50 protein-coding genes and 3 pseudogenes (1 of these 53 running past the window's edge) are annotated in these 57,671 nt (G+C 40.9%); 23 read left to right on the forward strand and 30 right to left on the reverse strand.

Annotated elements, in window-relative coordinates:
* Positions 1-920: 920 nt before the first annotated feature.
* Together ACFQ38_RS09370 and ACFQ38_RS09375 are read right to left on the reverse strand one after the other, a co-directional pair.
* Positions 921-2,095 (reverse strand): IS3 family transposase gene (locus ACFQ38_RS09370; RefSeq protein WP_142246032.1). Its coding sequence is split into 2 segments (ribosomal slippage): positions 921-1,852 and positions 1,852-2,095, totalling 1,176 coding nucleotides; the frame shifts between segments, so codons are not numbered across the junction.
* A 135-nt stretch (positions 2,096-2,230) separates the two neighbouring features.
* Complete coding sequence (locus ACFQ38_RS09375) at positions 2,231-3,193, reverse strand: VanZ family protein (RefSeq protein ID WP_077735391.1); 963 nt, start codon at positions 3,191-3,193, stop codon at positions 2,231-2,233.
* Here ACFQ38_RS09375 and ACFQ38_RS09380 point away from each other — a divergent pair.
* Entirely contained in the window at positions 3,161-3,325 is a 165-nt protein-coding gene (locus ACFQ38_RS09380) for an IS3 family transposase (RefSeq protein WP_328799779.1), read from the forward strand. The genes ACFQ38_RS09375 and ACFQ38_RS09380 overlap by 33 nt on opposite strands.
* 371 nt (positions 3,326-3,696) lie before the next feature.
* Here the strand turns inward: ACFQ38_RS09380 and ACFQ38_RS09385 are convergent, their stop codons facing one another.
* A complete protein-coding gene (locus tag ACFQ38_RS09385; RefSeq protein WP_018705598.1) occupies positions 3,697-4,611 on the reverse strand; it encodes an NAD(P)/FAD-dependent oxidoreductase in 915 nt (304 codons plus the stop codon).
* Positions 4,612-5,135: 524 nt separating this feature from the next.
* Positions 5,136-5,537, reverse strand: a complete 402-nt coding sequence (locus ACFQ38_RS09390; protein ID WP_018705597.1) for an RrF2 family transcriptional regulator — start codon at positions 5,535-5,537, stop codon at positions 5,136-5,138.
* A gap of 856 nt (positions 5,538-6,393) precedes the next feature.
* Between ACFQ38_RS09390 and ACFQ38_RS09395 the strand changes: the two genes are divergently transcribed.
* From ACFQ38_RS09395 to ACFQ38_RS09415, 5 genes and pseudogenes are all read left to right on the forward strand, one after another.
* Complete coding sequence (locus ACFQ38_RS09395) at positions 6,394-7,353, forward strand: ABC transporter ATP-binding protein (RefSeq protein ID WP_095314253.1); 960 nt, start codon at positions 6,394-6,396, stop codon at positions 7,351-7,353.
* Positions 7,350-8,105, forward strand: a complete 756-nt coding sequence (locus ACFQ38_RS09400) for an ABC transporter permease (protein ID WP_120076016.1) — start codon at positions 7,350-7,352, stop codon at positions 8,103-8,105. Before ACFQ38_RS09395 ends, ACFQ38_RS09400 begins: the two co-directional genes overlap by 4 nt.
* 70 nt (positions 8,106-8,175) lie before the next feature.
* Positions 8,176-8,919 (forward strand): MerR family transcriptional regulator, encoded by a 744-nt coding sequence (locus ACFQ38_RS09405; RefSeq protein WP_120076018.1) that lies wholly within the window; start codon positions 8,176-8,178, stop codon positions 8,917-8,919.
* 213 nt (positions 8,920-9,132) lie between these two features.
* Positions 9,133-10,443: pseudogene (locus tag ACFQ38_RS09410) on the forward strand (ISL3 family transposase).
* Positions 10,444-10,567: 124 nt separating this feature from the next.
* A pseudogene (locus ACFQ38_RS09415) lies at positions 10,568-10,966 on the forward strand (tyrosine-type recombinase/integrase); the annotation flags it as partial.
* Positions 10,967-11,166: 200 nt separating this feature from the next.
* Here the strand turns inward: ACFQ38_RS09415 and pduL are convergent.
* The 6 genes from pduL to ACFQ38_RS09445 all read right to left on the reverse strand — a co-directional run bounded on the left by pduL (position 11,167) and on the right by ACFQ38_RS09445 (position 16,943).
* Positions 11,167-11,841 (reverse strand): phosphate propanoyltransferase, encoded by a 675-nt coding sequence (gene pduL / locus ACFQ38_RS09420; RefSeq protein WP_381480502.1) that lies wholly within the window; start codon positions 11,839-11,841, stop codon positions 11,167-11,169.
* Between the two features lie 29 nt (positions 11,842-11,870).
* Positions 11,871-12,158, reverse strand: a complete 288-nt coding sequence (locus ACFQ38_RS09425; protein WP_336822720.1) for a BMC domain-containing protein — start codon at positions 12,156-12,158, stop codon at positions 11,871-11,873.
* A gap of 82 nt (positions 12,159-12,240) precedes the next feature.
* Complete coding sequence (eutC, locus tag ACFQ38_RS09430; protein ID WP_336822719.1) at positions 12,241-13,101, reverse strand: ethanolamine ammonia-lyase subunit EutC; 861 nt, start codon at positions 13,099-13,101, stop codon at positions 12,241-12,243.
* Positions 13,102-13,116: 15 nt separating this feature from the next.
* A complete protein-coding gene (locus ACFQ38_RS09435) occupies positions 13,117-14,478 on the reverse strand; it encodes an ethanolamine ammonia-lyase subunit EutB (RefSeq protein ID WP_336822718.1) in 1,362 nt (453 codons plus the stop codon).
* Between the two features lie 595 nt (positions 14,479-15,073).
* Positions 15,074-16,156: a sensor histidine kinase gene (locus tag ACFQ38_RS09440; RefSeq protein ID WP_381480503.1), complete on the reverse strand. Its 1,083-nt coding sequence runs from the start codon at positions 16,154-16,156 to the stop codon at positions 15,074-15,076.
* A 121-nt stretch (positions 16,157-16,277) separates the two neighbouring features.
* The gene (locus tag ACFQ38_RS09445; RefSeq protein WP_336822716.1) at positions 16,278-16,943 is read right to left on the reverse strand and encodes a ferredoxin reductase; all 666 of its coding nucleotides are present in this window, start codon (positions 16,941-16,943) and stop codon (positions 16,278-16,280) included.
* 471 nt (positions 16,944-17,414) lie between these two features.
* Between ACFQ38_RS09445 and ACFQ38_RS09450 the strand changes: the two genes are divergently transcribed.
* Together ACFQ38_RS09450 and ACFQ38_RS09455 are read left to right on the forward strand one after the other, a co-directional pair.
* The gene (locus ACFQ38_RS09450; protein WP_381480505.1) at positions 17,415-17,975 is read left to right on the forward strand and encodes a sigma-70 family RNA polymerase sigma factor; all 561 of its coding nucleotides are present in this window, start codon (positions 17,415-17,417) and stop codon (positions 17,973-17,975) included.
* The gene (locus ACFQ38_RS09455) at positions 17,950-19,143 is read left to right on the forward strand and encodes a hypothetical protein (protein WP_381480506.1); all 1,194 of its coding nucleotides are present in this window, start codon (positions 17,950-17,952) and stop codon (positions 19,141-19,143) included. Before ACFQ38_RS09450 ends, ACFQ38_RS09455 begins: the two co-directional genes overlap by 26 nt.
* Positions 19,144-19,650: 507 nt before the next feature.
* Here ACFQ38_RS09455 and ACFQ38_RS09460 read toward each other — a convergent pair.
* The 3 genes and pseudogenes from ACFQ38_RS09460 to ACFQ38_RS09470 form a co-directional block, all read right to left on the reverse strand.
* Complete coding sequence (locus ACFQ38_RS09460; protein WP_381480507.1) at positions 19,651-19,905, reverse strand: hypothetical protein; 255 nt, start codon at positions 19,903-19,905, stop codon at positions 19,651-19,653.
* A gap of 117 nt (positions 19,906-20,022) precedes the next feature.
* Positions 20,023-20,154: pseudogene (locus tag ACFQ38_RS09465) on the reverse strand (DUF6262 family protein); the annotation flags it as partial.
* 306 nt (positions 20,155-20,460) lie between these two features.
* On the reverse strand, positions 20,461-21,225 hold the full coding sequence (locus ACFQ38_RS09470) for an SH3 domain-containing protein (protein WP_336822712.1): 765 nt from the start codon (positions 21,223-21,225) through the stop codon (positions 20,461-20,463).
* A gap of 234 nt (positions 21,226-21,459) precedes the next feature.
* Here ACFQ38_RS09470 and ACFQ38_RS09475 point away from each other — a divergent pair, with 234 nt between their 5' ends.
* The 8 genes from ACFQ38_RS09475 to ACFQ38_RS09510 all read left to right on the forward strand — a co-directional run bounded on the left by ACFQ38_RS09475 (position 21,460) and on the right by ACFQ38_RS09510 (position 30,692).
* Complete coding sequence (locus tag ACFQ38_RS09475) at positions 21,460-22,497, forward strand: hypothetical protein (RefSeq protein ID WP_381480508.1); 1,038 nt, start codon at positions 21,460-21,462, stop codon at positions 22,495-22,497.
* A gap of 144 nt (positions 22,498-22,641) precedes the next feature.
* Positions 22,642-23,121, forward strand: a complete 480-nt coding sequence (locus ACFQ38_RS09480; protein WP_381480509.1) for a GNAT family N-acetyltransferase — start codon at positions 22,642-22,644, stop codon at positions 23,119-23,121.
* A gap of 278 nt (positions 23,122-23,399) precedes the next feature.
* Complete coding sequence (queC, locus tag ACFQ38_RS09485; protein WP_381480510.1) at positions 23,400-24,050, forward strand: 7-cyano-7-deazaguanine synthase QueC; 651 nt, start codon at positions 23,400-23,402, stop codon at positions 24,048-24,050.
* The gene (locus ACFQ38_RS09490) at positions 24,043-24,630 is read left to right on the forward strand and encodes a VUT family protein (RefSeq protein WP_381480511.1); all 588 of its coding nucleotides are present in this window, start codon (positions 24,043-24,045) and stop codon (positions 24,628-24,630) included. The genes queC and ACFQ38_RS09490 overlap by 8 nt, the downstream gene beginning before the upstream one ends.
* A gap of 15 nt (positions 24,631-24,645) precedes the next feature.
* Positions 24,646-25,134, forward strand: a complete 489-nt coding sequence (gene queF / locus ACFQ38_RS09495; protein WP_336822707.1) for a preQ(1) synthase — start codon at positions 24,646-24,648, stop codon at positions 25,132-25,134.
* 418 nt (positions 25,135-25,552) lie between these two features.
* The gene (locus tag ACFQ38_RS09500) at positions 25,553-27,259 is read left to right on the forward strand and encodes an FAD-dependent oxidoreductase (RefSeq protein ID WP_381480513.1); all 1,707 of its coding nucleotides are present in this window, start codon (positions 25,553-25,555) and stop codon (positions 27,257-27,259) included.
* 47 nt (positions 27,260-27,306) lie between these two features.
* Positions 27,307-27,456, forward strand: coding sequence for a hypothetical protein (locus ACFQ38_RS09505; protein WP_381480515.1), 150 nt, complete (start codon positions 27,307-27,309; stop codon positions 27,454-27,456).
* An 89-nt stretch (positions 27,457-27,545) separates the two neighbouring features.
* Positions 27,546-30,692: a DEAD/DEAH box helicase gene (locus ACFQ38_RS09510; RefSeq protein ID WP_381480517.1), complete on the forward strand. Its 3,147-nt coding sequence runs from the start codon at positions 27,546-27,548 to the stop codon at positions 30,690-30,692.
* A gap of 116 nt (positions 30,693-30,808) precedes the next feature.
* Here ACFQ38_RS09510 and sigJ read toward each other — a convergent pair whose 3' ends face one another.
* A complete protein-coding gene (gene sigJ, locus ACFQ38_RS09515) occupies positions 30,809-31,675 on the reverse strand; it encodes an RNA polymerase sigma factor SigJ (RefSeq protein WP_381480518.1) in 867 nt (288 codons plus the stop codon).
* Positions 31,676-31,693: 18 nt separating this feature from the next.
* The gene (locus tag ACFQ38_RS09520; RefSeq protein ID WP_381480519.1) at positions 31,694-32,878 is read right to left on the reverse strand and encodes an NAD(P)/FAD-dependent oxidoreductase; all 1,185 of its coding nucleotides are present in this window, start codon (positions 32,876-32,878) and stop codon (positions 31,694-31,696) included.
* 344 nt (positions 32,879-33,222) lie between these two features.
* Between ACFQ38_RS09520 and ACFQ38_RS09525 the strand changes: the two genes are divergently transcribed.
* Positions 33,223-33,561, forward strand: coding sequence for a DUF1700 domain-containing protein (locus ACFQ38_RS09525; RefSeq protein ID WP_336822701.1), 339 nt, complete (start codon positions 33,223-33,225; stop codon positions 33,559-33,561).
* A gap of 906 nt (positions 33,562-34,467) precedes the next feature.
* Positions 34,468-35,889, forward strand: a complete 1,422-nt coding sequence (locus tag ACFQ38_RS09530) for a vWA domain-containing protein (RefSeq protein WP_381480521.1) — start codon at positions 34,468-34,470, stop codon at positions 35,887-35,889.
* Positions 35,890-36,003: 114 nt separating this feature from the next.
* On the opposite strand, the gene ACFQ38_RS09535 is transcribed toward ACFQ38_RS09530, so the two are convergent.
* From ACFQ38_RS09535 to tatA, 7 genes are all read right to left on the reverse strand, one after another.
* Entirely contained in the window at positions 36,004-36,474 is a 471-nt protein-coding gene (locus ACFQ38_RS09535) for an RDD family protein (RefSeq protein WP_381480522.1), read from the reverse strand.
* A 138-nt stretch (positions 36,475-36,612) separates the two neighbouring features.
* Positions 36,613-36,909 (reverse strand): hypothetical protein, encoded by a 297-nt coding sequence (locus tag ACFQ38_RS09540; protein ID WP_381480524.1) that lies wholly within the window; start codon positions 36,907-36,909, stop codon positions 36,613-36,615.
* Between the two features lie 232 nt (positions 36,910-37,141).
* Complete coding sequence (locus ACFQ38_RS09545; RefSeq protein WP_336822697.1) at positions 37,142-38,947, reverse strand: carbon starvation CstA family protein; 1,806 nt, start codon at positions 38,945-38,947, stop codon at positions 37,142-37,144.
* A gap of 134 nt (positions 38,948-39,081) precedes the next feature.
* Positions 39,082-39,816, reverse strand: coding sequence for a LytR/AlgR family response regulator transcription factor (locus ACFQ38_RS09550; RefSeq protein WP_381480525.1), 735 nt, complete (start codon positions 39,814-39,816; stop codon positions 39,082-39,084).
* Positions 39,794-41,578, reverse strand: coding sequence for a LytS/YhcK type 5TM receptor domain-containing protein (locus tag ACFQ38_RS09555; RefSeq protein WP_381480527.1), 1,785 nt, complete (start codon positions 41,576-41,578; stop codon positions 39,794-39,796). Before ACFQ38_RS09555 ends, ACFQ38_RS09550 begins: the two co-directional genes overlap by 23 nt.
* Before the next feature lie 305 nt (positions 41,579-41,883).
* On the reverse strand, positions 41,884-42,783 hold the full coding sequence (gene tatC / locus ACFQ38_RS09560; RefSeq protein WP_336822694.1) for a twin-arginine translocase subunit TatC: 900 nt from the start codon (positions 42,781-42,783) through the stop codon (positions 41,884-41,886).
* Between the two features lie 8 nt (positions 42,784-42,791).
* Positions 42,792-42,998: a twin-arginine translocase TatA/TatE family subunit gene (gene tatA / locus ACFQ38_RS09565; protein ID WP_336822693.1), complete on the reverse strand. Its 207-nt coding sequence runs from the start codon at positions 42,996-42,998 to the stop codon at positions 42,792-42,794.
* Between the two features lie 581 nt (positions 42,999-43,579).
* Between tatA and ACFQ38_RS09570 the strand changes: the two genes are divergently transcribed.
* Together ACFQ38_RS09570 and ACFQ38_RS09575 are read left to right on the forward strand one after the other, a co-directional pair.
* Positions 43,580-44,185 carry a hypothetical protein gene (locus ACFQ38_RS09570; protein ID WP_381480528.1) on the forward strand — a complete coding sequence of 202 codons (606 nt, stop codon included), beginning with the start codon at positions 43,580-43,582 and terminating at the stop codon, positions 44,183-44,185.
* Between the two features lie 121 nt (positions 44,186-44,306).
* Entirely contained in the window at positions 44,307-44,540 is a 234-nt protein-coding gene (locus ACFQ38_RS09575) for a PF20097 family protein (protein WP_381480530.1), read from the forward strand.
* Positions 44,541-44,716: 176 nt separating this feature from the next.
* On the opposite strand, the gene ACFQ38_RS09580 is transcribed toward ACFQ38_RS09575, so the two are convergent.
* Positions 44,717-45,859, reverse strand: a complete 1,143-nt coding sequence (locus tag ACFQ38_RS09580; protein WP_381480531.1) for a glycosyl hydrolase family 18 protein — start codon at positions 45,857-45,859, stop codon at positions 44,717-44,719.
* A 170-nt stretch (positions 45,860-46,029) separates the two neighbouring features.
* Between ACFQ38_RS09580 and ACFQ38_RS09585 the strand changes: the two genes are divergently transcribed.
* Together ACFQ38_RS09585 and ACFQ38_RS09590 are read left to right on the forward strand one after the other, a co-directional pair.
* Positions 46,030-47,022, forward strand: a complete 993-nt coding sequence (locus ACFQ38_RS09585; protein ID WP_381480532.1) for an alpha/beta fold hydrolase — start codon at positions 46,030-46,032, stop codon at positions 47,020-47,022.
* Positions 47,023-47,416: 394 nt separating this feature from the next.
* Positions 47,417-48,586, forward strand: a complete 1,170-nt coding sequence (locus tag ACFQ38_RS09590) for an RtcB family protein (RefSeq protein ID WP_381480544.1) — start codon at positions 47,417-47,419, stop codon at positions 48,584-48,586.
* A gap of 270 nt (positions 48,587-48,856) precedes the next feature.
* On the opposite strand, the gene ACFQ38_RS09595 is transcribed toward ACFQ38_RS09590, so the two are convergent.
* The 4 genes from ACFQ38_RS09595 to ACFQ38_RS09610 form a co-directional block, all read right to left on the reverse strand.
* Positions 48,857-50,782 (reverse strand): DUF2207 domain-containing protein, encoded by a 1,926-nt coding sequence (locus ACFQ38_RS09595; protein WP_381480533.1) that lies wholly within the window; start codon positions 50,780-50,782, stop codon positions 48,857-48,859.
* Between the two features lie 171 nt (positions 50,783-50,953).
* Complete coding sequence (locus ACFQ38_RS09600) at positions 50,954-51,115, reverse strand: hypothetical protein (protein ID WP_336822688.1); 162 nt, start codon at positions 51,113-51,115, stop codon at positions 50,954-50,956.
* Positions 51,112-52,350, reverse strand: a complete 1,239-nt coding sequence (locus ACFQ38_RS09605) for a helix-turn-helix domain-containing protein (RefSeq protein ID WP_336822687.1) — start codon at positions 52,348-52,350, stop codon at positions 51,112-51,114. The genes ACFQ38_RS09600 and ACFQ38_RS09605 overlap by 4 nt, the downstream gene beginning before the upstream one ends.
* A gap of 132 nt (positions 52,351-52,482) precedes the next feature.
* Complete coding sequence (locus ACFQ38_RS09610) at positions 52,483-53,772, reverse strand: S8 family peptidase (protein ID WP_381480534.1); 1,290 nt, start codon at positions 53,770-53,772, stop codon at positions 52,483-52,485.
* 680 nt (positions 53,773-54,452) lie between these two features.
* Between ACFQ38_RS09610 and ACFQ38_RS09615 the strand changes: the two genes are divergently transcribed.
* On the forward strand, positions 54,453-54,713 hold the full coding sequence (locus ACFQ38_RS09615) for a hypothetical protein (RefSeq protein WP_381480535.1): 261 nt from the start codon (positions 54,453-54,455) through the stop codon (positions 54,711-54,713).
* Between the two features lie 251 nt (positions 54,714-54,964).
* Here the strand turns inward: ACFQ38_RS09615 and ACFQ38_RS09620 are convergent, their stop codons facing one another.
* The 3 genes from ACFQ38_RS09620 to ACFQ38_RS09630 form a co-directional block, all read right to left on the reverse strand.
* On the reverse strand, positions 54,965-55,501 hold the full coding sequence (locus ACFQ38_RS09620) for a helix-turn-helix domain-containing protein (RefSeq protein ID WP_381480536.1): 537 nt from the start codon (positions 55,499-55,501) through the stop codon (positions 54,965-54,967).
* An 86-nt stretch (positions 55,502-55,587) separates the two neighbouring features.
* Complete coding sequence (locus tag ACFQ38_RS09625) at positions 55,588-56,814, reverse strand: DUF819 family protein (RefSeq protein WP_381480537.1); 1,227 nt, start codon at positions 56,812-56,814, stop codon at positions 55,588-55,590.
* A gap of 20 nt (positions 56,815-56,834) precedes the next feature.
* Positions 56,835-57,671: the 3' portion of a dipeptidase gene (locus tag ACFQ38_RS09630; protein ID WP_381480538.1), read on the reverse strand. 153 nt of this gene lie beyond the right edge of the window; only the last 837 of its 990 coding nucleotides appear in the window; the start codon falls outside the window, past its right edge — the gene reads right to left on this strand; the stop codon is at positions 56,835-56,837.

Consider the following 57,671-nt stretch of genomic DNA (forward strand, 5'->3'; position numbering starts at 1 on the left):
CCAATATACAAAATTTAGAGAATCTCAGCATCCAGTTTTACAAAATTTTACCAGGTTGCCTTGGAATTAATGTTCAGTAAATTTACTTTCGTAATTTGGGATAATGGTGGGGTTAAAGAAATTGGTTAATCGGAAAATAGTATCAAATTAAAGGTGTTCAAGTAGAATAATGTTTATCGTAAGGCTTAAGAAATATTAAATAATATAGCCAATAGTAAGTGAATTAATTGATAAAAAAATAAGTACTTGAAAATAGCTATAACCAGGTTTTTATTATATTTTAATCGAACTTTTCAAAATTAATACCACGATAAATCAACGTTATATGTCCTCTTTTTATCTCCAGTTCCAAGTATGGGAAATATTATCCATGGTTTTAACATGCATATGCAATGACTTTTGAAAATCAATTGAGGCTCAAACACTTTATTTAAGATTTTTATTTGGTTATATTTTTATGGGGTAATCGGAAAATAGTGTAGAAAGAGGGTTAAAAATAACCCTCCTCCATTGCTTTAGTCAGTGGTGAAAAGTCAGCACCATAGATTTCTTCATAAACCCATTCATAGCCTATTTGACCCCAATTCGGGAATTGATCAGGTAACAATTTTATGAAAGTAGCTTCAACTTCTTTGAATTTCTTTTTCTTTTGGGTATTCGGATTATAGTGTTGAAAAACCCTATTAAATAAATTAATGTTCATAGCACTGTAAATCGTATAATTGGATCTACGCCAATATTCTGGACACAAAATAGATGGTGGATTGGACAGAGCTCCATTTCATAAGAGTGGGTTGGTCTATGTCGCTTGACATGGAGCCTCTATGGGCATGGGTGTCTTGCGAAGGGCGAAAGGGTCAAACAATCCTTTCGCAGGCGGACGAGCCTAACATGCCCCCCCTCCATGTAAAGCGCCGTGCTCAGACATGATGCAGTGACTTAGCCGCCACCCGGATTTCATCTTCAACCTGTTGTGGGGTCTTATATTGAAGGCTGCCATGCATTCGCTTTCGATTATACCAGCCTTCAATGTATTGGAAGAGATGAATCTTTGCAGAGGCGTAATCCAGATAAGTTACGTGATGTATTTCTTCCTTCTTCAAAATAGCATGGAAGGATTCAATACAGGCGTTATCGTACGGGCAGCCCTTTCGACTGAATGATTGTCTGATCTTTTTTGACTCAGCCTCTTCCATGAAAGCCTCACTCGTATATTGGGAACCCAAGTCACTGTGCAGAATTAACTCCTCTGGTGGTAGCTGCGTGGCATAGGCGTTATCCAATGCTTTAATCACCAGGTCTGTTGTCATTGTACAAGAAAAGGAATAGCCTACGATTTTCTTTGAATGCAGGTCCATCACAGAAGCAAGGTAGCACCAGCCATCCTTTAATGTATGGATATACGTAATATCGGCCACCCATTTTTCATTGATGGTGGTCGTAGAAAAGTCCCTGGCCAGGATATTCTCGCGTTCGATAACTGTTTCTTTGCTTGGTGTTGGCCGATATTTTTTAATGACGATGGAACGGATGCCCTCTTTTTTCATCAGTCTCTGTACACGTTTCAGACTTACTCTATATCCTTCCGCACAGAGATATTGGTGAATTTTTGGGGCTCCATAACGCCCTTTGCTTTCTTCGTGGATCTCTTTGATCCTTTTTGGCAGCTCCTTGTTTTCCCGCTCACGCTTGGATTCGGTTTCTTGGAGTGTTAGGTAGTAGGAGCTTCGCGGCAATTCCAAGACTTCGCACATAGTTTGGATGGGATGTTGGTCTTTATGTTGATCAATCACGGAAGCTACTGCAGATTGGCTTACCTTTTCGCGAATATGGCCATAGCCTTTTTTAAGATTTCATTTTCTTCCTGCAGCCGGCGAAGCTCCTTTTGAATCTTGGTATAGTCATCCGCCGTTGCCACGGTTCCATCTTCAAATTTGACGGGAGAAAACTTTTTGACCCAATTATAAATGGAGACATCAGATACGCCATATTCGCTGGTTAATTGCTTGACTGGAGTGCCAGATTGATATAATTCCACAACCATCCTTTTGAAATCTTCATTAAATTTATTTTGGTTTTTATTATGGCCTTTCATTGGACACACCTCTTCTTAATCTTATTCCTCAAAAATTATGAAACTAACTAGGATGTGTCCATGAAAATATACTAGCACCACATGTTTGGGGTGGGAAAAAGAAAAAAGACCATTATCTTGAACAAAACGTTTGAATCATTTCCAGAAATATTTCATTTCCCTAAACCCTACATCCCAAAGCTTTTCATTCCCCTTAACGATTATCGTAATCTTACTTGCACGTTCAAGTGGAATTTCAAACATTTGTGGAAACAATTCCGGATAATTCAGTTGCTCCGTTCCAGAGCCGGATAATACCTCACGACCATCGACTAAAACTCGTATACTTCCATCACTATCCATTAAGTCCGGTATTCCATAATAAAATGAAAAAATAATCTCCTTCTTGGACGTATAAGTGTAGGTTTCACTTCCTTTGCCTTTGGCGCCAAATATATTATATCCAGGTTCGACGTTTTGACCGCTAACTTTAAAGCTGTACGGTTTTGTTCCCGCTGTTGTATGCCCGGAACTATTTTTCAGTTCATTTAAAGCTATAAAGGGACCCTCTGCTTTGGTGAACGTTTTCTCCACAATTCCGCAAATTGCTAATACCCCGATTAGAATAACAATACACGTGATACCGGTAATAGCCATATTTAGCCAAAAGTTTTTTGTTCGATACCCTAGTTTGTACGCTCCGAATCCGATGCTTGCGCCTAGAGAGTTTTGAATGGCATCGTTAATATCAAAGCTTCCGAGCAAAGTTAGTGCCTGTATGGTTTCGATCACGAGAATAGACAGGAAGAACAATGAAAAGAAACGAATAAACTTCACACGGAATAACAATGGAATCAATATGCCGAATGGAATAAAGGCTGCCACATTTCCTAGATCTACGAAATCCATCAGAGTAGGATGCAGAAAATCAGAAATCTTTGGCAAATGGTAGAACTCAATCGGAAAAAAAATAAAGGTGACCCCAGTCGTGCTTGCAGATGCACCTATTCTGCCGAAAGCGAAAAAAATAAAATATAGTATCAAAATAGTATAAAGAATAGTTACGGTAAAAATAACTGTACGTTTTTGTGGCAATGTTATTTTGCCCTTGGCAGTCATATAAAAACACCTCCTGAAACAGTGTATCAAAAGTCATGTTTAAAATACATGATTTACTATAACCGTTACAGATATCAATGGAACCTGATGACCCCTATTCAATACAGAGATCACCTTCTTAAGTCTGCCTAGCTTTTTTATGATTGTCCTTTACAAAGGGTACAGTCTAAAGAAGGAATGGCTCCTTTTTTGTGGAAATAATCGCACCTCTGGTTGTCTATCCGCTTCGTGGACAGGATTATCCTCCACACCGACTAAATTTTTTTACGGTCAATTCCACAAATTTATTGACAGACCTGTTTTAGGACCATTTTGCACAGTGGCAAATCGTGCAGGAGTGACCCTGCCACCTTTTCTAAAGAGTTGATTCATAAATGGTAATGAGGAGTATTTCATAGTACTGGAATCACTTTCTTCAAGTAGCTTGGCCTTATAAAAGTGTCTTTTACAAAGGGTACATTATAAATTTAAAGTCCTCTTTATAAATATATTTAGAATTTGAATCAAACGTTGTTCTTATGCCATTCTTCTCGATTTAATTCTCCGTTTATTGCGGCTGCGGATACAGCTCCTGAAGCAGCTGCAACAATAGATTGGTGCAAGTGTGTAGTTGCATCCCCAGCTGCATAAACACCAGGTACACTTGTTTTTCCAAACTCATCGACTTCAATTATTCCAGTATCCAACATCCGGCAACCAAGTGCGACAGGTAATTCCGATCCAAGTACCAATTCTGCCTTGAAGAAAATTCCTGTGCATGGAATTTCTGTTCCATCCTCAAGCTTAACATGCCTTACCATGCCTTGATTTGATTGGATGGAATGAATTGGTGAATGAAATAACGGGATATTATGCGCACGCAATTCTTCACGTTCTGCTTCACTTAATTCATTGGGACCATTTGTACAAACTACAAACTGCTTTGTCCACCCGTAAATCAATGGGACAAAATGCATTAGCGCTGCTCCTCTGTTTATGACAACTAATTGCTGATCTCTTAGTTCCCAGCCATCACAATACGGGCATACAAATGCGCTCTTACCATAGACCTCCGCCAACCCTGGTATGCCAAGATCGCGATCCTTCATTCCGATAGCAAACAACAGTTTTCTAGTGGCTATCTTCAACCCTGAAGCAGTTTCCAACAAAAATTGACCATCTTCACCTTCTATCAACTCGATAGTATCTTCCAAATGTGAAACTGACGGATAAGTGTGAAGCTGCGATTTAGCAATATTTCTAAATTCATGTGGGCTAATGCCATCACGTGTTAAAAAGGCATGAGCCTCTCTAGTCACTGCATTACGCGGTTGCCCCTCATCGATAATCAACGTCTTCTTCCTAGCACGTCCTAGTATAAGTCCAGCGCTTAAACCAGCAGGACCTCCTCCAATAATAACAACATCAACTTCCTTCATGATTAACTCCCTTCCTCTTATTAGTTTAACTTTCCAAATATGTATACGCCCAATAATTACTCTGTACATCTCATATGTAGTTAAGACCTAACCAGTACTACTGAAATACTGTATTCTCACTCTGCTACGATGTTACATGTTGGCATCACCTCCTTACATAAGAACTTATCCACTAGCTCATTCGACTTTTAAATAATTTGCACATCTTTGAAACATCATCGATAGGCGCTGATTTTACTCTGTATATAGATTTTTCAGTCATAAATCCCTAGTAAAATTCGATGACAGTCAGCGAAATGAATATGCAGACTACGTACAGAAACTCTTCCTTAACTTTCGATCTCTTTCCTATAATCTTCCGGGGACATCGTTTCACAATACCGGATTAAAAATCGCTGTATCTTGAATCAACTTATACGGTCCTTTTATACATGTTCATTTTTGGATTCTCCTAATTTTTTATTATAATTTCATTAAAGACTATAGAGACACTTATTATCTATAATTGGTTGAAAGAATATGTGCTAGAAAACGATGTTCATTTCCCGCACAAGATCGGACATTTTTTTATTTCTCAAATGCTCTTCCATTTTTTCCTCTGCTTCCAATACTACTCTTTGAATCGGACAATCTGGTCCGTGATCGAAACTACAATCAAACAAAGAGGCAGATCCCTCAATCGCATGAATAATGTCAAGAAACGAAATATCCTCCCAATTTCGTTTCAGTCTGTATCCACCATTCACTCCTGTTATGGATTCAATCATACCAGCCTTTACTAGCTTGGTCAGTATCTTGGACAGATAAGTTGGTGACACCTTTTGCTTCTCAGCAAGCAGCTGAACGCCCACAGGTTTATCCGGAGTCGCTGCAGTAAGAAAAAGCATCGTATGTAGAGCATAATCTGTAGCCTTTGAAAACTTCATTCATCATCACCCTAATTAAGGATTTTATTTATCTATAATAACTTGAATGTTGTTAAACTCCAAGTATAATGCATGGGCTATTATATTATAGCAGCTAGTCGAACTTCTTGAAAATGCTCTAATCGTGACTATAAAACCCCATTTCTCTCGTTATGAATGGTAATGCTTCTCTTATATATTATTATGTAGACACATTACTACGATATTGTCAATCTATGCCCCCAACTTAATATAACAGCTTATAACCTATCCTTCTTTCTAATAATAGCTTGTAGAAAAATTCTTTTAGTTCTTTTTTATAATTATTTATATATTTGGTTTGAAGGCTTCAATGATTTTCATACATTGTGAATTAAGTAGAGTTTTGGAATTTATTATTTGAAATAACAATTCTACGGTGTAAACTCGATTTGTCTTTTCTGCTTATTTCATTCTAGCCTTGACTTTTATTAAATAGTCTATCAAATTTCGGGTATTCGGATTATAGTGTTGAAAAACCCTATTAAATAAATTAATGTTCATAGCACTGTAAATCGGATAATAGTGTGTAAAATCATAAATTGTATGTAATATCTTTTTCTGTATCCATCAAACTGATTAACCTTTAATGTAGTTTTCGTTTTGAACCTTTTAACTATCGAATCATAATTGTATTAATAATATTTACAAATTTAAAGAACCACGTCCAAGTTTTCACTTGGGCGTTTTTACGCTGGGCGAGAAATTCAGTTTTCCTTTCTACAACTCCGTTAAGTTCATTCCAATTCGACTTTTATAAAAAGAATACTTGATGGTTGACTCTCCTCTAAGAGGATAGTTTATAGTTCCTTTTGTAATAAATGAAGGAGGGAACAATATGTATGACCATTTTGAAATAGTTTTAAACGCTGTTAGCAAAACATTTGGCAAAAAGGCAGCCTTAAATAATGTGTCTCTTAAAGTGAAAAAAGGTTCTATCTTCGGACTAATTGGTCCAAATGGTGCAGGAAAATCTACTTTGACGAGTATATTAGCTACTTTATCCTTGCCAAATGAGGGTACTGTCAAAATTTCGGATTTAGACGTTGTTTCAAAGGTGAATGAGGTTCGAAAAAAAGTTGGAGTCACATTCCAACAAACAACTGTATTTTCGACTGGAACAGCTTGGGAAAACATATTGATTGCAGGAAAAATGTATGGCATCAGAACTTCAAAAATAATGGAACGAGGAGAACACCTGTTAAAGGAATTTGATTTGTTCCAAGTATCCAACGATTTGGTTGGTACTTACTCAGGTGGAATGAAAAGAAAATTGGATATTGCAATAAGTTTGCTTCATAAACCTGAAGTTCTTTTACTGGATGAACCTACAGCTGGATTAGACCCAGAGTCAAGAATTACCTTTTGGAAAATAATTACAAAAATTTCTCAAGATGAAGGAACGACAATTTTTGTAACAACACACTATTTAGAGGAAATTCATCACCTAGCAACTGAAATTGCATTGATCAACAATGGAAAGATACTTGATATTGGGACGCCAAAAGAATTGATCAATAAACTTGCGGCTGATCAAATTGAAATCCACTATCACAAATTAGATTTGGCCAGCATTTATAAAATCGAAGAATATATTTCTGACCTAAAAGAGGTCGTTAGCCACGAAATAAAACCAACAGCATTAACAATTATAACGAGTCATGGACAACAAATATTATCTGAATTATTGAGATACTTAATTCAAAGTAATGTCGAAATTGAATTTAGTGAACTGAAACAGGCAACGTTAAATGACGTTTATTTAATAAACTTTAATGAGAAAGGAGCAGAACAATGAATAACATAACATTCGTTTTGTTATTATCAAAAAAGAGGCTAACACCGCTAATTAAAAATCCAATAGCAATTATCATTTCAATGTTCCAACCATTGATTTTCCTAGTGCTGTTTGGAACGATATTTTCAAGCATATCTTCCGTTAGTGGATTTGAAGAATCCAATTATGTATCGTATATTTTACCGGGAATTCTGATCATGAATGCTTTATTTGGCGGAATATATTTAGGAATGAGTACTTTAGATGATATGAGAGAAGGAATATTTAACCGATATTTAATCGCCCCGAAGAATAACTTAATTTTCATCATTGGTGATTTAGTCTACATTTTCACTTTTCAATTGATCCAATCCACTTTGCTAGTGATTATTGGCTATTTTATGGGATTCAGACTTCCAATGGGAATCGTTTCACCAATTCTTTTTCTTGCTACACCAGCATTATTTTCGTGTCTAATCGGATCTATTTCAATTGGAATTGCCGTTCTAACCAAAAAGCACTCAACGATGATCACTGTCATGCAGTTTTTCTCTTTCCCATTGATTTTTTTGTCTTCTGCCTTTATGCCAAGCAATTTATTACCAAAGTATATAAGTATCCTCTCAAAAGTAAATCCAGTTGACTGGGTAGTTAGAGCATCACAATCTACTTTCAACCATTCTCCCGCAATTAACTACTATTTACTGATTGTTTCATGTCTTGTTATGGCTGTTTTCTTTTGTAAATTCACGTATGATGTTCAAAGAAAATAGTGAAATAAATGTGTTGACTCTTACCTTAGAGGATACTTTAGTATAAAGAGCATTGAAAGGAGGAGAAGAAATGTATACCGTTCATGAAGTTGCAAAACTAGCTCATACCACAGTAAAGACATTACACCATTACCACAAAATAGGTCTTTTGATTCCGGAGCAGACGACAGAAGCCGGATATCGCCTATATGGAAAAAAAGATTTAGAACGATTACAGCAAATACTTTTTTATAAAGAGTTGGATTTTCCTCTCAAGGAAATAAAACAATTATTAGATGGTGAAATCAACAGGGAAAATACGTTGATTCAACAAAAATATTTACTAGAACAAAAAATTGATCGATTTAAAGGACTAATCAGGACGATCAATTCCTCTATTAAAAATACCAAAGAAGGAGTCGATATAGATATGGAAACCATGTTTAAAGGTTTTGAAACTGAAGACGAATGGCAAGAAGCCTTAAAAGACCAAAACGAACATTTGAAAGAAGAATATGATTTTGACTTAAATCAGACAATTGATGTAGAATCGATGAACGACTCTGCCATGGAAGCACAGTCATTTAATGAAGATATGATTCATTTCTTACAAGAAGGTTTCTCTCCAAATGATTCAAAAGTTTTGGATCGTGTAAAAGAACATTTATCCTTTTTAGAAAAAAAAGGTCATCCATCAACGCCGCAAGACTTTCTAAATCAGACTGAGTTTTTCATCGTTGACGACTTTCATAGAAATATGCTTGAGCAATGGCAAGTGGGTTACACTTACTTTCTAAATAAAGTAGCAGCTAGTTATATGGCAAATATTAAATAGAACCAATACCAAATAATATAAATAATAATGGTATCCTTTTTTAAAATGTTTGATTCCCTTCCACCTAGTTGACCAAAGATATGAAATCAAAGGGCTGTTTCGGCAGCTCTTTTTGAATTTCTTTCTATTCATATTGGTAAAAATGAAGTGTCCTGAAAGGAAAGTAAAATGTTAACAAATATAATTAATCTACCAAACTTAAAGATTCTCGATATGAAGGAGAGTGAATATGATTATAGATTCCTAGTAGAGTCTACTACTCCATCTCCATCACATTGTCCTAAATGTGGGGCAATTCCTAACCTGTACAAACATGGTAAAAAGGAACAACTATTCTTTGATCTACCGATGCACACTAAACGTGTAGGGTTAATTATCAAACGGCAGCGTTATAAGTGCCGTGAATGCAATGAAACATTTTTTGAAGATTTACCAGATATGGATGTCAAACGTTCTGTTACTAATAGACTTTTAATTTGGATTCAAGAAACCAGTCTTGAAAAGACATTTACCAGTGTTGCAGACGAAATAGGCGTTGATGAAAAAACTGTACGAAATATCTTTAATGATTATGTAGCTGAGCTTGAAGCTCAAACAGATTTTAGAACTCCTAAATGGCTTGGTATAGATGAAGTCCATTTACTCAAAAACTATCGTTGTGTCATCACAGACGTTGAAAACAAGTCTGTAATTGACATTTTACGAAAACGTAATAAAGATACGGTTATCAGTCACCTTTCAAATCTCCAAGATATTGATAAAATTGAACTCGTAGCAATGGATATGTGGAATCCATATAAAAGTGCTGTTAATACGGTGATACCACATGCAAAAATCGTAATTGATAAGTTCCATGTTGTTAAATTAGCCAATGAAGCGTTAGAAAAAATACGAAAAGCTAACCGTCAAAATGTGTCAGCCAAAGAACGCAGACAACTTATGAGAGATCGTTATGTTCTTCTTACAAGACGAGATGATTTAAATGATTTCGATGATCAAATATAGTTGCAAGTATGGACTGATAAGTTCCCTTTACTTGGTCAAGCATACGAACTTAAAGAGCAGTTCTTTGACATTTATGAAGCTAAATCAATTAAGGAAGGCTACAAACTGTACCAAAACTGGCTTTCAAATGTTCCTAAAGAGTTAATGACTTATTTTGAAGACCTGATTAAGTCTATGAATAATTGGGAAGAAGAGATATTCAACTATTTCAATTCTCCCATTACAAACGCCTATACGGAGTCCTTGAATCGTTTGATTAAGACAATGAACCATATTGGCCGTGGTTATTCTTTTGAAGCTCTTAGAGCAAAAATATTGTTTACACAAGGTTATCGTAAAGTAAAAAAGAAAAAGAAATTCAAAGAAGTTGAAGCTACTTTCGGAAAATTGTTACCTGATCAATTCCCAAATTGGGGTCAAATAGGCTATGAATGGGTCTATGAAGAAATCTATGGTGCTGACTTTTCCACACTAACTAAAGCAATGGAGGGGGCTGTCCAGAAAGTCAGTGAAAACTGATTTTCTGTGATAGTCCCTTTCTGGTTGGAGAATAAATGGGGAACCCCTGACAACCGTCGCTTTCCGTTCCAGGCGCACGCTTTCCGGGGGGCGGGCGGTGAGCCTCCTCGTTCGNAAGGACGTGCAGCAATCTGTCGTTCAAACCAATTTTGTAATGAGCTATAATGGTATCCCCACACAAAAGCATACGTTAGCGAATGCCATTACACGTTTTTCAAAAAAAGCTGGGGTTCATCGAATTAGATTACATGCTTTAAGACATTCTCACGCTTCTTTGCTTATTAGTATGGGCGAAAACCCATTAATCATTAAAGACCGCCTAGGGCATGAAGATATTGAAACGACACTTGGCACCTACGGACATTTGTATCCAAACAGTAACTTTGAAGTAGCCTATAAATTAGAAGGTATTATGTCTTACCAAACAGCAACAGAAAATGAAGATACTTCACCCAAGAATCAATTCACTGCTCGTTACCTACGTAAAGGTTTAAAAACAAATAATGCAATAACAATGCAATGAAAATAGAGTAAAGAGCCGAAACCCTTGTAAACAAAGGGGTTTCAGCTCTCCTTCTACTACTCCCACTCTATAAATGAATAAAGACCCGCAATTTTACAAGGGCTTCCCATAAAGTCTATTATGCCTGACCTTTTGGAAAGCCCCCGGAAAATCAGTATTCGGTTAAGAGTAGAGAAAGCGCTATTCTTTCAGCTTTTTTCTCACCAACGCAAACGGTCAACCGCTTGACCGGGAACAATCCGTCCCGGAGCACCGGATCTAATAAATCCTGCATTGGCTTCATCGGTGTCGATATGCATTTCAAGGCGAAAGCGATCGGACACACGAATGAGCACTTGGTGGATTGTAAGTGGCCGTTCACCGCGAATTTCGACGGACACGAAATCTCCGTTCGTTACGCCGAAGTTTTGCGCATCGCGAGGAGACATATGAATATGTGCTTGGGCAATCTGTAAGCCTTCGGTGAGAGAGACGCTTCCAGCTGGACCGATGAGGGTAAATGGAGCGGATCCTGCAATATCACCGGATTGACGTATTGGCGGTCGAATGCCGATTTTTATGGCATCGGTCCGGCTAATTTCAGCTTGTGTCGACCTGCGGGAAGGGCCGTAGACACGTACGTGTTGAAGACTCCCTTTCGGCCCCGCAATGATGATTGTTTCATTTGACGCAAACTGACCCGGTTGGGACAAATCCATTTGTTTCGTCAGCTCATATTCTTTGCCGAATAGTGCTTCAATATGCTGAGGGGACAGGTGAACGTGGCGAGCTGAAACTGAAACAGGAATCATGCTATGCTGCGACGCAGGGACTGTAGTCTCTTTGAGTTCCATCAACACGTCAGCGACGATTTGTTCAATCTGTTGCCTCTCCATATCGTTCACGCCTTTCTAAAGGATCCTGCTTAGTTTTGTCCTTTTGGCAAAATCATTTCTAATTCATTATGCGGTCTTGGAATGACGTGTACAGATAGTAACTCTCCTACACGTTGTGCTGCTGCGGCTCCGGAGTCCGTTGCTGCTTTTACAGCCCCTACATCACCTCGGACAAGGACCGTAACAATCCCGCCACCTACGTGCACTTTTCCAATTAGGTTAACATTTGCTGCTTTGGCCATTGCATCGGCTGCTTCAATTGAGCCGATGAGCCCTTTTGTTTCAATCATTCCTAACGCTGTACCTTCATGATTCATTGTCGCTTCCTCCAAACAATTCAATATTTTTCTAATATCGTTTTAAACAGCTATGCTTCCGCCGTGATCAAACAAATCAATGTCATTTGTTGTCGCTTTTCCGGGCAAAAGCAACCCCAGTACACTCGGCCAAAAGCATTTGTTCAATCAACTCGGATAAATGTGCTCCTGCTTCAACTGACGTTAGGCCGTCTCGATGTATATTCGAAATAACCGTCCGATCTGCCTCGACCGTTTGTTCATTCGGTCGGTAGATCATGTATGCACTTAAGCTTTCATCGGTATTTAATCCAGGACGTTCGCCGATCAATGAAATGACAAGCTTGCAATCGACAATAGATGCTACTTCGTCCTGAACCCATACACGCCCCCGCTTAATAAAAAACGGCTTGGCAACGCTAATGTTTTTTAGTTGCAACCCTTGCATTAAAGCAGGGAGCAAGTCTCTTATATTAGCTTCTACTGCCGAGGAGCTTAAGCCATCACATACAATTATTTGGACATCTTTTCCTTTGTCGGCATTTGCCTTCAGCCATGATACGGATTCCTCCGACAGCTTACGGCCAGCATCCAAGTCCATTAAGTAGGTCTTCATGTCCTGAGCTTGTGTGTTCAGTTTATGCAAACCCATTTCTTGAAGAAAATCATCACTTACGTCTTTTAGAACCGCATCTTGTGCAGCGGCATGGTCAATTAAAAATTGCAAATAGCTTGTTGTCTTCTTACGGGTTCCCGATCGGCCGATTCCGATTCGGGCAGGTGAAATACTTTGGGCTCTTTTAATAGAAGCAGCGTTTTTTGGTTCTTCTACTCCCATTATCCGTTCTTCTGGAAAGTTAATCGTACCTTCCGACTCTTGCGTTTGTACAACATTGTTTTTTGGTAATTCCTTTTCCTTCGACAGTTCTTCCACTACTTTTCGAACAATTTCTTGAATATCCATTGTACCCCAACCCCTTTAGCCAAAGATCGATAAATCTCCTGCATGTTTTGTCAGTTTGCCGTTTTCCATTAGGCCCATATTTTCCATCCATTTTTCAAATTCACGAAGCGGGCGCAATCCAAGAAGCTCACGCAAACTCGCATCATCATGATAGCTTGTATCTTGATAGTTCAGCATGACGTCATCTCCACCTGGCACACCCATGTAGAAATTAGCTCCTGCTAATGCGGTTAGCATGCCGGCCACTTCTTGGTCATTTTGATTGGCATCCATATGGTTCGTATACGTTGGCGCGATGCCCATTGGCAAGCCGTGCAATTTACCCATAAATAAATCTTCAAGATCCGCTCGAATTAACTGGCGTCCATCATAAAGAGTTTCTGGTCCAATAAATCCGGAAACGTTATTTACCATGAAAGGCTTCCAGTGGCGTGCATAGCCATACGTTCTTGCTTCAAGCGTCTGCATATCAACACCGTGATCCGCATTTAGCGATACTTCTGAGCCTTGTCCAGTTTCAAAATACATAAAGTTCGGTCCAGCAGATGTACCATAGCGAGCCATCATCTCATAGCCTTCATCAATAATGCTCTTCGAAATACCGAATGCTTCGTTACCCTTTTGTGTACCGGCTAAACTCTGGAACATAAGTGCAACAGGTGCACCTTGTCTTAAAGCTTCCATTTGTGTCGTTATATGGGCTAACACACAGTTTTGCGTCGGTATTTTCCATTGTTCCATAAATTCATGCGACAAGGTTAGGAGTCTTTTGACCGACTCGACCGTGTCCACATTCGGATTAATGCCGATCACCGCATCACCCGCTCCATAAGACAAACCTTCTTTCAAGGAATACAAGATTCCTTCCGGCACATCATTTGGATGATTGGGCTGACAGCGGAATGCTAAGCGGCCCGGCTCCCCGATTGTAGTGTTACAATGAGCTTGAGGTCTTATTTTCTGTGATGCCAATACAAGGTCAATACTCGACATGAGCTTGGCGACAGCCGAAATCATTTCACTTGTCAATCCTCTTGAAAGTTTCACAAGTTGATCTGTGCCTGTTTCATAGGAAAGGATCGTATTTCTTAATTCTCCAACTGTCCAATTCTGGATCTCTTTGTAAATCGTCTCACTAATATCATCGTAAATTAGACGTGTCACTTCGTCTGTTTCGTACGGAATGACCGGGTTTTCATAAATATCTTTCAGCTGCATTTCGCTGAGCACTACTTTAGCTGCCATGCGCTCTAACGATGATCCTGCTGCTACCCGCGCCATGACATCACCCGATTTCGGTTCGCTTGCTTTTGCCAATACGTCTTTTACAGACGTAAACGAATAGTGTGTACCTTTGATTACACAAGACAATTTCACTGTTCAACACCCCTTATGTATAATAACGCTACCTATTTACGCCTTGGCGTTAGTGCCACCTTCAGAGGTGGGAGTTTTAAGATGTAAAAAGATAACGAAAAAAAGCGCTTTCACGTAAACCTAAAAAAATAGTTCTTTAGGACGTGAAAGGCGCCTTTGCCTCAATTATCATTTTGTTTTTAATCCTCTTCATCTTACATTACTATTGTTTAATTTGCAAATAGTGTTTTTTTCAAATAAAGCATGTAAATCAAATCATTACTATTTTTGTGAAGTCTGGAGAAGCAAGTCTGCTAATGCAATTTATACGAACTACTTAAAAGAAAAGGTTTACCGGAAATCCTCATATTGTAACTGTTTTTATAGAAGATTGACAAGTTACGGTTCAAATTTTATTTTTAAAAAATAAAGGATTGAAAGAGTTAACCTCCATTTTTTACAATTTGGGAATATCTTACATGATTGTCGCTGTGAATACCTGTCTTTTCATGAAAGAAAAAGAGCAGTTAATTGTAGACAAACACTAAAAATAGCGCTTGCCTACAAGCCTATTAACAACCTTATCCTTAATCGGTAAAAAGATATCGTCAAACCATTATACTTGGCTCCCGATTAACGGGAAAGTTATGGAAACTTTTGTTCCTTCTTCAGAGTGCAGGAATGCAAATACGCCTTGCAGCTTTTCTTCGACTAACATTTCAACCAATTGCAATCCTAAAGAGGATGGTTCACTATGTGAAAAAGAATCACCGATTCCACAGCCATTATCCATTACGATAATCGTAACCATCTGTTTGCGAAGGGTTACTGTAATATCAATTTGTCCCTCTTCGCGTGAAAGAAAGGCATGTTTTATACTATTTTGTATTAATTCATTTACGATGAGCGCAACGGCTGTCGCTTTATCCGATGGACAGAATACTGATTCCCCCTCGACTGATACGATTACTTTTTGATCGGGAGTGGTGGAAGAAGTGACGAGCAACGATGCAACTTGCTTAATTAACGTTTTGACATCGGCTTCATCAATTCCGCTTTGCGCCAAGTAGTCATGAACTAAGGCCATACTTGAAATGCGGGAAATGCTGTCTTGAAATACATTCGCTACTTCTTCCGAGGTCGTTCGCCGCTTTTGTAAGCGGAGTAAACTTGAAATAACTTGTAAATTATTTTTAACCCGGTGATGCATTTCCTGAACGATAATGGATTTAATGACATCTTGCTTTTCAATAGCTTCGGTTGTTTTCATCAGCTTTCCGAGATTTTTTTCTTGCTGCACTTCCCGTGAGATGTCTTTTTCTTTAATTAAAACTGCGATCGTCTCACCGGCTGAGTCCTTGATTGGGACAATGTCTTGCTGCATCACGCCGGATTCCTCTGTGATTCCTCTTGAACCGGATATTGGCTTTCCGGTCTTTAAACTAAAGAATACACCTGGTTCCATGTCTTCATACGCTATTTGCCCTAATAAGCTTTTTTGATACAAAGATGGAGTAGTGGCAGGCTTCGCTTCCGCGACTATTAAAGCCGCATTTTTCTCTTCCAAAAGACAATCGATAAATAATTCTGCCTGTGAAATATCAGCAATGAGTTGAAGGTTTTGTGCCACACTTAAAATGATTTTACGCTGTTCATTTGATAAACCTGATAATCGGCATAAGTCCAAAACACCATTCATGAAAAAATTGTCCTCTCTTTCTATCTTTCAGAGACACGATTCCGTAAGTAAACTGTCCAATCGTTCGAGATGCTATTCTGTGTTTTCGCGAATACAAAGAAACTGTAGGGGGAGTTGACAATCAATAAAAATGGATACTTTTTTCCGGGTAACCTAACGCTTTTGCGGTTTGGGAAAATTCATTTATCATTTCCTCTGTTCCGCAAAAATAAACATGTGAGTCAATGGGAAGGTTTGTTAGCAAGTCCTTGTCCATTCTGTTTCCCTCTTCAGAAAAGTAGAAGTGCACTTGGTCCGGGTAATTGGATTTCAGGAATTGATAGAAAGCACAGCTATTTTCGGATTTGGCCGCATAGTGCAATTCAAACGTTTCTTTATTGTGTTCAATTTCTTCGATCATCGATAGAAAGGGAGTAATCCCAATACCCGTTGCAAAAAACACATGATGCTTCGCTTGGAAGCTAAGGAGAAAATAATTACTTGGATAACTAATTTGTAGGCAGTCACCGATTTTTACATGATGATGCCAATAAAAAGAACCTCCTTTTGACGCCTCGTTAAGCTGAATAGCAATTTGATAGTATCCTGTTTTCTTGGAGTTGTTAATGAGTGAATACGTGCGTACCATTGTTTCTCCATTCGGAAGATCGATATATGTAGTGATGTATGAACCTCCACTAAAGATAGGCAACTCATAGCCATCATTAGAGGATAGCTTAAAAGACTTGACGAAGGGTGTTTCTTCTTTAATATCTTCTACTATTACACTGATCTTATTCTGCGTCATATTAAATCGATTGCCAAAACGTACAAATGTCTATTTTATTTTTATAATACTGCACGTTTTGACAAGTCGGTTTCCCTCCTTATATTTTCATCTTCTTGAGAAGTTGTCGTTGTACTGACGATGTCGTTTCTCAGACGTTTTTGTTTTGTGCCGCTTTTATTTTAATTCGGACAGTCCTGCATCATTAATAGAATAAAGACTAAACGAACTCGTGTCCATACTTCTTTCCTAATCGCCTTATTGAAAGTGTAGAAGGTTTATTCGGTAGTATGTTGCTGTTTGCGACTCATTCAACGAGTACCGTGGGAATTTAGGCATGGCGAATTGTTGAATATAGAACTGAAAACATCTTTTTCGTTCATCAAGAAAAAAGATGTTTTTTAATACATCGGTCAATTTTGAAACTTTATGTACCTTTGCACTCGTCTTAGAGGTGAGAATGTTTTTTAGTGAGGGTTGGTGGGAGTGGAGATGCTTATTAAAAGTGCCGGTAATCATTCCGAAGAAGAGAGATGGCTATCCGAATTGATGGATGAACTTGGCGAACGCTTGACGAAGCTGTCTTTCAGTTATTTGAAAGATTGGGGGAAAGCGCAGGAAGTCGTACAAGATGTTTTTCTCACCTGTTATAAGAAACGTCATCAAGCGTTGGAGCTAAATTCCATTGAATCGTGGCTATACAGAGTCACTGTGAATCGGTGCAAAGACGTTTTAAGGACTTCATGGTTCAAGAAAGTGATCGTAAATAATGATGTATTTTATAATCAAAAATCTGGCCAACCATCGCCCGAAATGGCCTCTATTACAAAAAGCGAAAATGAAAAGTTGGCACAACTTGTTCTATCTTTGCCGATGAAATACAAAGAAGTCATTTTGCTCTTTTATTATGATGATCTGTCCATTGAGGAAATCAGTTATGTAGTAAAGTCCAATCCAAATACAGTCAAAACCCGTTTGAGGAGAGGACGGGAAGCATTAATGAAGAACATGGAAAGGAGTGATTTTCTTGAAAGATCCTATGAAGGATATTAAAAAGTCGTTAGATGCGACTGTATTTAAAAATCCACAGTTCACGGAGAAGAATAAGAATGCGGTCTTTCAAGAGATTCATAAGCCGAAAAAAGTTTATCTTCTACCTACATTGGTTGGTGGTTTGCTGATCACGGTAATGGCATCGGCGGGTATTTATTTTGCGTCGGAAAAATTAGGAAGCGAAAGCCCGATTGCAACTGAACCGAATGGTCCTATTACTACGGAAATTCCACCAAATCATGGCCAGGAGGGGATGCAAGCCAATCCCGTATATGCTGCGAAGAATGAAAATGAAGTATCTATGTTAGATGCTGAAACAGCGTATGAACTGTGTGTCGATGCGCTCACGGACTATTACAATGCAATTTGGAACGGCACGGATATTGACCTTGATCAGTTTATCGGAAACGAGAACCTTAAACAGTACATGCAAACGAAGGTCGAATCTGAATACAAGAAGTATGGCTCTTTGGACAGCAAGGTGGAGCGCCTTGAAATTGGCGATTGGGAAGTGAAGTTTTCGGACGATGAAAAGGGAGGTTATCTGTATTTGGAAGTCCCTGTCGCAATCCAAAAGCATTATGGAGGTGGATATGGAGAGGGGACTGAATTTTTACTTCGGAACATTGATGGTAAGTTGGCCATTGTCGATTGGTATACAGGTGGGAAAGATACGTATGATTACGTAGTACGTGGCGATCAACAAAAGATTGACGATCCGGATATTTGGAATGACAGTGAGTGGGTGAAAAAGTTTAAAAGCGTCACAGGTCTATTTGATTTCGAGCAGAAGGTTTATGACCGATTTATGCTCACCCATGATGTCAATGAGTTATCCGGTTTGGAGCCAATTAGCATTGCAAAATTATATGTATACGCCAGTTATCACCAAGACTTTGAAACGGTTTACGCACTTTACACGGATAGGGAGGATCGTATTTTATGGAGTAAGGAAGAGGATGAAACAATCCCTTTATCCGATCGCGGAACACCAGAACAGATACTGCAAACATTTAGGAACATCGAAAAAGGGGCTTTTGTCCAAACAGGTGAATACGAAGGATATATTGAATTTTACCCAAACGGTGACCGCGAAGAGAAATCCGGCTTCTCTCTGATTCAAAACGAAGAAGGAATCTGGCAAGTGGCATTTTTACCTGTTCAGTAGGGGATTCGGGTACCTGTACAGGAAATTATTCCGCCTGTTTACTACAATTGTATATACATCCAATCCGAAGATTGCGATAAGAACGATTGTACATTTCCTTGGAAATCAAAATAACTCATCCTAGAGCTAAGTTATCAAGACCAAAATTTAATAAAGGTAAATAAATTAAAGGGCATAACGTATTATATATGACTAATAAGTTCAGCTTGTTGACAAACGCTCGCATACTGCGTTGCTCGTCTCGCTCGTCCCCTCATGAACCTTAAGTTCGATTCGGGTCTTCGCTCAACTTCGCGCGGGCCTGCACGATGCAGGTCATGCAGTCGTTGCGACAGGACGTCGCGAATTTAGACTGCCTTCCACGTGACAAGCGTTTTCAAGCCAAGCTGGGCAAGCACCTATCTCATGACTACAAACCTTAAAAAGACTGTAGACAAAGTAAAAAGATACTTTGTCTACAGTCTGAATAAGTTATGTCCTTTCTTTTTCAACTAGAGCAAAGTACATTTATTCACAAACTTTGCCTTTTATTTGATTTACGCCTACTATCCACAATTCAACGGCTTGTTTCGGTTCGCCTACCATCAAACCATTCAGAAAAGACATTAATTGGCTTTCTAAAGGAGTGAGTTGTTTGCCTTCAATAATTTTTTCCTCAAAGGAAGGAGTAGTATCGTTCACTTTTGCATTTACTGTTCCATAATACAATCCACAAATTAGTATGTTAAATAAAACCAATAGAAGAGGTTTACCTTTATCCAATTTCATCACCCTAAATTATATTTAGGTTTAGTTTGTCCTCTTCAGTTACTATCATCCCTTCTTCATCTAACCTGCCTCGTTAGTTAAAGAAGATGGGGAGAAAAAAGGTTGTCTCCCTTATAACTTTTTATAAACATTTGCATAAGCTACTTTCAGTTGATTTCTAAATTGCTTGTTTTTCTCTTTCGGCTTTTGATTTTTTCTTTTTAGGGATGTAATAAGGGCATCCTTGTTGTTTTCATTCATTTCTCACTTTACTTGTTTCGTTGTATTCTCTATGAGAACCTCTTGTACCCTCATATTCCCCCCTAAAATCATAGTAATGCTCCATACATCCCTCGCTGTAGGCTACGTCAACTGTTAAAAACATACGTTCCCTTTTATGGTATGCATATTAAACTATATGTTCAATATCTAAACAACAAATCAAACATGTTAAAGAAAAAAGGATATATGCTCATCTATTGAACATAACATCCTCAAATTATTTTTAGTCTATTCAAAAGCTGCTCAAAGATGGGTTGTTTTCCTGCAAGTCGATCTTTTGTAGGGATCTTATTTTCCTTCCTTCACAGACACCAACTCCGTAAAAGTCTCGCCATTTTTACCAGTAATTTTTAATACTCCGATTCCCTTTGCGAAGTAAACTCTCGAGCCACTTGGATAACGAAGGATGACAACGTTTTTAAATGTACCCGCTTTCACGGATATCGTTTTCGTTGTGCTTTCAACCAAAACCTTTTGCTCCTCAAACATCATAGAAGAATCTACTGTGTAAGCTCCTTGTTTTAATGGCAAGGGAACGTTGACGAAGATGAAGTCGGAACTCGATACACCCATAAGCAGTCTTTTTCCGTCTTCGATGTAGGTAAAGTTCGATAAATCCGGATAAAGATGACTCTTTTTATTATATAAGTACGTGTATTCATCTTCTTTTTCCACATGAAATGTCTCTTTCTTCTTTTCTAAGAACGATGGTTCATACGTAAGGATCAGACCATCTTTAGGCGTTAGGCCACCAGTGATAGTCGTTAGTGCGGCTTGCGGGTTTTGTTTCGATAAAGCGGACGTGTACACGTATCCTTTGCTTTTTCCACTTTGTACATAGGACCATCCGTTTGATGAAGACAATACGGTTACTTTTGAGTGATTAGTAATTGTACCAATCCTTTTACCATTTTGTTTTGGTTCTACACGCAGAATAATATCATTTTTCGCATTGACATACATTTCGGTTTTCGCTGCTACGGTAGTGTGCAGAGGAAAAGCATATGAACAACCAAGTATGAGTACCATTATTGCTGCCATTATTTTTCTCATTGAAAACACTCCTTACGATAGTTACTACTAACGAGGTTATGAAGCGCATGACAAAAAAAGTACATCTTGCGGGCCGTGTAAAGGTGAGCCATGTTTTTTCTTGTAGAGATTAACATATTTAACTATTCCCTTTTTAACATTTCAAAACTTTTGTCAGAATTATCCGTATACAATTTATATATGGCTATTAACGCAATCTTGTCGTTTTTATAAAAGGAATCGGGGGGGATGGAGATGGGAATGGTAAAGAGGATGATTATAGGAGGATTCGTTGCGTTTGTGGTTTTACTTGCTGGATGTGAGGAGGAAGAGAAGGCGGTTGCTGATTTGGTGGAGACGGAAATAGTTGAAGAGGTCGAGGCTCATCAAGAAGATGAAACAGTAGTTGATGAGTACTGGTCGCAGCCAATTGATTCGGAGATCTGCAAAACGATATGGGAATGTCGTGATTTAGGGGATACATACGGAAGCGAGCATTTTACTGACTTTAGAAGAGGAATTGAAAGATCAAACGAGATGTGGTACCTGGATGTAGGCACGGAAGAAGATGAAAATTCTCTTGCCGAATTTGATTGGGAAGATGAAGATCTCATTATTGCTCGCTATGAAATTATAGAAGATGAACTTATTTTGACAAAAGGTGAAGAAATGAGCATCTTCAAAGGTATCCCTGATCTTGTGCATACCTTGTACGATCGAAATAAAGTAAATTTCCAAGTCCTTGATTTTCGAGAGGATGTGTACCCGCATGTTTTTGTAAAAGAGGGGAAATTGGGGATGCCTTCTAACTGGATTGGACGGTGGTTTCAATTCGACACGGTAGCCACACTGATTCATGAGTATGGCCATTTGCTGACAATGAATCAAGAGAATCTTGTCAATTCGGATACCTGTCCAGCAGATCAATTCTTTTTGCAACGGTACGAGGAGTGCTATAACGTTAACAGTTATATGAATCTTTTTTATCATTCTTTTTGGAAGGGTTATGAGGAGCAGTGGCTTCATGCTGGTTATGGGACTGTTGAGGAGAGAATTGCTTTTTATGAAGAGCATAAGGAATCCTTTGTGACAACTTACGCTACGGTAAGACCATATGAAGACATTGCAGAGTCTTTCTCTCATTTTATGTTAACGCCGTACAATGACAGTCCACAAACGGTAGCAGAAGAAAAGATTAACTTCTTTTATCAGTTTCCAGAATTGGTCGAGTACCGGGCGTTTGTGTTGAAAGAGCTGAAAGATCGAAAAGACGAGATGTGGTCTTTTTATTGAGGCAAATTTCAAAATGAAATCAAATAGTAGAGAGGCGGGAATTATAGTGTTTAAGACGAATTGAGCTTAAAACTATTCACGTGGACCACCTGCGTTGTTTGTTTTCACGTATGCAATAAAAACAACACATACAGGAGGTACATGATGATTGAATTACGTAACATAACTTGGGAGAATTTTGATGAGTGCATTCAGTTACAGTTAACAGAGGAACAGAAAGGCTTCTTGGCATCGAATGTCTATAGTCTTGCGCAATCCTATGTCGCTTTGCTGAATGATGAATTGCCGGCAATGACTTTTGCAATTTATGACGATGAAACGATGATCGGATTTGTAATGATGTATCACGACACCGCAGAAGAAAATGAGTATGGCGAAGAAGAAGCTTATGGAATCCTCCGTTTCATGATCGATTGGCGGTACCAAAACAAAGGGATTGGAACGAAAGCTCTTCAAAAGGTTCTTGATTACATCCGGACATTTCCTCAAGGAGAAGCGAGCGCTGTCTATCTTTCTTATGCCCCTGAAAACGAGGCTGCTCGACATCTTTATGCGAAATTCGGTTTTCAGGAGATCAGCATGGATGAAGAGGAAGATGAAATGGTGGCGAGGCTCATTCTATAAGTGAAAACCTGATGAAACTCTCTTCGATCTATTTGGCTATTCCAGTAGGAGTAGCCGCTTTTTTTTGTAAAGCTTGAAGGGTGAATTTGCGATCTAGCTCAGAGGTGCTTTTCAGTTTGATTGCCGTCCTAATTTTAACTCTGAACAGTACACGCAAATACTGTCCATCATCATGTCGTGCCAACAAACGGTATCTTCAAATGATAAAACTATGTATACTCATAGTAAGAGGGTTCGAAACCATCCCCTCTATAATAAAAACTAGGGAGGAAGTACATATGGAAAAGGCAGTAGTCGTATTTAGTGGCGGGCAGGATTCAACGACGTGTCTCCTTTGGGCATTGGAGACATTTGACGAAGTTGAAGCCGTCACTTTTTTGTATGGCCAAAGAAATAGCTCGGAAATAGGTTCGGCGAAGAAGATTGCTGAGGACTTAGGAGTTCGCCATACAATCTTGGAGTTGAATTTGCTGAATCAGCTGACGGAGAATGCCATGACCCGAAGTGGAATGGAGATTGACGAGGCGGGCGAAGTTCCGAATACGTTTGTCGAAGGGAGAAATCATATTTTCCTATCTTTCGCTGCGATTTATGCAAAGCGTATTGGAGCGAGACATATCATTACGGGTGTCAGTGAGGCGGATTTCAGCGGTTACCCCGATTGCCGGAATGATTTTATTGCATCCTTGAATTTGACGCTGAATCTTGCGATGGATACAAGATTTGAGATCCATACGCCGTTAATGTGGAAAACGAAGGCGGATGTATGGGAAATGGCGGATATGATGGGCATGTTGGAGTATATTCGAACGAATACGACGACTTGTTACAACGGAATCACCGGTGATGGATGCGGGGAGTGTCCTTCATGCAAATTACGAAAGAACGGTCTTGAAGCTTACCTATCAGGAGGCCGTATATATGCTTAGAATTCTTATTTATATGCTTTCAATTGTAGCTGCCAATGTCGTTACAGCGAAATTTGCTCCGCTTGAAATAGGTTTGTTCATCATACCTTATGGAACACTATTCATTGGATTGACGCTCGTTATGCGGGATATGGTCCAAAATCGATACGGCCGTGCGAAAACGTATATGTGGATTGTCGCTGCGCTATCATTGTCTGCGATTACAAGCCACTTGCTTGGCGACGCGCTGTGGGTCGTATTTGCATCGACTCTAAGCTTTATTATATCTGAAACGGTTGATACGGAAATCTATACACGTTTTAAGCTGCCTTTTGTGAAGCGGGTCATGTATTCGGGCGTTATTGCCGGTTTTCTTGATTCGGCCGTGTTCGTCATTATCGGAATCGGTCCTTTAGGTCTCAAGTTTGTTCCGTGGGAGCTCGTTCCGTATGCGATTGCGGGACAGTGGGTAGCGAAAACGCTTATGCAACTAGTCGTAGCCGGTGGCATTAGACATTTTGTAATGAAAATGGGCATTTATGAACCGAATATATCAGACGTTCACGATACAGTCCCGCAAACAGTGCGGGCAACACGATAAGGGAGGACAAATCGAATGAAACAAAGTGATACGAAAGATCTTACGCTGCTTGGAAATCAAAATACGGAATACCTTTATGATTACAATCCGGAAGTGCTTGAAACATTTGAAAACCAGCATCAAGAAAACGATTATTTTGTAAAGTTCAATATTCCTGAGTTTACAAGTCTTTGCCCGATGACGGGACAGCCGGATTTCGCATCCGTCTATATTTCGTATATTCCGGATGTGCGCATGGTCGAAAGCAAGTCATTGAAATTATACATGTTCAGTTTCCGGAATCATGGAGCCTACCATGAAGACTGTGTAAATATTATTATGAAAGACTTAATTGAATTGATGGACCCGCGGTATATTGAAGTGTGGGCAAAATTCACTCCGCGCGGCGGCATCTCCATTGACCCGTATTGCAATTACGGAAAGCCTGGCACAGTGTTTGAAGAGATGGCAAAAAACCGGCTTATGCAGCATGATATGTATCCGGAAAACATTGATAATCGATAAATAGAATGACAAGCGTTAGATCCTTTATTACGGGGATCTAACGCTTTTTTGGTACGAAAGGAGCGTCTTACATGGCACTGATATTTCATTGAAAAGAAAGACTATTAGGAATATATGTGATACATTAATAGTGATAGTCTGAATAATGAATATTTAATAGTTTTGGAAGAGGGTGTTATTTTGTTGAATGAAAGGGGATGTGTACTGCTTAATTTCGCTTTACGAGTAGGAATTTAACGTATAAATCGAATGGCAGTTGCAAGAAACAAGAGGGAAATTGTATGAGCGGGAGCGTTCTATTTGCGTGTTTGAAATGATGAGGATAATAAAAAGCACCAGGAATACATACTATTAAACGGCAGGCAGAACGTTAGGGAAATCTTCAATACGAAATTGAAAACAGTCTGGGGGGCTTTTCGTGGAGTGGGATTATGAATACGATTTGGTTGTAGTAGGCTCTGGGGCATCGGGATTTTCTGCGGCGATTACAGGAAAAAGAGAAGGTTTGAAAACAGTATTAATTGAAAAAGAGCAATATTTCGGAGGAGCTTCGGCGCTTTCTGGCGGAGGCGTTTGGATTCCGAACAATCGGTATTTGAAAGAGGCGGGTGTACAGGATAGTTTTGAGGATGCGAAAACGTATTTGGATGAGACGGTCAGGGACAAAACTTCGGACGAGATGAAAGAGACGTATTTAAGGCGCGGTGTAGAAATGTTGGATTACATGCATGACATTTCGGAGCATATAAGATTTTCGTATGCAAAGGATTATTCAGATTACTACCCGCAATTGAAGGCCGGAAAAGGGAAAGGTCGTTCAATCGAACCCCCGGTTTTCAACTTGAACAAGCTTGGAGACTGGCGGAAATTGATGAAGCCTCCGGCGATGGATACGAAGGGATTTGTCATGACGGGACAAGATTTCCGCCATGTTAATATGATAACGAGAACTTGGAAAGGCAAGGCGAGGAGTTTGACGTTAGGCTGGAGGCTTGTGCAATATTTGATATTCAGAACCCGTTATTCTTCTTTAGGCCAAGCTTTAATTGGAAGGCTTGCTTTAGCTTATAAGGAGTTAGAAGGCGAGCTTTGGCTAAATAGCCCGTTTGTTGATCTCGTTGTTGAGGACGGAGCGGTTGTTGGCATTAAAATTATGAAAGACGGCAAGGAAGCGAATGTCAAAGCGAATAAAGGGGTAATATTTGCTTCAGGCGGTTTTTCGAGGAAGCAGGAATATCGCGAGAAGTATCTTCCGGCTCCGACGGATCAGGCTTGGACTTCTTCGCCGGAAGGGCAAACTGGTGATTTGCTGTCTCCTGCATTAAGATTGGGTGCGAAGCTTGGATTTATGGACAAAGTGTGGGGGGCGCCGTCCATCATTGATCATACGGGGACACCTTTTTTCTTAGTTGCTGATAGGGCGATTCCTTCGATGATCATTACAGACCAAGATGGAAACCGATATATAAACGAGCCGACGCCGTATCATGAGTTTGTCGATAAAATGTATGAGCATCATGAAAGAACAGGCGGAAAAGCAATCCATTCATGGATCATCTTAGACCATAAAGCGAAGAAAAGGCATCTTTTTGCAGGCCTTTTCCCGGGACAGGACTTCCCGAAAGCGTATTACGATCATGATGTCGTATTGAAAAGCGATACTATTGCCGGTTTAGAAGAGAAGATGAATATACCGACAGGAAATTTAGTACAGACGGTAGAACGTTTCAATGAATTTGCCAAAACGGGCAAAGACTTGGATTTCAACAGAGGCGAAACGGAGCATGACCGATATTATGGCGACCCGACATTGGACAATCCCAATTTAGATGCGATTGACAAAGCGCCTTTTTATGCATTAAAAGTATATCCGGGTGACATCGGAACGAAAGGCGGGGTCGTCATTGATCAGTATGCCCGTGTATTAAAAGAAGACGGTATTCCGATCGAAGGGTTGTATGCTTGCGGCAACTGCTCGGCAGCCGTCATGGGCGAATCGTATCCTGGACCCGGCGCAACGATCGGCCCAGGCATGACATTCGGCTATATTGCAGCACTTCATTGCAAAGAGAAACAGGAGACACTGTCCAAAAGTGATGTCACGGATGAAAATGTAACGATATAGTGTGCAAGTAGAAACCATCTAATGAGCAACATTAGGTGGTTTTTTCTATGAGAAAAGGGCTGTTTATTCGCCCTTCCTATGTCGTTATGCGTTTTGACTATGAAAATGAGCTGTTCACGGCTGTTATGCGCCGAGTGGATTGGTTTTTGTTTCAAGTTTTTATCACAGGTTCGGAGCGGAAGCACAAGAAGGATTAATTTTACTGCTTGAGTTAATTGCAGAAATGATAAGATAGTGTATATAAATTGTTTAGATCGATACTGCTGCCGATAAGGAGGCAAGCTAATTGAGTATTCATGTAACAGAAAAGGAAATTATGAGCCTGTGCGGCGCCGTCTCTTTCAAACGTGGCGAAATGTTTAACCGCGCGGGGCATGTCATAATTGAACAATATAGTGATCAGCGTTGCAAAGCGGTTGTGTCTGGTAAAGAGAAATTTCATGTAACGGTCGGCTTGGAAAATGATAAGTTAGTGACGGAATGCAGTTGTCCTGATCTTCCTTTCTATCGATATAAATGCCAGCATGTGGCGGCTGTTTTAATTGCCATCAATGAACGGCGGGAGCCTGTCAGTGAACAGCAATTGACGGAAGGATTGCTCTCCCTTTTCAATGAGAAACCGAGGTCAAGCGGGCATCAGCTGCATTTTGAAAATAGGGAAGTTGTCGATCTGGCGTTTATATTGCGCCCTGTTGCCGTGTCGAAGGAAGTTATGCTTGGCATTGAGCTGCAAGTGGAGAACGATCCAGTGGAGGATATTCAACAATTTTTGGAGGATGTGCATGAAGGGCGGGTGAGCAAGCTGACACCAGCTTTCACGTTTGATGCTAAACTTCAATGCTTCAGCTATGAAGCAGATGCTGTCTTCCGGCAACTGATTGACATTCATCATGGGAGCAAAGCTTTTCGGCATCGCGCAATCAGTTCAGATACACTGATCATCCCTCCTTCATCATGGCCAAGTCTTTTGCAGGTTTTGCATGAAGCACAGAGTGTTTCATTGCGAAGCGGCGGCAAACAAACGGCTTTCCAAGTAACGGATGACATATTGCCTGTCCGATTTCATTTTGAAAATCGCCCGGGACACGGTCACTCGTTGAAAATGGATGGGTTAGGCTATGTGCAAGTATTGCCAGCTTATGGGATCTGCCTGACTGACGGGCGATTGTTCCAGATGAGCGGCGAGGATTGTAAACGACTTGCTGATTTGAAGCGGATGGTCGAAACGTCAGGCACCCGTCATTTACCAATCTCCACTGAACAAATCGGCTTTTTCATCGAGAAGGTCGTTCCCGGCTTGCGGCGGATCGGCGAAGTGCAGTTGGATGAAACGGTTTTAGACAAGCTTGTAAAATCACCGCTAAAGGCGAAACTCTTCCTTGACCGGGTGAACAATAAATTATTGGCAAGCCTCGAGTTCCAATACGATCATATCGCAATCAATCCTTTGACGGAGCGTGATGAACCGTCGGGCTCTGTACTAGTACGAGACTTGGAAAAGGAAAAAGAAATTTTGCGATTAATGGAAGAAAGTTCATTTGCTCAGACCGATGAAGGGTATGTTTTGCACAATGAGGAATTGGAATATGAGTTTCTTTATCACATTCTCCCGAAGTTAGAAAAATTAGTGCATGTGTATGCAACGACTTCGATTCGAGTTCGGATTTTCAGAGAAGCTCCTAAACCGCGTATTCGCGTCAAAGCGTATGAAGAACGGACGAATTGGCTGGAGTTCAAATTCAGTATGGATGGCATCCCTGACAATCAGATTCGCGGCATTCTTGAAGCATTGGAGGAAAAGCGGAAGTATTACCGATTGAGAAGCGGTGCCCTTCTTTCATTGGAGACAAGGGAATTTGAAGAAATCCAACGCTTTTTGAATGAAGTTCCGGGCAGTCTTGAGGACTTGGAAAAAGGGTTGAATGTCCCGATTGTACGTGGTATCCGCTTTTTAGAAACCATTCACAAAGACGAACTTTTTTCCGTGGAGGAATCGGCTCGAGCATTCCTTGAACGACTGCAAAGCCCTGAAAACTCGGGGGTGGAAGTGCCCGCGCAATTGGAAACGGTGTTAAGGGACTATCAAAAAATCGGCTACCAATGGATGAAAACAATCGCAGAATTCGGAGTCGGCGGTGTATTAGCTGACGATATGGGGCTTGGCAAGACGTTGCAAAGCATCGCGTTCATCGTGTCCGAGCTTCCTAAGATTCGAGAGGAAAAACGGCCGGTATTGATCATTTGCCCATCTTCTTTAACGTACAACTGGCTAAGTGAGTTGAAAAAATTCACTCCTGACGTCAATGCGATCGTTTTGGATGGCACTAAAAAAGAGCGATTCGAACGACAGGCTAATGCGGATGGAAAGGATGTTTGGATCACATCTTATCCGTTAATTCGAAGAGATATTGCATGGTATGAAAAGCAGGACTTCCATACAGTGTTTTTTGATGAGGCACAAGCTTTTAAAAATCCGTTCACCCAAACGGCGCGAACAGTGAAAAAGCTGCAGGCGACTCATCGATTTGCTTTGACAGGAACGCCGATCGAGAATGCGTTAGAGGAATTATGGTCGATTTTCCATGTCGTTTTTCCGGAATTGTTCGGTGGACTTCAGCAATTTAGTGAGCTTACAAGAAAAACGGTTGCTCGCCGTGTTCGTCCTTTTTTATTAAGACGGGTGAAGGAAGATGTTCTTGATGAGCTTCCGGATAAAATCGAATTGATGGAGTCAACGGAATTACTGCCGGAACAGAAGAAGCTTTACGCGGCCTATTTGGCGAAACTGCGGCATGATACATTGCGGCATTTGGATAAGGACACGCTGCGGAAAAATAAAATACGAATCTTGGCGGGACTAACGAGGTTGCGCCAAATTTGCTGCCACCCGGCATTGTTCGTAGATGGGTATAAAGGAAGCTCAGCGAAATTTGAACAGCTGAAGCAGCTCATCGAGGAAGCGAAGCGAGCGGGAAGAAGGGTGCTCATCTTTTCGCAGTTCACGAAAATGCTTGAGATGATCGGCAAGGACTTGTCGATGGACGGAACACCGTATTTTTATTTAGACGGGCAAACGCCATCAGAAGAACGGTTGGAGCTATGCAATCGGTTCAATGCAGGGGAGCGTGACTTGTTCCTCATTTCCTTGAAAGCAGGCGGAACTGGATTGAATATGATAGGGGCAGACACTGTCATTATGTATGATCTTTGGTGGAATCCCGCAGTCGAAGAACAGGCCGCCGACCGCGCGCACCGAATCGGACAAAAACAAGCCGTTCAAGTCATTAAGCTTGTTGCAAGGGGAACAATTGAGGATAAAATGAATGAATTGCAAGAGCGGAAGAAGAATTTGATTCAAGAAATCCTCGGTGAGGATGACGCGGGCGTCGGTTCGTTGACAGAGGAGGATATTAAAGAGCTGTTGCAGATTTAAGGGGAGTGGCGGGAAGCGGGATGTGAACGGATAGGAGATTGGTGCTTTTGTTCCGTTTTCGAGGATGCCGCTTCCATTTTCATTTTTGACATGTTGTACAACACTCACTGTTTCTTTTAAAGATGCTTCAATTTGTCTGGGTTTCTAATGAAGTAAAAGTTGCGAACGACTTTCTTCTGAACGTGCATAAATACAACGGTGTCGACTTTTTGATCGTTGCGGTAAATAATGCCGACTTGACCATTCAATTCTGTAATTTCGACATTACCATTACCTATTGACGCTTTTCTCATAATCCCTAAAAGGAACCGGGCAACATGGTTACTCGATTGAATCGGATGAATAGCTGCCAACGCTTTTCCACCTCCATCGGAAATCAGCGTAACATCTTCTGCTAACATGGAAATGACTTGATTCATATCTCCTTGTTCAAGGACTGAAAGAAACCGTTCAATCCATTTTCTGTCGATTGCTTCCTCATGAATTGGACCATTGGCATGAACACCTATCTTTCTTCTGACACGACTGACAAGCTGCCTGCAATTCACTTCACTTTTACCGATGATTTTTGCAATTACCGAGTAGTTAAAAGAGAGCCCTTCATGCAGTACGAATGCTGCCCGTTCTATAGGTGTCAATTTCTCAAGCACAATCATCATTGCATACGATAATAGATCATTTTGGATAACTGATTCCACCAGTTCATCATCTGATAAACGAATGGGCTCCGGCAGCCAATGACCAACATACTGTTCACGCTTTCGGTTAGCGGATTTTAGTACATCCAGAGAGCGATTTGTAGCCATTTTACATAAGTAGGCTTTTGGCTCAACGAGACACTCAAGTTTCACGTCATGTAATTTCAGGAAAACATCGTGTACCACGTCTTCTGCATCAACAGCAGAGCCGGTTAATTGATAAGCCAACGTGAAAAGAAGTCTTCTATATTGAATATAATAGTTTTCAATTTCATCATGTCTCAATTTATTCCCACGACCTGTCTATCTTTTAATCAAACTTGCAATATCCCATGTCCACTTTCGAATCATCCAACCTACTATCCCAGATACCGTAATGGATAGCCCCCATCTACGGAACCATGCAATGCCATATCCCGGACCAAGACTAATACAGTAGAAATCCATATAACTTTTATGCAAAGGTGCCTGTGCGCCTTTCCAATCCGCCAATAGGATACGGCCAAGTCGAGAGGCTTGTGAGGAAGCTTCCTTGCATGTCTTACCATCCTTCTTGCCACTAATCGGATCAACAATTTGTGCACAGTCTCCAATACAGTATACGTCTTGAAATCCCGTTACGCGATAACTTGCATCTACGATTACGCACCCTTCATCAGTGAGAGGCATCCCCAATTTCCTGACAAATGGATTTGGCACAAGTCCCAATGTCCAGATGCATAGACCAAGTGGTAACGTTTCACCAGTCGAAAGCGTAATGATGCCGTTTTCTTCCTTTAACGCTTTACAATTGTGTTTAATTGTTACGCCTCTCTTTACAAGCTCTTGTTCTAATACATACCCTACTTTAGTCGGCCCTTCCCGAAAGAGTCGATGATGCGAGTTCAAAAGAACGATCTTCACCTCATTAGGGTCAAGTCCTAACGATTTTGCATCTGCCCGGACATAATATGATAGTTCAGCAGATGTCTCTATGCCGCTAATGCCAGCACCAGCTACAGCAATTGTCATGAGGGAAGACCGCAATACCGGATTTTGTTCATTTTTTGCCTTGTGAAGATTGGAACGCCACTTCTTTTGGATTTCTCTTGCGGACTCTATATCAGTTAAAGCGATGCCACCTTGTGAAGGATCTGTTTTGCGAACACTACTGCCTACAGCGAGGATGAGGAAATCATAAGTAAGTATATGCTCCTTGCTCAAATTGTCTTGATAATGAATACTTTTATTTTCCGCCTCAACGTTTTTTACCGTAGCCTGAACTATTTCAACCCCTTCTGGAAATAGTTCTTTTAAAGGAATTGTTATTTCCTCTACCCCAATTGCCGGCCTAAAAAGTAAAACCTTTCGTAAATGATACGGATTCTTATCAATTAATATTAGTCGAAGCTTCTGTTTGGAAGATTTTGTAACATATTTTTGAATGGATGTTAATGCATGGATACCTGCATATCCGCCACCTACAACTACACAAGTTCGTATTGTCATAATGATCACTCCTTATCTCGTTTCCCATATAACGAGATAGGGAGCTGTTTTGTGACATTCTAACTTGTATACACATTTCTTGACTGACACTTCAAGTTGACCATAAAAGGGTGAGGTGTTAATAATTGATAAATCTAATTTACTCCCTTAAGGTTTAGTAACGAATCTGATTTAAAATCAGTTTGAAGTGATGCAATATAGAGTAGGGAAGCATCATTTATAAATGTAGAAAAGTATAGACTGTTTATTGAGATAACAGTTTCATTTATACGAAATCAGACTAAAGTCCGAATACTATTTTCGAATGTAGCCTATAATTAATATAACGATAGGGAGGGAGTTCGGTGAAGAATATTAACTATTTCGCTTTGTTTGGCGTGATATTTTTTAATCTTGTCTTATTTTCTGGAGTGGCCATTGCAGTAGCAGGATTATTATTTTCCCTATGGACGATTGTCGTTTCATTTGCTGTATCGCCAATTTTATTATTGTTGTCAAACGTAATTGGTTTACAACCATTTAGTGTTTTGCAAACGGTTTTCAGCGTTGTACTCCTATTCATTGGCATGGCGCTATTGCCTTTGGCTGTAAAGGCTACAAGGTATTTAGGTGCTTTGTTTATGAAATATGTTGAATATAACAAGAAGGCAATTTATAAGGTGCCGGATGCGAATGCAATTTAAAATTCTTCAATAGCAGCAGCTATCTCTGATTGAAGTGGAGAGGGCTGCTGTTTTTTCGTGGCATGGATTTCATATAATAATGGATTTTTACGGGTGGGTGATGCGTGTATCGATTTATTTATGAGTCTCTTTTTTGGTTTATGCGTGTGGCGTAAGAGTTTTGCGTTTTCGTGGGAAATTATGCGTGTAATTATTGATTTATGAGTTGTTGGTTGTGTTTATGCGTGGGGTGCGAGAGTATTGCGTTTTCGTGCGCAATTATGCGTGTAAATATTGATTTATGAGTTGTGGGTTGTGTTTATGCGTGTGGCGTTAGAGTATTGCGTTTTCGTGGGAAATTATGCGTGTAATTATTGATTTATGAGTTGTTGTTTGGATTTATGCGTGGGGCGCGAGAGTATTGCGTTTTTGTGAGAAGTTATGCGTGTGTTGATTGATTTATGAGTTGTTGTTTGGATTTATGCGTGGGGCGCGAGAGTATTGCGTTTTTGTGAGAAGTTATGCGTGTGTTGATTGATTTATGAGTTGTTGGTTGTGTTTATGCGTGGGGTGTGGGAGTTCTGCGTTTCTGTGAGCAGTTATGCGTGTAATTATTGATTTATGAGTTGTGGGTTGTGTTTATGCGTGGGGTGTGGGAGTTCTGCGTTTCTGTGAGAAGTTATGCGTGTGTTCATTAATTTATAAGTTGTTGTTTGGATTTATGCGTGGGGCGTGAGAGTTCTACGTTTTTACGAGCTTTTATGAGCGCTTTCATTCGCAAATAGGCATTTGAGGGAATGTTTTTTCAGGAAAATGCCGAATATAACTGGATGGAACGGCCTATTCCATAATATAGGTGTTTATACATAGGAACGGTTACGGTTCATTATCGTATAACAGATAGTTCTGTCAAAGGGAGTGGATTTGGTGAAGCGGATACATTATCAATATGTTGCAATGATCGTTGCATGCCTTATGATGCTTGAGGCATGCAGTGAAAAGCAAAAGCCTGAACCTGAAGTGGAGTCGGAGGGCTCGATTCCGGATGAAGAAACGAAGGCAGCTGCCGATGAGCAAATCCCTGTGGCGGCGCGCACGTTGGAGGAAATGATTTCCCAGCCTGCTGGACAGTTAATAGAAGCCCATATGGATCCCGAAGTGGAGGCAGCTCGGTTGGTGGATTGGGTTTATTATCATCGCTTCTATGAAGATACGTTTCAAGGCATTATGGAGGACGAGCTGCCTGCTTATTTCGAGGAACATACGGATTTGAACGCAGATGAAGTTTATGATTATCTCGTTTATCAATTAGGTTCGGGGCAGTATGCTACATTTTATGACCAGTTGTCATCGTATACTCATGGGTATGTCATGCCTGAGTTGCCAGAAGGCGAGGACGAAATTGAGATTGCGAAAAGACAAAAGACGAATGTCGTCATCTTGATGGATGCGAGCGGAAGCATGAAGGCGGAAATTGGTGGCGAGTCGCGCATGGCACTTGCGAAGCAGGCGATTGAAGATTTTACTGGCCAGCTGTCCGATGATGTCAATGTTTCCTTATTTGCGTATGGCCATAAAGGTGCCGGGACGGAGGCGGATAAACAGCTTTCTTGTAGTTCGATCGAAGAAGTTTATCCGTTAGGTGCATATGAGGCGGGTTCATTCCAAAAAGCGATGGATTCTTTTGGAGCGAGTGGCTGGACGCCACTAGCCGGAGCGATGGAAACGGCGCATGAGTATCTTTCATCCTATGATAAAGAGCATTACAGAAATATTGTATATATCGTAAGTGATGGTGTAGAAACTTGTGACGGAGATCCTGTTGCTGCAGCGAAAAAGCTGCATGATAGCGATATTGAGGCGAAGGTGAATATAATTGGCTTCGATGTTGATGATGAAGGGCAAAATGAATTGAAAACAGTGGCGGAGGCCGGCGGCGGTGAATATGCGACGGTGCGGAATCCTTCCGAATTTGAAGGAGTCCTCATTAAAAAATGGAAGCCAAGCATGATGCAAGTGATGGGCCAGCAAGGCGTCATGTTGCATGATTTGGTCCATCAAAAGGAGGCGCTTATTGCTATCCACGAACCGCTCAAAAATATTTCCGACCGAGAGACTACGCGAATCAACGATGCCGTTTATTTGTTGAAAAATAAGGAGCTCATTGAGGATGAACTAGCGAACGAGGTGCTTGAGCTATCTAAGGAAATGGGTGAGCTGAGGTCCGTGCATTTCAATGAATTAAAAGAGCAGAAGAGTGAAGAAGCGAAACAGGCAAGAGATGAAATCGACGCAAAAGTGGAAGCGTGGAAAGAGAAATGGTACGCCGAATTGGAGAAGGATGAATAACTACTTGAAAAAGCCTGCAGACTGTAGAAAAAGATTTTAACTTTGCCTACAGTCTTTTTTGTTAGTGACTGCTCAGCTTTGCTTGAAAAATGACAAGCTGAGCAGTGGTGATCGTTATTTCTTTACAACATAAGTCGAGGCTATATAATCGTGTAACGCTTGTTTCTTAGGTGTGAACCCGGCAATGATATAACCGATGCTAAAAAACATGCCCGATAAATAATAGCTAAAGAATCTACCTAACGCACGGCCTTTCCCAATCCGATTGCCTTCAGGGTCAACAACCTTAACGCCGACGATCATTTTTCCAACAGTCCCTTGGTATTTACCGCTCGTGAGAAGAACGTAATATAAAGCGGCTGTGACAAAGATAATTATATACAAGAGCAAAGGTAGAATAACAGCCAATGCGTCGGATCCGCTTGCAGTAGCAACGCCAATGAAAATCATAGCAAGAATTGTAAGCGGAATCGCTAAGACGATGCCATCAATTAAGGATGCTCCGAATCGGATCCAAAAACCAGCATATGCATTATTCTCTATATTACGATCTAACGAAGAAGTCATTGTACTTTCATAATTCATAAATTTCACCTCCCACGACAGTATAGCTAATTATTGGAAGGTGAACCATATTCAATAGTACTATGTATCACGTTGGAAATCGGGGGTCTAATGTTATGTATTTACTTGCTGCAGTTAGGTCGAATTGCCTTTTGACTGTTATTTCTCCAAACGTTGAATTTCCTCAGCGACGGTAAATGCGAGGTCTTCATTGCCGAAAAGTTGAAGTACTTCAAGCATCGTTTCGTTGTCGATATGGAATTCATCAAATCCTTCATCACTTTCAATTACTTCCAATAATGCAAGATTTGCAGGTTGTTCTGGATATGCTTTTTGGTAAAGCGCTTGTGGATCAAGCTCATGATTCGCACACCATTGCACAAAAAGGCGGATCATCAGGTTTTCGTCATCTTTATATTTTTGAATGATGTGTTTGTCGATATTGTTGGATTCCATCGTTATTCCTCCTATTGATCAGTTCTGTCCTATTATATAGGAAATAGGAGGAGGGTGTCTGTCAACACAAAGTCCATCGTTATCATGCTTGCCTATTTTACACTCTGCATTTTATCCCTGAAATTTTACAAAGTCCGCATTCACATTTGGCAAAACAATGCGTTTTCTAAATGCCAAAAGCCAACCTTATGAACATCGGTTGGCTCTTTGCATTACGATTCCTTTAGGCATTTTAAAGTGTGCCTGCTCTGACACGATCCGTTAATACGTTTTGTGGATACTTCAACAGTTTGCTCCATTTAAGAGCGGTTGCTACGATAATGACAACGCCTAACACTAACATGATGATGGATAAGACTCCATTCAATACGTTGTAGCCGGCATTGGCCTCGTTTAAATAGACGTTTTTCACCATCCAGAAACCTGCATAGTTTACGGATATGTAAAGGTATGCAAGTGGAATGAGACAAGTTAACACATAGATACGCTTATCCGCGATTTTTAAGATGACTGTTGCGCCGATAATTAATCCGATGGAAGCCATCAATTGGTTCGATACGCCGAAGAGGGCCCAAACCGAACTGATGTCGCCAGTGTAGAGCAAGTACCCCCACATGAAGCAAGCTAATAGACTCGCTACGATATTGGCAGGTGTCGAGTTGAGATTCTTCAACGGTTTGATAAAGCTTCCGATGAAGTCTTGAATTAAGTAACGTGCAACCCGTGTGCCAGAGTCGATTGCGGTTAAGATAAAGATGGCTTCAAATAGGATGACGAATTGGAAAAAGAAGGTCGCCAAATGTTTAAAGAAAGGAATTTCCGTAAAAATATACGTCATGCCGACTGCAAGTGAAATTGCGCCGCCTGTTCGACCTTCCAAGTCCATTCCGACTTCATTGCTCAATTGATCCAAATGGACAGTTTCCATTCCTAACGTTGCAAATTTTTCTGGAGTCGAGTTAATCGCGAAGTAATCGCCTGGCATTAACGATACAGCTGCAATTAAAGCCATGACGGCAACTAAACACTCAACGAGCATCGCACCGAACGCTACCCCTTTAATATCGCTCCAACGGTTGATCATTTTAGGCGTTGTACCGGAACCGATGAAGGCATGGAATCCTGAAATGGCTCCGCACGCAATTGTAATGGAAACGAACGGCCATACCGGGCCAGCAATAATCGGTCCACCGCCGTTAATAAATTCCGTGAATGCCGGGAATTGAACAGTAGGATTAACAAAGAATACCCCTACAATTAACGCTAAAAATACTCCTAACTTTAAGAACGTGCTTAAGTAATCCCTCGGCGCTAACAATAGCCATACTGGCAACGCGGCCGCGAAAAAAGCATAGATCGGCAGTGCAAGGGCAATTGTGCTCGGCTCCAATGTTAAAAAGTCGCCCAAAGCTGTTCCTTGAATGCTTGGCCCCACAGCAATTGCCGCTAAAATAAGGATGAACCCGACCGTTGTCGCAAGCTTTAAGTTGCCTGTTTTCTTATGATACAAGCCAACTCCCATCGCGATCGGAATTGTTGCTGCAACAGAAAACGTTCCCCACGGGTTGTTGCTCAATGCATTTAAAATGACTAATGAAAGGCCGGCCATCGTAATGGTAATAATAAATAACATAGCTAAACCTGTGCAAAATCCTGCTACCGGTCCTAACTCCTTTTTTGCAATCTCCGACAACGATTGTCCGTTTTGCCTCATGGAAGCGAAAAGGACGACGATGTCATGGACGGCACCGCCAATTACGGCACCGACCAATAACCAAATCAAGCCTGGCAAATAGCCGAACTGTGCTGCTAAAATTGGACCGACAAGTGGGCCGGCAGCTGCAATGGCAGCAAAGTGATGCCCGAACGTTACCCATTTATTCGTCGGGACATAGTCTTTGCCATCTTCCAATGTGTGTGCGGGTGTCGGCTGTCGATCGTCTAACTTCAAAACTTTTGCTGCCATGAACGTACCGTATAATCTGTAGGCGATTAGCAATATACAGACAGACCCGATAACAATTGTGATTCCATTCATGTACTTAACATCTCCTCTCTTATTTTGCCTTCTATGATTCTACTGGTAAATAAGAGAATGTAAGCGATTTCGAAATGAATTGCTTGGAATCCGTCATAGAATGCAAGAAAACGAATATGAAATGCATAAAGCACTTAAAATTCGAACAATTGTTTTAAGTCCTTGACGAAAGAGCGGCTGACGGGAACTCGAGAATCGTCTTTCATAACTAAATTATAAGTTGCGTTGAACCATGGATGGATTTCGCAAATATGTTGCATATTCACGAGGAAGCTGCGGTGTACACGCATGAAAGTAAAATCGATCAGCTTCTTTTCCATATTGATTAACGACTCTTTTACTTCAAAACGTTGATCGGAAGTGACAATCATACATTTTCCCCCGTTCGATTCGATATATAAAATCTTTTCTGGCTCCAAAAGTACAATACGCTCTTCAACGGAGACGACCAATTTATGGCCAGCTTCCTGTCGAGGCGGATGAAACCGATTTGATTTCTGTCTGTCGAGTATTGCTTTCACTTTGTTCAACGTCTTTTCAAGCCGGGCTTCAGCGATCGGCTTTAAAATGTAGTCGGCAGCATTCAAATCAAATGCTTTAAGTGCGTATTCATCATAGGCTGTCGCAAAGACGATGGCCGCATGAGCTGGCAGAATCGTTTGCAAATCTTTTGCGAGAGTTAAGCTATTGCCATCGGCTAACTCGATATCAAGGAACACAAGATCCGGTTGCAAAGCTGCAATGTCTTCCCGGGCCGCCTTCATATTTTCCGATTCTCCCACAATTTCCACAAATGCATACTTTGTAAGGAGGAATCGTAATTCATCTCTTGCTAACGGTTCATCTTCAACTATATATACTTTCAGCAATTGCCATGTTCCCTCCTTTAAAATGCAGTGGAATGGAAATGAATACTGCAGTTCCAGTGCGCGAGTGGCTTTGAATGGAGATGGAAGCTTGGCCATTATAAAGGCCTTCCAATCGTTTGCTAATATTGTCAATGCTCGTGCCAGCACCAGTGTCAGAATGGACAGTTTGTTTGCCTAACATAGTTAGTTTGTCTCGTGCAATGCCTTTCCCATTATCCTGAACGATGATTTCTATATTGCCGTTCTGTTCTGTAATGTTAATAGAAATCGTCCCCTTATTCTTTCCTTTTGCCAATCCGTGATGAATTGCGTTTTCAACTAATGGCTGGAGGAGGAAAGGTGGTATATAGGCATCCAGTAAAGTGTCATCTGCTGTAATATTGACATCATATTTATCGGGAAATCGAGCACTTTCCAAAGAAAGATAAGCTGTTACATTCTCAAGCTCCTGTTCTAAAGGGATAAACATTTGGCGAGCTCCTTGAAGGTTGCTGCGGAAGAAAGAACTGAGCTCCAGCATTAGATCTCTCGCTTTTAAAGGGTCTGTTCTGCACAACACAGAGATTGAATTCAAGCTATTGAATAGGAAATGTGGATGGATTTGTGTATGTAATGCCCGAATTTCCGCATCTTGCAGCAATTTAGCTTGCGTCTCCATTTCGGAGAGCTCCAGTTGTGTGGAAAATAAATTCGCAAGACCTTCAGCCATTTGCTGTTGGACGGCGTCTAATTTATAGCGATCTGCATAGTACATTTTCAAGGTGCCTGCTGTATTTTGCTGCACTTTCAAGGGCAATACGATGGCGGCTTTTAGCGGGCAATTAGGCGAGTTGCAATTAATTTCCTCTTTAGTATGTGCTACACAAATTTGCCCTTTCTCAATAGCGTTTTTTGTCAACTGGGTAATTAATTCGCCCATCGGTATATGATGGTCCGTGCCAACGCCGACATGGGTCAAGACGCGCTTAGTGTCCGTGATGGCCACCGCATCGGCGTCAGTGCTTTCCAAAAGAATGGAGGCGATCGCTTTGCTGGATTCCCCATTCAACCCTTGTTTGAAATAGGGCAATGTCCTTTCCGCAATGGAGAAAACGAGGCTCGTCTGATTTGCCCGTGCTCTATTTTGATCCTTCAAAATGGATTGCATGATTAGCATGAATAACAGAATCCCTAACCCGTTAATTGTAATCATCGGGAGCCCGATGATTTTCACTAAATGCCACGCTTGTTCAAACGGTTTGGCGAGGAGAAGGATGAGGACCATTTGCAGCGCTTCAAGCAGCATTCCGATTTTAATCGCGAAGGACGCTGTAATCCGTTTTCCGTGTTTCAGACGATAGCGTCCCGCATAGCCGGCCACCACGCCCGCAATTACAACAGCAAGAGAACAGGCGAAAGCGGTGAATCCGCCGAATGTATAACGGTGGATGCCTGCAATCAAGCCAGCCCCAAGCCCGACAACCGGCCCTCCAAGCAGTCCACCGATCGCAGCCCCCATCACCCTCGTATTGGCGATCGCATTTTCCGGCTCGATATCAAGAAGAATTCCTTGATTGGAAATCGTATCTTGAAAAATTTCGATCCCGGTGTAATTACTGACGAGGCCGAATCCGCCAAACAGGCAAATGAGCACGCCTTTTTCAAGTTTCGTATTGTCTTCATGGAAAATTTGACGGAACGACCTCATATGAGATAAGAGAAAAGCGACGATCAATATGATCCCGACTTTCTCGATCATATATAAAATTAAATGCGCAACCATCTATTTTCCCCCTCGTTCAACTGACGTTTTCTGTTTTTTTAGAAATAGACAGGTAGATACATTATACAGCTTTGTAAACTTCGAATCTATATGATGAATGGAGCAGACATAGTTTGAACTGTGTTGGTAGGCTGGTGCTCAGCGTATTTGGCGGACTTACAATTGGTGAGAGAAAGGCGAAGGAATAGGAATGTTCTTCAATGTGCCAAAAGACAGGTGAAAGCAGATTCATTGCAATGTAGAAAAACACCAGATTCCCTTTGACGATTGGTGGGAGTCTGGCGTCTTCCATTGACAATGAAATTTTAAGATGCAACATGATTTGAAGTGATTCGGGCTTCGGTTCGGGTAACGAGGAAGATGCTCACTTCATAGAGGACGATCATTGGAATGAGTATGATAAGTTGGCTAATGAAGTCGGGTGGCGTAATAAGAGCAGAGACAGCTGCCAATAGTACATACGACCATTTTCTGAGATTTTTCATCGAATTGGATGTCAAAATGCCGATAGAGGATAAGAATAGCGCGACCAGCGGTAATTCAAACAGCAGTCCAATCGGCATTGTCGTCAGCATTAGGAAGCGACCATACTCTTTTGCCGAAATCATCATGTCGAAATTTGCTTTTCCGAGGTTTACTAAGAAATTATAGCTTAGTGGATTGACGATAAAATATCCGAAAGCGAGCCCTGCTAAAAATAATAAAAGGATAAAGGGCGAATACAAACTGAGGTAATGACCTTCTTTTTCTGTCAAGCCCGGCTTCACGAATTGCCATAGAAAATGACAGAGGAACGGAATTGCCAATCCGAACGCCAATGCGGCGGAAATCGTCGTATAAAATGAAATGACTTCCATTGGGCTCAACACGACTAATTGATGGCCACGCGTAATGTATGGAAACCATATATTGATTGTGCTGAAGGCCGCTATGAAAAACAATAAGAATACAGCGACGCTTTTAATGAGTTGTTTTCTCAATTCACTCACATGCTCTATGAATGTCGGTTCTTGAACCGTTTCGTCAACAGATTCTTTTTCCGTATGATGTCGTACATTTTGCTTTTTTGTCTTTTCGGTCGGTGGGTCCACTACCTTTTCATTGACTGAGGCATGGGCAGAAGACTCGGAAGGCGCCGAATCTTTCGCTTGCTTTTTATTCAATGGGCTACCAATTTTCTTGTTGTGATTGCGGTATGGATCCATATTTTCACCTACTTTTCGATAGTAGACGTTTTCTTGGCGTCTACATCATCTTGGTTGTTCTCGTCATCCAAAACTTCTCGCGCTGATTTCTTGAATTCTGCCAATGTCTTTCCGACAGCAGATCCTACTTCTGGTAACTTGCGTGGTCCGAACATAATAAGGATAATGACAAGAATAATAATAAGTCCCGGTACTCCGATCGCTGCAAGATTCATAGTAATCAACCTTTCCCTTTTAAATTTGTCTTCCGCAAGTTTCCTGCGGTATTTATAAATGCTGATAGTTGCTGCCGTGTTGCGACGGATTTTCCGCGCATACGACAAGCAAATTTCCCATAAGCCAAGATGTTGGAGCGTTAGGGAACGACCAACTTGCCCATCAAACGACCTCTGAATGGAAGTGAAGCTGTAGTTTTAGTAATTCATTCCTCCTCGCAAACAAATCGGTAAGCTTCATTGTGCAAATTATGTAGCCACAAAACGCCGGTATAGAGAAGTTGAAAGAAAGAGAAAACAGTGTTCAGTTCATTCCTTCTCATACTCTTTCAATGTTTAGGTTCTACCCTGTCAGTTTGTTTAATAAACATCAAAGTTGGGAGAAGGTAAGTGAAGCGGTTAAAAATCACATCAAGTTTCCAAATGAGATGGGGAAGGTAGAAAAACATCCAAACTGTTTAGAGGACGAGAAGTATTACCGAAACAATTAGTTCCTAAATAGTTTGATAATAAAGGAGAACTCCTGTATATTTTCTGTTAACAAGGCAATAGCTTTACGAACTGTTGAAAGGATGTTTTCAATGAAACGCATGCTGTCGTTTATGGTAATAGCTTTAACAGTATTGACCGCGGGCTGTATGGAAGAACAAGTAAAAGAGGAACCGAATGAGAAGGAAAACGAGCAACCACATCGTGTGGAAGTAGAGGATGGGAAGGAGGAGAATCAGTCAGAGGAGGATGAAGGGCAAGAATCGGAAACGGAACAAAAGCCACCGCTCTTTTTTGCGGAAAACGGCAATTTATTCCTTTACGGGTTGACGTTGGGAGATTCTCTTTCAAAGGCTGAAAGCATATGGGGAGCTCCGGAAATGTTAGATGAAGAGCCGGAAAGTGCTTACTATTTTCCGGAACCTGATATGACGATTAGTTGTGTGGATGAAAAAATAGTAGCAATTCTCATTGGTACGGATCGTAACAAGTATGAGGAAGTTTCGGAGGTATTCCAAGGAGACCATTACAAGGATACAGAAAGTGATGATGAATACTTTTTAGCAACGGAAACAGGACAGCTGCTCATGTACCGCGATGCAGCCATGGGCGATTACGAAAAGGAGTGGCGTTTGCTCATGTCCGATGATAATTTCTTTTATTATGTGAATGAAGGGGTTTACGAAAAAGTAAATTAAGATGGAGACGATACAAACGTAAAGGCACCTTGATTTTCGGTGCCTTTATGGTGGTTAAAAGAATTTGGGGCTCTAATTGCAAAATCCGCATTTTGATTTTATTTGAAAATAGGGGATGAAGATGGAAAATCATGTTCAGAATTTCAAATGTCCTTTTTGTGAAGGTGAAATGAAAAAAGGATATATCCAAAGTGGAACGAGGCTTGCTTGGGTTCCGAGAGTGTCAAAGGCGATAATTGAGCCAAGTTTCATAAAGGATTCTGTTTTATTATCGAAACAAAGCCGTTTTCTTGTTAGCAATGTTGATGCTTATTTATGTGAACGATGTAAAAAGGTAGTTTTGGATTACTCTTAGCTTGTAGCTCGAAGAAAAGGTACAAAGAGGATTGGAATAAAGGGTGTGCAACGTAAGTACAGATTTTGATCATTTGAACGATTCAACATCTATTAATTGAACGGAGGCCTTGTACCCAAGTAGTAGATAAGATATGTCATTTTAAACAACGTACCCTAAGAACTTCTTGTTTTCGATTAAGCTCGTTTCCTGATTGTGAAATTATCGCCAAGCAATAGCCAATTTTGAGGGAAGGGATAGCCGAATACCCAATAACTAATGCCGCGAAGCTTATAGTCTTTCACCATGTCAAATTTTGCTTGTGCGCTGCGGGCATCTTCGAACCACACTTCGTGGGTGCGCCCTTGTGCATCGTTGTAACGGAAAAACGGGGCTTGTGCGACTGGATCATATTGGATGGCAACTTGATGTTGAATCGCTCGGCGGACGGCTTCCTGTGCACTGAATGTTTCGGCTTCCTGTCCTTCAACGAAAGGTAGAAGCCAGTCGCGTGCATAAATTTGAAAGCCGAATAGAATTTTGTCTCGTGGGATGACGGTGACTGCATAATCAAGAACCCGTTTGATTTCATTAATAGGCGAAATCGCTTGGGCAGGACCTTTTCGATAGCCCCATTCGTATGTCATGAGTACAACAAAATCGACGATTCTTCCGTGGGCTTCGTAATCATGTGCTTCAAAAAGTAGCCCTTTTTGTTCGCCACTCGTTTTGGGAGCGAGAGCCGACGAAACGAAATAACCTTGGGGATGTAATCGATCGACCGCAAGCTGCAAAAATTGATTGTAATGTCTTCGGTCTGCAGGGAATACGTTTTCAAAGTCGATGTTTAACCCTTGATAGCCTTTTTCTTTCATAACAGCGAGCACGTTTGCAATTAGTTTTTCTTGAAGTTCATTACTCGAAAGAACAGTATGGCCAATGTCAGATCCGGCAGCTGTGGCGCTGAAGTTTGTGATTGCCATGACTGGCACAATTCGTTCTGCTGCGGCAGATTTAAGCATTTCCTCATCATCGAGCGCAGATAAACTGCCATCTTCCTTCACGGTATAAACAAATGGCATCCAATACGTTAAGTAACGGCCTACTTCTTGAATTTCCCTTGCTCCTGTTTCTCCGGTATTAATTGTATAAGCATTGACGTCAATGACTGGCTTTGCGCCGCGCGATCGGGAGACAGTCGGAATGACAAGTGCTTGCCCTACGACGAGCGCGTTCGGGTTTTCCAACTCGTTCGCTGTCACAATCTGATTTACCGTAACACCATATTGATGGGCAATGGCCCATAATGAATCCCCCTGTTTAACAACATGAATCTGCAATATGCTTCTCTCCTTATTTTCCTGCTCCTTTAGGGTATTCTGAAGGAACTCCTGATGTCCTCATTTTATAAATCTTTGCATAGTATTCGGTGGATCGTGTTTGAATGAAAAGTCGGATATCCTGCAGTCATTTATTTCTTAGTGAATGTTTAAAAATGGAGGGTCGATAGGTGAAAAATAAATTAGGGCGTTCGATTTATTTAACAGAATATGTAATGATAAATGGTATTGAACAATTTTTGTTTCATTCAGGAACAGATTATGATCACCCTGTCATGTTGTTTTTGCACGGCGGGCCTGGGTCAGCTGAATCATTGCTTGCGCAAGCATTTCAGGAAAAATGGGAAGAGCTTTATACAGTTGTCCATTGGGATCAGCGTGGTGCGGGGAAAACATTGATGAAAAATCCCGATAAGCTACCGACTGCTGAGTTGATGCTGCAGGATTTATTTGAAGTGATCCAGCATTTGAAGAAAAAATATAGTAAAAACAAGATTGTGCTACTAGGCCATTCATGGGGAAGTGTGTTAGGCACGCTCTTTATTCGCAAATATCCTGATGAAGTGGACTATTACATCGGTGTAGGGCAGGTTATTAGCATGGTGGAAAATGAGCAAGTCGGCTATAACAAAGTTCGTGAATTGATTATGCAGGCGGATGATCGAAAGTCGCTGAAGAAACTTGATTCTGTAGGCGAATATCCCGGCAGTAAAGTTACATTTGATAAGGAATTTTTGAAAAAGGTCAATAAGGTGAGAAAGTTGCAAGGCAAGTATGGTTTAGGGATGAAAATGGATATGTCAATTTGGTTCACCGTATTTAAAAGTCCCATTTTCAAATGGTCGGATATTATTGCTTTCATGAAGATCTCGAAAGCAAATGGTGAGGTGCATAAGTTTTTAGGTGATTATGACTTGCGTGATGAACCATCGGTATTTGAAGTTCCGATCTACTATATTTTAGGCGGGAAAGATTGGCAAACACCATATGTCATTGCCCAAAAATATCTTGACGAAATTGAAGCTCCAAATAATAAGATTACTATTTTACCGAATGCGGGGCATATGACGATGATGGACCAGCCAGAGTTGTTTTTTGATGCATTACGTGAAATATATGATATGGAAAATAGTGGTGCAGAAATGACGGAACTTGTACAGTAAACGATTCGTAAAGCATTATTGAATTGAAATCTTATGGAGGCCGATTGAATCGGCTTCTATCTTGTGTTTTTACGGAGGTTTTTGAATGATTGTATTTGTTCCTAAACAAACAGTATAAGCGAACTAGCTGACTACTTGAATCAGAATAGCTGAAGCATAGTGTCGAAGTAAATAGGGGGAGGAGCTGTGGGTTGCTGAAAGTGGACATACGAAGACCTAAGTTGAGGTTACAGAGAGATACAATCCCTTTTTAGAATTGTAATTACAGATACTTTTCTTAGGCAGCTTGCATTGCACTAAATTTAACGGAAGTTAGCCGAACGATATGCTTTACAAAGGAAAGGAGTTCTTTTTCTTGAATCGTATAATTTTTGGAGATCATGATGAAAAAACAATACGGCAGTTTGATAATTGTCTATCTGTCGGCAATGTGGCAGGAGGCGTGCTCTGTGCTGACGGTCATTACGGCTATAGTCAGCCGGTTGGCGGCGTAGTCGTCTATGATGGACAAATTTCTCCCTCGGGTGTCGGCTACGACATCGCTTGTGGAAATAAAGCGGTCCGTACAAATTTGCAGTATAAAGATATCGAGGATGATTTGCCTTTATTGATGGATGAAATGGCGAAACGGATTTCATTTGGCGTAGGCAGGAAAAACAAAAAGAGGATGGATCACGAACTTTTTGATGATCCCGACTGGAATGTTTTTGAACAGATCGGCAAACAGGAGCATGACCGTTTGAAAAAGTTAGCGATTGATCAGCTTGGCACTGTCGGAGCGGGGAACCACTTTGTCGATGTTTTAGTGGAAGAGGCAACGGGAGACGTTTGGATTGCGAATCATTTTGGAAGCAGAGGATTCGGCCATAAGACAGCAAGCGGCTTTTTAAATTTGGCGAACGGCAGAGGCTTTTCTGATAAAGCGCCCGGCGAGAGCATGGAGCAGCCACCAACGCTAATTGATTTGGAAACGGAGCTTGGCGATCTTTATTACCGAGCGATGACGTTGGCAGGCAAATATGCGTATGCAGGAAGGGACGCTGTGATTGACGAAGTGTTGAGCATTCTTGGGGCAACAACTGAGTTCGAAGTGCATAACCATCATAATTATGCGTGGAAGGAAACTCATTTTGGCAAAGAAAGGATTGTTGTTCGAAAAGGGGCGACACCGTCTGCACCGGGACAACTATGTTTCATTGGCGGTAGCATGGGCGATATTTCTGTAATCGTTCAAGGAAAGGATAATGCGGCAAATGAAAATGCTTTTTACAGCACAGTCCACGGAGCAGGCCGAATTATGAGCAGGACACAGGCTGCTGGAAAGATGAATTGGAAGAAGCGAGTCCGTACTGGCGGCCAAATTTCCCAGCAGCAAATGGATGAAGCGGTGAAGAAATTCGGTGTGGAGCTGCGCGGAGGCGGAACGGATGAAAGTCCATTCGTCTATCGGAAATTGCAATCCGTATTGGATGCGCATGAAGATACGATTGATGTGTTACACGTGCTGAAACCGGTCGGGGTCTGTATGGCTGGTGCAAACGAATTTGATCCTTATAAGGATTGAATGGATTGGATAGGGCTGAGCTTAGCGGATTTGCAGTTTATGCGTGAGTGGCGAGAATTAGGAGTTTTTGAAGGTGTTTATGTGTTTGTGTATTTCGTTATGCTGATTGGAAGCGGCATATACGTTTTGCGGTTAATTTATGCGTAAGTGGATTCGTTAATCCTTTTCGAACGATTTTTGCGCATAAGGTATAATCCTATCGTACTATAAATGTAAAAGGCACCAGATACTTGCGAGTTGCAATCGCGAGCATCTGGTGCTTTGCCGTGTTTAATCTGCACCTGCTCCACCGCCGCCATCTCCTCCATCGGAGTAAAAACCTCCGCCATCAGAGGAACTGCCACTGCCGCCTTTGCTTCCGAATGAAGAGGCAGGGCTCCAAGTTGAATAAGCGAAGTGAAGCGGGTCTGTTTGTAATGCGAAAAGCGGAGCCAATGGGTATGAGTCTGGCAAACTTCCGCTTAGTTGCGGGAGTTTTTTCTTCGATTTATTCAGCAAATATGCCCGCGCGATCCAGCGGTCGATGTCTTCCTTTGGAAGGTGGGGTGGAATGCCGAATTTCGTCCGTAGCCTAAATTTCGAAATGCTCATTTTTGTATAGTATGCTGTCAATGAACTTGGAATTGCTTTTGGGATAATAGGGTAGAGTATAGCACCTATGATGAGTGCAAATAGAGTCGCGTTCGTCAAGTCTTCGTCCGCGGTTTGTGCACCTGTAAAAAACAATCCAATAAAAAGTACGACTGCAGGCCACTTTTTGCCGGGATTCGCGATAAACAAAAAAGTCCCAATGGTAGTGACAATAGCAGGAAACGCAATTCCTAAGGCACCTGCTCCGTCCGCGTAAAATGCAAATGTCATAATCATTGTGATTAGGAAAAAGACCGACAATTTCAATCCTTTTGAGAGCCTTGTCGATAGTGCTCCGGCTTCTTTCATAAGTTTCAGTACCATCCGATGCCATTCTTCGTGATTTTGTTGGAAGTTCATTTGCTTACGTATTTGCGCATGACTTCCTTTTACTTTTTCAACTGAAGGTCCTGCCATATCATGCAAATGGAATTTGCGATAGCCAGCACGCCCTTTGAACAGCCAAGTGATTAAATACTGTTCATGCGGCAAACGTTTTTCTTTTGAATGATTCAGTTGTTCATTTTGTTGAAGATGAAAGACTAAAGTCTTTTCGGGCGCGTCTTTCTCACCTTGAAAACGCGTTGCCGAATCAGCCATTTCAACTTTGACAAGCCCTTTTTCAACGAGCGAAAATAAGCCGGATAGAAAGATTTTTCTATTGAATTTCCCATTCTGATCGACAAATGCCAAATACATCGGGTCTGTCTGCAAAACTAGTTCAATGTTCCCGAATAAAGGAATCAACCGCTGTCTCATTAAAAGAGCTATAACGATCAGTACGATGAATGCCACTTGTAATCCATCCGCCAATTTTATCGCAACAGGAATGTTCGACCATCGAAGAGAATTCTTATCGATTGTATCTTGTTCTTGCTTGATCGCTTCCTCGATTGGAATCGGTGCGGGAAGCTTCTGTTGCTCGCTCATTATGGCCGATGGGAAAAACATCCGTGTTTTAGTATCTGTGTACGCAATCGACTTCGCTGTATAAAATGAAATGCCGTTGCGGTAAACCTTATCCACGACTCCTTTACGGTCATGGATAAACCCATAAATTTGATCTTTCCCGACATCACCGGGCAATGCGTATGAAATATGCAGTTCATTGTAGTCTTCATCGTGATTTTCGCCATCTTCAAAATAAGTGACGGCAAGATCGCTATATGTATCGTAAGACGTTACTGCATTTTTCATTTTATAAGAATAGAGGACAGACAGCGTTTCATTTTTTGCTCGAATAGAAGTTGAATAAGTATTGCCTTTAACAGTAACGTCCACTTGCGACAAGATAGAACCATCAATTTCCCCGACAACTGGATTTGGATCATTAAGGATATATGCTTCAAAGTTTGTAATTTGCCCAATATGCTTTTCGGGGAATGAACGTGTTAGCCTTGAAAATGAGCCATCAAATGTATATGTAAACACTTCATTGACTAACATGTCTCCGTCCGATTGCACCCAGCCCCGTATTTGCACTTGATCTACCGTGAACGATTTCGCAACTGCGTTGGCAGGAAAGAATAGGAACAGCAGTAAAACAAAACTGAAAATTTTCTTCATCGGATCCCCCCTTTTGATTGTCATACGAAGAATTTCTGAATGGGTTTCAAATGTAGGATAAAACAGGAGGTTCGGCATGTTTTAGAAGCAGTCGGTTAGTTATTATTGGGTAGATCAGTTGCACACATTAAAAAAGGTGTTCCAAGTCCAAACGGTTGGAACACCTTTTCATTATACTTGTGGTGGAAGGATGGATGGGGGATGCATATTGTCCTTGCCTTTTGCAGTTGTGGATACGTTGTCGTTCGGCTCTACTGCAGCCATTGCGCTGTTCGCACCGACGCTTGCGGTAAACATAGCAGCAAGCAAAAGGATGGAAAGCTTTCGTTTCACGATTTTTCATCTCCTTTCACAAAGTGATACAAACTAAATTCATCAGCTTTTTCGTAATTTCCGAGTGAGCGATGATAGTTTGCTAGTTTCCAAGCAATGCTTCTTGCTTCTCCTATATAACCATGTTTGACGAAAAAAGGGAATGCAGTTTGTTCACAATAATCTAAAAGTTCTTGTTGGGATAATTTCATCTTTCTAAAGTACGTAATTTGGATTGTTGTATACGGATCTTTTTTCCTATCGTTTGCTTCTTCTAAATGTGCAAGCAAAGATGAAATATCCATTTCTGCTTCAACAGATGTATGCAATAAATGAATCAGAACGGATTTGTAATAGTCAGTGTCAGGTTCAACGATTGATTTCAATTCCGATAAAAGCTCATGTGCAGAATGATGGAGTCCTCTTCTGTTTTGGAGAACAGAATAATTGTAAAGAGCACCTTGATACAGCGAATCAATTTCCATCATTTTGGAATTCCGAAGCACGATTTTAAATAAGTCATCTGCCTGCAAAATGAAATCCCGATGCGTGTAGTTGATCGCTAATAAGATTTGCGCATGCAGTAAACGGATGTAATTACAAGTCTGCTTGTAATGATCAACGGCCAATTCGGCATAATAGGATGACTCTTCATACAACGTTCTCATATGCAGTAAGTAGGCTTTTTGGTAAAACAGTTCTCCTTCGAACAAGTACGGAATCCTTTCTTTGGATTCTCTAATTTGCTCAAGCCGTTTTTCCGCACTCTCTATGTTTTGTGAGAAGATATCATACATTAAGTAAATGACTTCGGAGACGTTTTTTTCATAGTCGTTGAATGATGGCTCCAAACGCTTTAGAATTGTTGTTTGCTGTTTCGCGCGTCGTACGTCTTGTTTGAATAAATAAAAGCGCAATTTATACAGCTCGTACCGATTTACTAAATCCGTTGATTGGAAATACTCTTCGTTTTTGTCGAGCTCTTCGTACAGCGTTTCCATCGATTTTAAATCGTAGTAAACGGAATAGGAAATAAAGGTTTCCAATTTTGCATTCCACATTTCGTATATATCCATTTCCTGCTGCCACTCAATGCCCATCCGATTAAATAACTCATTTAGTGTTTCACTGTGAGGAATGTATTTATTTGACTCGATTTTACTTAAATGGGAGACAGAACAGATCCCATCGCAAAGTTCAGCTTGAGTCAGATTGTTTTTCATGCGGTAATATTTTAGGATGGATCCAACATTCAAATTCGTCACCCCTTTGATATGTAGCTATTCAAACGGTACCATGTCTTCTTGCTGAATACATGAGAAAACAGTCCCAGGGGAGTGAGGGACTGTTTTCGTGCCTAATATATGGGAATTGATTGAAAGTTATGATTAACGTACTCTTGCAAAGCCAAACCCAGAAGCGATATCATCTCCTATTCCTGCGTAATAGCCGCCAAGAATATCATAAGATTTCGCCCGGTTTTGTAAGTTTGCACGCAGCTGTGCATTCGTGAAGCTTGGATTTTCTGCCCAAACTTTTGCTGCCAGTCCTGCAACATGTGGCGTCGCCATTGATGTTCCGCTAATTGTAGCATACCCGCCATTGTACCAAGTTGAGAAGATGGATGTGCCTGGGGCAGACAATTCAATATCTCCTCTTTGGATGACGTAGTCGCCTGCACTACTTGTATATCCACGGGATGAAGAATTGGCAACTCGGTATGTGCCGTTTTCTAAGCGATTTTCAAGATTCGCTACTGCGATAACTGATGGTAATGCTGCGGGATAATCGATTGAACCTGGGGAGTAGCCATCATTTCCTGCAGCCGCGACAACTAATACGCCACGATCATTTGCGTAGTTGACCGCATTTGTAATCAACGAACTTTCTCCATTCGAGCCGAGGGACATATTGATGATAGCTTTCACACGTTGCGAAGATGCCTGATCTGCTACGTGGCGGATTGCATTTGCAATATCATCGGCATAGCCGCTTCCGCTATCGTTCAAAACTTTATATGCCCAAAGCTTTGCGTTTGGAGCAACTCCATAAACACCTTTCTTGTCGTCTCCGCCATCACCTAAAGCGGTTCCGGCTACATGAGTGCCATGTCCATTGCGGTCGGTACATGTATTGTTTACGATTGGAGCTTGTTGTGTGAAATCCTTACACTGTTCGGAGGTGTAATACAAGTCGCTATGATTAACATTAACCCCCGTATCAAGCACTGCGATTCGTATATTGGAGCCGCCGCTCGTTGAAGTTAAATTATTGTCATTATAGATCGCCTTTATTCCCCAAGGAACAGATTGGCTTGCTGCCGCCGCATCTACTTCGTCACTTACTATCAAAGAGGATGGTTCCATTTGAATGGAAAGGATCTCCACCTTTTCTACAGTAATGTGAGGCATGTTTTTCAAAGCTTGAAATTCTTTTTCTGTCACATCTGCAGTGAAAGAATGGTCTTCGAATTCATTGCGTAACTCAAAGCTTTGTTGCAGTTGCTGCACTTCTTGCTCAGAATTTGCCGTGATCAGTACCCGGAACGTTTCGCCCCGATGTTTAATCTGTTCCTCTTTAAAATCGTCGAGGCTGTCTTGTGCAAATACCTCTCCTCCCGGCATGAACATACTTGCTACAATTGCCATTGCCGCGAGCAGTTTGAACGGTTTCTTCATTGCATCTCCTCTTTTCTTAGTCATTTTCAATTACAACTTTAATGTAGCAAAGACTAAGAATTTATTAAATTGGGAAAAAACAATAGAAATGCAAAGCTCTGTGGTGTTGTGAACTCGATCCTACCACCCGTGTTATGGCAGTGGATTAATTCAAAGGGACCAAAAAAGCTCGCCTTTGCTCCGTTGATTGTTGGGCAAATCATGACGGCCTATTTAGATTTACCTATTAATAAAACGTTAAATTATGATTGGGAGCGTTTCGTTAAGATTGAGTAATAGAAGATTTGATTGAAAAAGATGGATATGTGCTATGAGAGGAAAGAGGATATAGATTGTGCATGGGAGCCGGAGTATAAATTTAAAAGGAGCATCCATTTTATGGCTGTGACATATGAATTGCCATCTATCATTACATCATTGTGCCGAATGTCAAAAGAGATATAAGGGTACACCACACATCCGACGAGTAATAATTAATTTTGAAAATATGTTATAGTCTGAATACGAAAAACTATTTTACGGCATTACTACTTAAGCTTGTCTCATTGAATACAAATGATTTAATAGAAAATGGGATGTTAATGAACAAGACTTTTTCTTTTTACTTGTCACAATGGAGCTAATTTATTTAATGGGCTGTTGAATTCCACGTAACAGCTACGTAACAGGGAGGGAAAAGTATGAATAATATCTGGTCATTAATGTTAGTAGTAGTAGGATTGTTTCTTTCTACGGTTATTTTTTCTCCTCTTAATATACCATTTTTGATGAATTGGTATACATTTTTTATCGGGATTTTACTCTATATAGTAGGGTTTTCGATGGGAATTGTAGCTATTAAAAACAAGGAAAAAGGTTTCCTTAAGTATATTACAGTGCTTTCGCTAGTGATTTTTCTAATAGTAATATACTTTGTTTTTTCATTAGTGGGTCAAGTGTAAAAAAGAATCGAGACTACTCTTCTCGATTCTTTTTTTATAGTAAGGTATAGATAATCTACAATGATGGCTTTATAAAGGATCCTTCTTTCTGATAAGGTTTTGGGTAGTGACTTTATTTTATCAGAAGTGGGTCCTTACTTTTTTCAAAAGTAATCAAAGCCGGTGAAACTTTACTCGTTGTAAAATTTCACCGGCTTTTTGATAACAGAGGAGGGTTTTGCCCTATCCTTTTTGTAGGGTGCCTATAGAAGTTATAGCACTTTGCCTGTCATCGCCCATACGGACAAGGAAGTCATATCCGAACGATTGATGAGACGGTGGGGGGTCGAGCTTTTGAAACGGATGCTGTCTCCCTCTTGCAAGACATGCTCCTTTCCATTAAGCACGATCGTCAATTCACCTGAAAGGACAAAGCCACATTCTTCTCCCGTATGCTCGACAAGCTGCCGATCTCCCTGTCCGGGTTCTAATCGAATCATAATCATTTCGATTTCCCCTTCGTTGATGGGAGTTAGAAGCTCGTATTGTGAATTTGATTGTGGAAAATGAACAATCTTGCGCTCGTGTTTCCTGACGATTTGTGTCGACTGCTCGTCTTCCCCTAATAGTGCAGAAATGGACACACCGAGACCTTTACACAATTTATAGAGTGTCGTTAAAGTTGGATCTGCATTCCGTCTTTCAATTTGGCTAATCATGCTTGGACTTACACCAGAGCTATCCGCAAGTTGCTGCAATGAGTAGCCTTGTTCCTGCCTAAGCTTTCTAACTTTCCTGCCATCAAACATGGCAATCACTCCCTATCGTACATGATGTAAGTTGTTTGGCAAAGGGGAGTACATACACCCTGTAGCATATGCTTTGTCATCTTTCATTACATCATTGTACCAAACCATAAACCTAACGTCGTTCCAATATAGTTGCCGATAATATATCCGATTGTACCGACGACAAGGATTGGCCCGATCAGATTTTTCCAGCCTTTTGCAATGGCCATAGCGGCTGCAGTCGTTGGGCCGCCGATGTTCGCATTACTTACAAGAAGGATGTCTTCCAGATCGTATTTCAACAATTTACCTGCACCTAACGATACAATCATATTGATGATAACGATGATTGCAACGAATAAAAGGAGCAATGGCGCATTTTGGATAATAAGCGGAATTGATGCGGGAACTCCGATTACGACAAAGAACAAATAGATGAGCAAAGTTCCCATTTCCTGGCTGCCATTAATGCTTTCGAAATAACGTGGAAATAGTGCAAGTGCGATGAACGTAATTGTCGTCAGTACAAGATAGTTATCCCCGAATAGCCCGTTTAACAAGTTGAAGAAAAACGATACGTTGTCTCCTGACGGAATGATGCCATCAAAAAATGCCGCTATTTTAAACGAAACCATTACTAAGAAGAATGCAGTACCGATTGAAAGGGCCATATCTTTTAAAGAAATATCTTTTCGTGACCAAAAGCTTTCCGCCAACGTTTTCCCGTCGGTATTATTCGAATTGCGTTCGACTTCCAATACATGTGGCGTATTAAATCGCTTTCTAAAAAAATGCATTGTCGGAATTGTCATGAGAACGACAAAATAGAGAGCCATCATTAAGTTATCTGCAACGACTGTAGCGGAAACCATCTCACCGGGTGTCTCAAATTTCCCTGCCATTGCAGCAAAATTCACTCCACCTCCAACATAGGATGCGCTCATCATTGCTCCGATCTTATCCAAATAGGGGATATGATCTTTTAGCAAGAAGAAGCTTATGATTGTTCCAGCAACCGTACCAATCGAACTGATTAAGAAAATAATAAGCATTTTTCCGCTCTCTTGCCAAATTCGTTTGAAATTGACATGAAATAAAAGCAATGGGATTGCAAGTGGTATGATGAAAGACCAAATGGCATCATATACCGGCGAATCTGTTGGAATGACCCCTGTGTTTGATAAAATGATTGCCCCGATGAGTGCAATAATCGCTCCTGAAATCTTACTTGCCCATGAGAAACGTTGTTCTAAAAAAATGCTGACTGCTGCCCAAACGACGATGATACCCCAAAGAGTGATATAATCGTCGGGCTTGATTAGCGTCTGTTCCATACCCATTCCCCTTTCTTATTTTATTGCATATGATGTTTCACGAAACGAAATGCATTGCCGTAGCATATATCATTTAATTCCATTTCTGAAAATCCACGCTTGCGCAGCTTCTCGATTAAGGCAGGCACTTGTTCAACTGTCTCAAGACCTCCTGTGGAGCCAGTTACTCCATCCAGTGAACCATATGGCTGTAGGAAATCAATGAAATCGAAACCGAACGATAGATGGTCCGTTCCGACCAAATCCGCTATGTAGATTGCATGGTCTATGAGCCGATCAATCGTAGGATTGTCCGGATCGATAAATTCATAGTAAGCATTTAGTCCAATGATACCGCCGCTACGCGCAATCGTCCGCAGCTGTTCATCTGACAAATTCCGCTCATTGTCGCAAACTGTTTTTGCATTGCTATGCGATGCGAAAATTGGCCCTTCTGTCATTTGTACAATCCCGTTGAAGGAAGCCTCGTCCATATGTGACACGTCTATCATCCATCTCTCTGATTCCATGAGCTGAATTGCAGATTTTCCGTGTTCAGTAAGCCCTTTTTCAACATCCGTGTGCCCAATTCCTGTCCCGCTTGCGAGGAAATTCTGTTCATTCCATGAGAGGATGGCGTGTCTGAAACCGTTTGCATTCAAAGCTTCAAAAGCATTCAATACTTTTTCTTCTTTGCTCACACCTTGCCAACCCTCAATGAATGACAACCCTTCCAATCCTAAAATAATTTTCACTTTTCTCGACGAAGTCTCAAGATCTGCTGCTGTCCTACAAATATACGCATGTTCAGATTCCAATAAATCCGCCATAACGTGGTGATAAAGAAATTGGAACCGCCCATAAGGATCGCCTCTGAA

The sequence above is a fragment of the Sporosarcina contaminans genome (genome assembly GCF_042679045.1).
Lineage (GTDB): Bacteria > Bacillota > Bacilli > Bacillales_A > Planococcaceae > Sporosarcina > Sporosarcina contaminans.

What these genes read in the sequence shown, in the direction of transcription:
- ACFQ38_RS09375 (WP_077735391.1), bottom strand. Translation starts at nt 3,193, where the DNA reads ATGACTGCCAAGGGCAAAATAACATTGCCACAAAAACGTACAGTTATT.
- ACFQ38_RS09385 (WP_018705598.1), bottom strand. Translation starts at nt 4,611, where the DNA reads ATGAAGGAAGTTGATGTTGTTATTATTGGAGGAGGTCCTGCTGGTTTA.
- ACFQ38_RS09390 (WP_018705597.1), bottom strand. Translation starts at nt 5,537, where the DNA reads ATGAAGTTTTCAAAGGCTACAGATTATGCTCTACATACGATGCTTTTT.
- ACFQ38_RS09395 (WP_095314253.1), top strand. Translation starts at nt 6,394, where the DNA reads ATGTATGACCATTTTGAAATAGTTTTAAACGCTGTTAGCAAAACATTT.
- ACFQ38_RS09400 (WP_120076016.1), top strand. Translation starts at nt 7,350, where the DNA reads ATGAATAACATAACATTCGTTTTGTTATTATCAAAAAAGAGGCTAACA.
- ACFQ38_RS09405 (WP_120076018.1), top strand. Translation starts at nt 8,176, where the DNA reads ATGTATACCGTTCATGAAGTTGCAAAACTAGCTCATACCACAGTAAAG.
- pduL (WP_381480502.1), bottom strand. Translation starts at nt 11,841, where the DNA reads ATGGAGAGGCAACAGATTGAACAAATCGTCGCTGACGTGTTGATGGAA.
- ACFQ38_RS09425 (WP_336822720.1), bottom strand. Translation starts at nt 12,158, where the DNA reads ATGAATCATGAAGGTACAGCGTTAGGAATGATTGAAACAAAAGGGCTC.
- eutC (WP_336822719.1), bottom strand. Translation starts at nt 13,101, where the DNA reads ATGGATATTCAAGAAATTGTTCGAAAAGTAGTGGAAGAACTGTCGAAG.
- ACFQ38_RS09440 (WP_381480503.1), bottom strand. Translation starts at nt 16,156, where the DNA reads ATGAATGGTGTTTTGGACTTATGCCGATTATCAGGTTTATCAAATGAA.
- ACFQ38_RS09445 (WP_336822716.1), bottom strand. Translation starts at nt 16,943, where the DNA reads ATGACGCAGAATAAGATCAGTGTAATAGTAGAAGATATTAAAGAAGAA.
- ACFQ38_RS09450 (WP_381480505.1), top strand. Translation starts at nt 17,415, where the DNA reads ATGCTTATTAAAAGTGCCGGTAATCATTCCGAAGAAGAGAGATGGCTA.
- ACFQ38_RS09470 (WP_336822712.1), bottom strand. Translation starts at nt 21,225, where the DNA reads ATGAGAAAAATAATGGCAGCAATAATGGTACTCATACTTGGTTGTTCA.
- ACFQ38_RS09475 (WP_381480508.1), top strand. Translation starts at nt 21,460, where the DNA reads ATGGGAATGGTAAAGAGGATGATTATAGGAGGATTCGTTGCGTTTGTG.
- ACFQ38_RS09480 (WP_381480509.1), top strand. Translation starts at nt 22,642, where the DNA reads ATGATTGAATTACGTAACATAACTTGGGAGAATTTTGATGAGTGCATT.
- queC (WP_381480510.1), top strand. Translation starts at nt 23,400, where the DNA reads ATGGAAAAGGCAGTAGTCGTATTTAGTGGCGGGCAGGATTCAACGACG.
- ACFQ38_RS09490 (WP_381480511.1), top strand. Translation starts at nt 24,043, where the DNA reads ATGCTTAGAATTCTTATTTATATGCTTTCAATTGTAGCTGCCAATGTC.
- queF (WP_336822707.1), top strand. Translation starts at nt 24,646, where the DNA reads ATGAAACAAAGTGATACGAAAGATCTTACGCTGCTTGGAAATCAAAAT.
- ACFQ38_RS09505 (WP_381480515.1), top strand. Translation starts at nt 27,307, where the DNA reads ATGAGAAAAGGGCTGTTTATTCGCCCTTCCTATGTCGTTATGCGTTTT.
- ACFQ38_RS09520 (WP_381480519.1), bottom strand. Translation starts at nt 32,878, where the DNA reads ATGACAATACGAACTTGTGTAGTTGTAGGTGGCGGATATGCAGGTATC.
- ACFQ38_RS09535 (WP_381480522.1), bottom strand. Translation starts at nt 36,474, where the DNA reads ATGAATTATGAAAGTACAATGACTTCTTCGTTAGATCGTAATATAGAG.
- ACFQ38_RS09540 (WP_381480524.1), bottom strand. Translation starts at nt 36,909, where the DNA reads ATGGAATCCAACAATATCGACAAACACATCATTCAAAAATATAAAGAT.
- ACFQ38_RS09545 (WP_336822697.1), bottom strand. Translation starts at nt 38,947, where the DNA reads ATGAATGGAATCACAATTGTTATCGGGTCTGTCTGTATATTGCTAATC.
- ACFQ38_RS09555 (WP_381480527.1), bottom strand. Translation starts at nt 41,578, where the DNA reads ATGGTTGCGCATTTAATTTTATATATGATCGAGAAAGTCGGGATCATA.
- tatC (WP_336822694.1), bottom strand. Translation starts at nt 42,783, where the DNA reads ATGGATCCATACCGCAATCACAACAAGAAAATTGGTAGCCCATTGAAT.
- tatA (WP_336822693.1), bottom strand. Translation starts at nt 42,998, where the DNA reads ATGAATCTTGCAGCGATCGGAGTACCGGGACTTATTATTATTCTTGTC.
- ACFQ38_RS09570 (WP_381480528.1), top strand. Translation starts at nt 43,580, where the DNA reads ATGAAACGCATGCTGTCGTTTATGGTAATAGCTTTAACAGTATTGACC.
- ACFQ38_RS09575 (WP_381480530.1), top strand. Translation starts at nt 44,307, where the DNA reads ATGGAAAATCATGTTCAGAATTTCAAATGTCCTTTTTGTGAAGGTGAA.
- ACFQ38_RS09595 (WP_381480533.1), bottom strand. Translation starts at nt 50,782, where the DNA reads ATGAAGAAAATTTTCAGTTTTGTTTTACTGCTGTTCCTATTCTTTCCT.
- ACFQ38_RS09610 (WP_381480534.1), bottom strand. Translation starts at nt 53,772, where the DNA reads ATGAAGAAACCGTTCAAACTGCTCGCGGCAATGGCAATTGTAGCAAGT.
- ACFQ38_RS09615 (WP_381480535.1), top strand. Translation starts at nt 54,453, where the DNA reads ATGAATAATATCTGGTCATTAATGTTAGTAGTAGTAGGATTGTTTCTT.
- ACFQ38_RS09620 (WP_381480536.1), bottom strand. Translation starts at nt 55,501, where the DNA reads ATGTTTGATGGCAGGAAAGTTAGAAAGCTTAGGCAGGAACAAGGCTAC.
- ACFQ38_RS09625 (WP_381480537.1), bottom strand. Translation starts at nt 56,814, where the DNA reads ATGGAACAGACGCTAATCAAGCCCGACGATTATATCACTCTTTGGGGT.